Below are 57,450 nucleotides of genomic sequence, written 5' to 3'. Positions count from 1 at the left end.
GGGGGCGGGGGCGCGCGGGGGGGGGGGGTGGGGGGGGGGGGGGGGGGGCGGCGGGGGGGGGGGGGGGGGGGGGGGCGGCGCCCCCCCCCCCCCCCGCCCGACCGGCGGGAATCACCAGGCGCGGGCGTACTGGGCGGGCCCGCTGTACGCGACGCCGAGCTTCGCGGCGGCGCGGCGCGGCCAGTACGGGTCGCGCAGCAGTTCCCGGCCGAGCAGCACCAGGTCGGCCTCGCCGTTGGCGACGATCTGCTCGGCGTGCTCCGGCTCGACGATCAGGCCTACCGCGCCGGTCGGCACGCCCGCCTCGCGGCGGATCTGGGCGGCCAGCGGCACCTGGTAGCCGGGGCCGAGCGGGATGCGCTGGTCGGTGCTGACGCCGCCGGAGGAGGTGTCGACCAGGTCGACGCCGACGCCGGCCAGCTCACCGGCGAGCACCACGCTGTCCTCGACGGTCCAGCCGCCCTCGACCCAATCGGTGGCGGAGATCCGGGTCAGCACCGGCACGCTCTCGCCGACCGCGGCGCGCACCGCGCGGGCGACCTCCAGGGTGAGCCGCATCCGGGCGGCCCGATCGCCGCCGTAGGAGTCGGTGCGGTGGTTGGTCAGCGGCGACAGGAACTCGTTGAGCAGGTAACCGTGCGCGGCGTGGATCTCCACGGCGGCGAAACCGGCGGCGAGCGCCCGCTCGGCCCCGGCGGCGAACGCGTCAATCAGGTTGGCGATGCCCGCCGCGTCGAGGGCGGTCGGCGTCCGGTAGCCGGGAGTGAACGGCTCGGACCCGGGGGCGACGGGCGTCCATCCGCCCTCGGCGTCCGGCACCCCGCCGCGCTCCGGCGCCCACGGCCGGTAGGTGGAGGCCTTGAAACCGGCGTGCGCGAGCTGGACGGCCGGCACCGCGCCGTGGGCGGCGACGAACGCGGTCACCGGCCGCCAGGCGTCCACGTGCGCGTCGGACCACAGCCCGGTGTCCTGCGGAGAGATCCGACCCTCGGGGAGTACGGCGGTCGCCTCGGTCAGCACCAGCCCGGCCCCGCCGACCGCGCGGCTGCCCAGGTGGATGAGGTGCCAGTCGGTGGGCAGGCCGTCCGGTCCGGCCGAGTACTGGCACATCGGCGCCACGGCGATCCGGTTGGGCAGGGTGACGCCGCGCAGGGCCAGGGGAGTGAACAGGGAGCTCATGTGGTCATCCTCTCCGAAACGGCGACGGGCCCCCGGGAGAGGGGGCCCGTCGTCGTGCGGTGAACGGGTCAGGCAGGGACGGGGCTGAGCTCGGGCCGGGTCTCCGCGACCGGCTCCGGCTCGGTCAGGTCGCGTCGACCGGCGGACTCGTACGTGGCCCGGTCGAGGGTGCCCTCACGGGCGGCGACAACTGTCGGCACGAGCGCCTGCCCGGCCACGTTGGTGGCGGTGCGGATCATGTCCAGGATCGGGTCGATGGCGAGCAGCAGGCCGGCGCCGGCCAGCGGCAGACCGAGCGTGCTCAGGGTGAGGGTGAGCATGACGATCGCCCCGGTCAGGCCGGCGGTGGCCGCCGAGCCGACCACCGAGACGAACGCGATGAGCAGGTAGTCGGTGACGCCGAGCTGCACGCCGAACACCTGCGCCACGAAGATCGCGGCGAGGGCCGGGTAGATCGCGGCGCAGCCGTCCATCTTCGTGGTGGCGCCGAACGGCACCGCGAACGAGGCGTACTCGCGGGGGACGCCGAGCCGCTCGACGGAGCGCTGGGTCACCGGCATGGTGCCCACCGAGGAGCGGGACACGAAGGCCAGCTCGATGGCGGGCCACGCGCCTGCGAAGAAGCGCAGCGGGTTGAGCCGGCCGGCGAGGATCAGCACCAGCGGGTAGACCACGAACAGCACGATGGCGCAGCCGACGTAGACGGCGGTGGTGAACTTCGCGAGGGGCGCCAGCAGGTCCCAGCCGTACGAGGCGACGGCGTTGCCGATCAGGCCGAGGGTGCCGATCGGGGCGAGTCGGATGACCCACCACAGGGCCTTCTGCACGATTTCCAGCAGCGAGCGGTTCAGCGCCACGAAGGGCTCGGCGGCGTCGCCGACCAGTAGGGCAGCGGCACCGACGACGAGGGCGAGGAAGACGATCTGGAGGACGTTGCCCTCGACGAACGCGCCGACCGGGTTGGTGGGCACGATGCCGGTGAGGAAGTCGGTCCAGGAGCCGGTGTTCTTGGGCGGGGTCGCGCCACCCACGTCGAGGCTCACGCCGCGGCCCGGGTTGACGAGCAGGCCGAGGCCGATGCCGATGCTCACCGCGATCAGCGCGGTGATGCCGAACCACATCAGGGTCTTGAGCGCGAGCCGGGCGGCGTTGGCCACGCCGCGCAGGCTGACCACGCTGACCACGATGGCGGTGAAGACCAGGGGCGGCACGGCCAGCTTGAGGAGCTGGATGAAGAGGCTGCCGACGGTGTGCAGGGTGCTGGTCAGCCAGCTCAGGTCGTTGCTGCGGGCCAGGAAGCCGAGGGCGACGCCGAGCACGAGGCCGAGGAGGATCTGCACGGAGAAGGGAATCTTGCGCAGGCCGAAGGGCATGAGGTGTCCAATTGTCTGATCTGGTCGGGGTAGGCGCGTGGAGGGCGGCTACGCCGGACAGATGCCGCTGGCCTGCAGTCGGAGATCGACATACAGGCGAACGGTGAGGCCCCAGACATTGGTCATCGCTCGCCGACGATACGCCGATCGGCGCGGTCTGCAAGGCACGATGTCCGTGACGCTCCTTACAAGCCCCGTTCGCGGCGGGTCAGGGCCAGGGCCGTGCCGGTGGCCGCGCCCCACAGCACCGCGAGCCCGAGAACCAGTCGCTCCACCACGCCGACCAGGGTGCCCCGGCCGACCACGAGCATGGCCAACCCGATCGTCGCGCACAACGGCAGGGCGAGCACGGCAGTGCCGGCCGCCAACCGGCGGACCATCGCCCCGGCCGGCCCGGACACGGCGAGCGCGACCATGGCGAGGACCACCGCAGCCGTCGCCGCGATGCTCGCGCCCCCGTGCACCAGATCGGCCACCGTGGTCCGCTCGAACGGCGGCAGTGGGCAGCCGGCGGAGCAGGTCACCGCCCCGGACACCGCGGTGAGCACCGCGCCGGTGGCGAGCAGCGCCGGCGCCACCCGGACCCCGGGAGGCAGCGCCCCGGCGATCAGCAGCAACGCGCCGGCCAGGGCGAGAACCCCGATCCGGTACGTCACGGCGTGCGCGCTGCCGGCGATGCCCGCCTCGCTCACGTACCCGGTCAGACCGGGACCGGGACCGGCGACGACCGCTACCGTCACCGCGACCGCGCCGGCCACCGCGCAGCCGGTGGCGGCGGACCCGGCGACCCGGCGGGCGACGTCCCCGCGGGCGGCGGGTGCCGTCGCGGTGCCGGCCCGCCCCGACTCAGTCACGCCCGTGCGGCGTCGTCCAACCGGACTCGTCGGGGCCCAGGGGCACGATGCCTGTCGGGTTGATCTCCCGATGGGTCCCGTAGTAGTGCCGCTTGATGTGGTCGAAGTCCACCGTCTCGCCGAAGCCCGGGGTCTGGAACAGGTCCCGGGCGTACGCCCAGAGCACCGGCATCTCGGTCAGCTTGCTGCGGTTGCACTTGAAGTGCCCGTGGTACGCGGCGTCGAAGCGCACCAGCGTGGTGAACAGCCGCACGTCGGCCTCGGTGATCGTGTCGCCCATCAGGTAGCGCTGCCCGGCCAGGCGTTCGGACAGCGCGTCCAGCCGGGCGAAGAGCGCCCGGAACGCCTCGTCGTACGCCTCCTGGGAGGTGGCGAACCCGCACCGGTAGACGCCGTTGTTGACGTCGTGGTGGATCTCGGCCATCAGCGCGTCCATCTCCGGGCGCAGCGCGACCGGGTACAGGTCGGGTGCGCCGGGCGCGTGCAGCGGCTGCCACTCGGTGGAGAAGTCGAGGGTGAGCTGCGGGTAGTCGTTGGTGACCACCCGGCCGGTAAGCGTGTCGACAAGCGCCGGCACGGTCACCCGGCCGGTGTAGTCCGCGTCGGTGGCCAGGTACGCCTCGGAGAGGAAGCTGACACCGAGGACGGGGTCGAAGCCGTCCGGGTCGAGGGCGAACGCCCAGCCGCGTTCGTCCCGGATCGGGTCGACGGTGCCCAGCGAGATCGCGTCGTCCAGCCCGAGCAGGCCGCGCACGATCCTCGCCCGGTGCGCCCACGGGCAGGCGCGGCACCAGATCAGCCGGTACCGGCCGGCCTCCAGCGGCCAGCGGTCCTGCTCGTCGGGGCCGCCACCCGGCGGGGAGGTCGAGTCGGCGGTGACCCGACCGGTGAACCGGTTGGGCTGGCGGACGAATGCGCCACCACGGCTGGTCTCTGCGCTGAACTGGGCCCGGGCCATGCCGCCAACCTATCCGCTGTGCGCGTGGATATCCTGGCGGCTGGGGAGTCCCCCGCCACCCGGTGGACGCCCGCACCCCCGCCCTTCCCACCCCCGAAGGACTCGCGATGACCGTGGCATACCTGGTGGCCGGTGTCCGTACCCCCATCGGCCGGTACGCCGGCGCGCTGGCCGGCGTCCGCCCCGACGACCTGGCCGCACACGTGATCCGCGAGCTGGTCGCCCGGCACCCGTCGGTGGACTGGGCCCGCGTCGACGACGTCGTTCTCGGCTGCGCCAACCAGGCCGGCGAGGACAACCGCAACGTGGCCCGGATGGCGGCGCTGCTCGCCGGCCTGCCCGAGGAGGTGCCGGGCAGCACGGTCAACCGGCTCTGCGGCTCCGGCCTGGACGCCCTCGCCATCGCCGCGCGGTCCATCGTGGCCGGCGAGACGGACCTGGTGGTCGCCGGCGGGGTGGAGAGCATGAGCCGGGCGCCGTTCGTCGTGCCGAAGGCGACCTCGGCGTACTCCCGCTCGGCCGAGATGTACGACACGACCCTGGGCTGGCGGCTGGTCAACCCGTTGATGCGGGACGGCTGGGGAGTCGACTCGATGCCGGAGACGGCGGAGAACGTGGCCGCCGAGTACAGCGTCGACCGGGCCGAGCAGGACGCGTTCGCGTACCGCTCGCAGCAGCGCGCCGCCAAGGCGCAGGCCGACGGCCGGTTCGCCGAGGAGATCGTGCCGGTGTCCGTGCCCGCCGGTCGCCGCGAGACCCGACTGGTCGAGGTCGACGAGCACCCCCGGGAGACGTCGCTGGAGAAGCTGGCCGCCCTGCCCACCCCGTTCCGCGACGGCGGCACGGTGACCGCCGGCAACTCCTCGGGCGTCAACGACGGCGCGGTCGCGCTGCTGGTGGCCAGTGAGGCGGCGGTGCGACGGTACGGCCTCACCCCGCTGGCCCGCATCGGCGGCGCGGCGACGGCCGGCGTACCGCCGCGGATCATGGGAATCGGCCCGGTGCCGGCCACCCGCAAGCTGCTCGACCGGGTGGGCGTGGAGCTGGGCGCGGTGGACGTCGTCGAGCTGAACGAGGCGTTCGCCGCGCAGTCCGTGGCGGTGCTGCGCGAGCTGGGGTTGCCCGTCGACGCCGAGCACGTCAACCCGAACGGTGGCGCGATCGCGCTCGGGCATCCGCTGGGCGCCAGCGGCGCGCGGCTGGCGCTGACCGCCGCCCTGGAGCTGCGCCGTCGCGGCGGCCGCCGGGCCCTCGCCACCATGTGCATCGGCGTCGGGCAGGGCATCTCGCTGCTGCTGGAGTCGGCCGCCTGAGCGCGGAAAGTTACGTGAAGGGATCTCCCGTACGTGGGAGTCGGCGGCCTAGAGTGGTCCACACCACACGACCCGCGGGGTCGGCCGGCGGTCGCGCGCGCTCGTCGACGCCGGTGCCGCCTCGCGCCGCGGCGACGAACTGGGGAGCACACCGATGCCGGACGCACTGCCGACCGAGATTGACCTGACCAGGCCGAGCGCGGCCCGGGTGTACGACTACTTCCTGGGCGGGGCGCACAACTTCGAGGTCGACCGGCAGCTGGCCGAGCAGATCGCCAGCATGACCCCGAATCTCGCCGCCACCATGCGCTCCGGTCGGGAGTTCCTGCGCCGCGCCGTCCGGGCGCTGCTCGACGCCGGCATCGACCAGTTCCTCGACATCGGCTCCGGCATCCCGACCGTGGGCAACGTGCACGAGGTGGCCCAGGCGGCCAACCCGAAGGCCCGGGTGGTCTACGTCGATATCGATCCGGTGGCCGTCGCGCACAGCCGTGAACTGCTCGCCGGCAACGACCTGACCGGGGTGATCCACGCCGACCTGCGCGAGCCGGAGCGGATCCTCGCCGAGACCCGGCGGCTCGGGCTGATCGACTTCAGTCGACCGATGGGCATCCTGCTGGCCGGGGTGGTGCACTTCATCCCGGACGCCGACGGTCCCGAGGAGATCCTGTCCACCCTGCGGGCCGCCGCCGCGCCCGGCAGCTTCCTGGTCATCTCGCACTCCACCTTCGAGGACCAGCCGCAGGAGATGCTGGACGCCCAGCGCCTCTCCGCCCGGACGGCCACCGAGATCACCCTGCGCTCCCGCGCGCAGGTCACCGGCTTCTTCGGCGACTGGACGGTGCTCGAACCGGGCGTGGTGCACATGCCACTGTGGCGTCCCGACTCGCCGGCCGACGTGGACGAGCACCCCGAGCGGTTCGGCGCCTTCGGGGGCGTGGCCCGGTACGACCAGCCCGCCGGCTGAACGCAGTGGCCGCCGTCCCGGACCCCACCGGGGTCGACGTCGGCCGGGGCGGCGCCCAGGGCTTCGCCGCCGACTGGGCCCGCGCCGTACGCCGCATCGGCTTTGTGCCGCTCAGCGCGGCCGAGACTGAGCGGCTGTTGCTGCTGCACACCGTCCGGCTGGCCCAGGTGGTGCGGGCCGAGCCGTTCAGCGCGCGTCCCGCCGAGGAGGTCGGGCGGGCGCTGGTGGAGGCGCATCTGACCGAGCCCCGGGCGTTGGAGTGGTCGCTGCGCGCGCTCGGCGAGGGCTTCCCCGACCGGGTCCTGGCGACCGGCGACCGGCCGCCCGACCTGGGCGAGCGCATCGCCGCGGTGCAGGGCGGGTTGGCCGCCGGCTTCGCCCGCGCGCTGCGCGACCGGACCTTCACCCAGCAGGAGCGCATCGCCCGCTCGGCCTGGCAGGCCCGCGACGAGGTCGAGCAGGCGTTGCGCGACAGTGAGGCGCGGTTCCGGGCGGTCTTCACCGGCGCGGCGATCGGGATCGGCATCGCCGGGGTGGACGGCCAGATCATCGACGTCAACACGGCGTTCGCCGACATGCTCGGCTACTCGATCGAAGAGTTGTGCGAGATGAACGTGGCGGAGCTGTTCCACGCCGACGACGCCGCCGGCATGTGGGAGCTGTACCAGGAGCTGATCGAGGGCAAGCAGGACTCGGTCCGGGTGGAGAAGCGCTACCACCGCAAGGACGGCAGCATCGTCTGGACGGACCTGGCGGTGTCGCTGATCCGGTACGACGACGGGCGACCCCGGTTCACCGTCGCCATGATCGAGGACATCACCGAGCGGTACGAACTCCAGCAGCGGCTGCGTTTCCAGGCGCTGCACGACCCGTTGACCGGGCTGCCCAACCGGACCCTGTTCTTCGAGACGCTGGGCCGGGTCTTCGACACCGCCGGGCCCGCTCAACGGGTCGGGGTGTGTTTCCTCGACCTGGACGGCTTCAAGGCGATCAACGACAGCCTCGGCCACGACCTCGGCGACCGGCTGTTGGTGGCGATCGGCCGGCGGCTCGCCGAGTGCGTGGCGGACCACGGCCACCTGGTCGCCCGGATGGGCGGCGACGAGTTCGTCATCCTGGTCGACGGCGGCGACGACGTCGACGACGCGGTGGCCGTGGCGGAGGCCGCGCTGGCCGCCGTCGCCGCCCCGGTGCACCTCGGCGACCAGCAGTTGGCGGTCTCCGCCAGCGTGGGCATCGTGGACTGCCCGGCCGCGGAGACAACCGCCTCGGAGCTGATGAAGGCCGCCGACACGACGCTCTACTGGGCCAAGGCGGCCGGCCGCGGCCGGTGGGCGGTGTACGACCCGGAGCGCAGCGCCCGCGACCTCGCCCGGTCGGCGCTGGTCGCCGGGCTGCCGGCCGCGCTGGACCGGGGCGAGTTCGTGCTGCACTACCAGCCGATCGTGTCGCTGCTGGAGGGCACGATGCTCGCGGTGGAGGCGTTGGTCCGCTGGGAGCACCCGGAGCTGGGGCTGATCGGCCCGGACCGCTTCATCGGCCTCGCCGAGGAGACCGGCCTGATCGTCCAGCTCGGCGAGTGGGTGCTGCGGCGGGCCTGCCACGACGCCGAACGCTGGCGGCGGGAGTTCCCCGAGGCCCGGCTGGTGGTCAGCGTCAACCTGGCCGCCCGGCAGGCCGACGACCCGGCGATCGTCGCGACGGTGGCGGACGCGCTGGCCACCAGCGGCCTGCCGGCGGAGTTGTTGCAGCTGGAGTTGACCGAGAGCGCCGTGATGGGCAGCGCCGGCGAGCCGCTGCGCAGCCTGCACCGACTCGCGGCGCTGGGCGTCCGGCTGGCGGTCGACGACTTCGGCACCGGATACTCCAACCTGGCGTACCTGCGGCGGCTGCCGATCCACTGCCTGAAGCTGGCCGGCCCGTTCGTCGAGGGCATCCGCGCCGACGGGACGGACGTGGTGGCGGACCACCGCGACGAGCGGATCGTCGACGCGCTGGTCCGGTTGGCGCACGCGCTGGAGCTGTGGGTCACCGCCGAGGCGGTGGAGACGCCGGTGCAGGCCGAGCGGCTGCGGGCGCTGCGCTGCGACACCGGGCAGGGGCGGTACTTCGGCGCACCGGCGCCGGCCGAGGAGATCACCGCCCGGCTGCGGCGGGCGGCGGTGTGAGCGGTGGGTCGGGGCGGTCCCGACGGTGGCGACGGAAGGCGACGGCGTGAGCCTGAACGACTCGCAGACGGTGGTCACCGTGGTGGCCGCGTTGGCCATCCTCGCCGGGCTGGCTGGTGTGGTGGTGCCCGGCCTGCCGGCGTTGCCGCTGTGCTGGGGTGGGGTGCTGGTCTGGGCGATCTTCGGCGGCGCCGGCCCGGGTGGCTGGGCGGTGTTCGCCGTCGCGACAGTTGTCGCGGTCGGGGGCATCGTCGTGAAGTACCTGTGGCCGGGCAGGAACCTCAAGCGCACCGGCGTGCCGACGTCGTCTCTGCTGGCCGGGGGCGTGCTCGGCCTGGTGGGGTTCTTCGTGATCCCCGTGATCGGTCTGCTGCTGGGCTTCGTCGCGGGAGTGTGGGCAGCGGAGCGGCTGCGCCTCGGCAGCAACCGGCTCGCCTGGCCGTCCACCGTGCAGGCGCTCAAGGCGGCCGGCCTGTCCATGCTTGTGGAATTCCTGGCCGGCCTGACCATCGGCGCCCTCTGGGTAGCCGGCCTCCTCCTGACCTGACCCGCCCGTCACCGCGGGGCGGAGCGGGCGGCGCGGGGCATGTGTGGGTACGGCGGTTGCCGTACGGAGAGAGAGGCGTGCCCCGCGCCGCCGCGGTGCTGGGCGGTCCGAGCGCCCGGTCGTGGCCCGTCGCGATCGGGCCTGGTCACGAGGTCAAGCATGCGGGCGGCCCGGACGTGCGGCAACGCAATTAGCCGGTTCGGCGGTGAGATTCCCACCGGCATCGTATTGACCTGTCTTGATCGGCGGGACGACACTTTGCGCACTCGTTCGCGGAACCACCTCAGGGAGGTGTGCAGTGGCCACGACGCCCGTGCCGACCGCAGAGCAACCGATCGACGACGACGCCCGACGACTCGCCGAACTCGGCTACAAGCAGGAGTTGCGCCGCAAGTGGAGTGGCTTCTCCAACTTCGCCATCTCGTTCTCCATCATCTCGATCCTGGCCGGCTGCTTCACCACCTTCGGCCAGGCGTGGAACAACGGCGGGCCGGTCGCCATCTCCTGGGGCTGGCCGCTGATCTCACTGTTCATCCTGATCATCGGGTTCTGCATGGCCGAGTTGGTGTCGGCCTACCCGACGGCTGGCGGGATCTACTGGTGGGCGGCGACCATGGGCCGCCCGGTGCACGGCTGGTTCACCGGCTGGTTGAACCTCATCGGCCTGGTCGCGGTCACCGCCTCGGTCGACTACGGCTGCGCGACCTTCCTCAACCTCACCCTGTCGGCGCTCTTCGACGGCTGGGCCGGGACGCTGCGGCAGGCGTTCGTCCTCTTCGTGATCATTCTGGCGCTGCACGGCCTCATCAACATCTTCGGGCACCGGATCATCGACGTACTCCAGAACGTCTCGGTCTGGTGGCACGTGGCCGGCGCGGCGGCCGTGGTGGCCATCCTGGTGTTCGTTCCGGACGATCACCAGAGCTTCCAGTTCGTGTTCACCGAGCGGTTCAACAACTCGGGCTTCGGCGACGGGGACACCAGCGGGCTGACGTTCTGGTTCTACGTGCTGCCGCTGGGCTTCCTGCTGACCCAGTACACGATCACCGGCTTCGACGCCTGCGCGCACGTCTCCGAGGAGACCCGGGGCGCGTCGCAGGCCGCCGCGCGCGGGCTCTGGCAGTCGATCTTCTATTCGGCTGTCGGTGGCTGGATCCTGCTGCTGGCGTTCCTGTTCGCGGCCACCGACGTCGAGGCTGTCAACGCCGCCGGCGGCTTCTCCGGCGCCATCTTCGAATCCGCCCTGACCCCGGTCTTCTTCAAGATCGTCATCATCATCTCGACGATCGGACAGTTCTTCTGCGGCATGAGCTGCGTGACCTCGATGAGCCGCATGGCGTACGCGTTCAGTCGGGACCGGGCGGTGCCCGGATGGCGGCTCTGGTCGACTGTCGATCGCAACGGCACCCCGGTCAACGCCATCATCGGCGCCACGGTGGCCGGTCTGGTGCTGACCCTGCCGGCGCTCTACGAGAGCTCGACCGGCATCCCGATCGCGTTCTACGCGGTGGTCTCCGTCGCGGTGCTCGGGCTCTACCTGTCCTTCCTCATCCCGATCGCGCTGCGGCTGCGCCTCGGCGACCGGTTCGTGCCCGGCCCGTGGACGCTGGGACGGAAGTACAAGCTGCTCGGCTGGATCGCGGTCATCGAGATCGCGGTCATCGCCGTGTACTTCGTACTGCCGATCGTGCCGGCCGGCGTGCCCGGCAACGACGACTTCACCTGGTCGGCGGTGAACTACGCGCCGTTGGCTGTGGGCGGGGTGCTGCTGGTGGTCGCCGTCTGGTGGTACGCCTCGGCCCGCAAGTGGTTCGCCGGCCCGGTCCGTACCGTCGAGGAACCCGCACCGGCGGTCGACCCGGCACCGGTCGACGGCCCGGCCTGACCCGCGCCCGGCGGGACGTCCCGCGCGGCCGTCCCGCCGGGTTTGCCGCCCTCGGCCCCGGGGGCATTGACGGTGATCCGGTTTGCCAGTAGACCTTGGTGATGGAGGCCCGCGCATGACGAAAGCTCCGCTCACGCTGGAACAACTGCGGGTCGCCGTCGCCGAGGGCGAGATCGACACGGTGGTGCTGGCCCTCGTCGACATGCAGGGCCGGTTGCAGGGCAAGCGGTTCCACGCGCCGTTCTTCCTCGACCAGGTGGTGGCCAACGGCAGCGAGGGCTGCAACTACCTGCTCGCCGTGGACGTCGACATGAACACCGTCGACGGGTACGCGATGTCGAGTTGGGAGCGCGGTTACGGCGACTTCGCGATGGTGCCGGATTTCGCCACCCTGCGTCGGGTGCCCTGGCAGCCCGGCTCCGCCCTGCTGCTGGCCGACCTGACCTGGCTGGACGGCTCCGGTGACGTGGTCGCCTCGCCCCGGCAGATCCTGCGCCGGCAACTGGACCGGCTGGCCGAGCACGGGCTGACCGCGTACGCCGGCACCGAGTTGGAGTTCGTGCTGTTCCGCGACTCGTACGAGGACGCCTGGCGGCGCGGCTACCGCGACCTCACCCCGGCCAACCAGTACAACGTGGACTACTCGCTGCTCGGCACCGCCCGGGTGGAGCCGCTGCTGCGCCGGATCCGCACCGAGATGGCCGGCGCCGGGCTGACGCCGGAGAGCGCCAAGGGCGAGTGCAACCTCGGCCAGCACGAGATCGCCTTCCGGTACGACGAGGCGGTCGCCTGCGCCGACCACCACGTGATCTACAAGAACGGCGCGAAGGAGATCGCCGCCCAGGAGGGCATGTCGATCACCTTCATGGCCAAGCCGAACGAGCGGGAGGGCAACTCCTGCCACATCCACTTCTCGCTGCGCGACCGCACGGGCGCATCGGCGATGCTCGGTGACGGGCCGGCGCACCTGTCGCCGACCGGGCAGCGGGTGCTCGCCGGGCTGCTCGCCACCATGCGGGAGTTCAGCCTGCTGTTCGCCCCGAACATCAACTCCTACAAGCGCTACCAGCCGGGCTCGTTCGCCCCGACCGCCCTGCGCTGGGGCGTGGACAATCGCACCTGCGCCCTGCGGGTGGTGGGGCACGGGCAGGGGATGCGGGTGGAGAACCGGGTGCCCGGCGCCGACGTCAACCCGTACCTGGCGATCGCCGGGCTGGTCGCCGGCGCGCTGCACGGCCTCGAGCGGGAGTTGGAGCTGGGCGAGGAGTGCACCGGCAACGCGTACGACGATCCGCAGGCCGAGCGGGTCCCCAGCACCCTGCGCGACGCACTGGCCCTCTGGGAGGCGTCCAGTGTGGCGCGGGAAGCGTTCGGCGACGAGGTGGTCGCCCACTACGCCAACCAGGCGAGGGTGGAGCTGGCGGCCTTCGACGCCGCGGTGACGGACTGGGAGCTGACCCGTGGCTTCGAACGCCTCTGAGGGCCCGCGCCGGGTTGCCCGTGTCGATCATGGACTTGTGGCGGCCGAAGCACGGTGGATTGCGGCTTTCGCGAGGCACCACAACTCCATGATCGACGAGGAGGGGCGGTGGGGGCGTGACGGTGGTTGTTGATCCGGCTTCCGGGGTTGGGTTTCAGGAGGTTAGGGGGGCTTCCCTTGCTGAGGTCGACTCGGCGATCTCGCGGGCGGCTCGGGCGTTCGAGACGTGGCGGGGCGTCGGGGCGGGGGATCGGGGGCGGTTGCTGCGGAGGTTCGCCGCCGTCGTCGACGCGCACGTGGACGAGCTGGCCGCCCTGGAGGTCCGCAACTCCGGGCACACCGTCGGCAACGCCCGCTGGGAGGCCGGCAACGTCCGCGACGTGCTGGACTACTACGCCGGAGCGCCCGAACGGTTGACCGGACGGCAGATTCCCGTGCCCGGCGGCCTGGACGTCACCTTCCACGAGCCGCTCGGCGTGGTCGGGGTGATCGTGCCGTGGAACTTCCCGATGCCGATCGCCGCCTGGGGGTTCGCCCCCGCACTCGCCGCCGGCAACACGGTGGTGCTCAAACCCGCCGAGCTGACCCCGCTCACCGCGTTGCGCCTGGCCGAGCTGGCCCGCGAGGCCGGCCTGCCCGACGACGTGTTCACCGTCGTCCCCGGTGAGGGCGCGGTGGTGGGGGAGCGGTTCGTCAGCCACCCGGCGGTCCGCAAGATCTGCTTCACCGGCTCCACCGAGGTCGGCACGCGCATCATGGCCGGCTGCGCCGCCCAGGTGAAGCGACTCACCCTGGAGTTGGGCGGCAAGAGCGCCAACATCGTGTTCGCCGACGCCGACTTGGAACGCGCCGCCGCGACCGCGCCGGGCGCGGTCTTCGACAACGCCGGCCAGGACTGCTGCGCACGGTCGCGGATCCTGGTCCAACGCCAGGTGTACGACAGGTTCCTGGAACTCCTCGAACCGGCGGTACGCGCGGTACGCGTCGAGGACCCGTCCCGCGACACCGCCGAGATGGGTCCGCTGATCTCCGCGGCCCAACGGGACCGGGTAGAGAGCTACGTGGCCGGGTCGACTGTCGCCTTCACCGGCTCCCGCCCGGACGGCCCCGGCTTCTGGCACGCGCCGACGGTGCTGCTGGCCGACTCGCCGGCCGACCGGCACTGGCGGGAGGAGATCTTCGGCCCGGTGGTGTCGGTGCTGCCGTTCGACGACGAGGCCGACGCGGTCCGGCTCGCCAACGACACCGAGTACGGCCTCTCCGGCTCGATCTGGACCCGGGACGTGGGACGCGCGCTGCGGATGGCCCGCGCCGTCGAGGCGGGCAACCTCAGCGTCAACTCGCACTCCTCGGTGCGCTACTGGACCCCGTTCGGTGGGATGAAGCGCTCCGGGCTCGGCCGTGAGCTGGGCCCGGACGCGCTGCACTCCTTCACGGACGTCAAGAACGTGTTCATCGCGACTGAGGAGTGAGGCCAGTGCAGGGTCGGTTGCAGGACCGGGTGGCAGTGGTCACCGGAGCGGGCAGCGGCATCGGGTTGGCCACCGTGCGGCGGTTCGCCGCCGAGGGGGCGCGGGTGGTCTGCGTGGACATCGACGCGGAGGCCGGCGAGAAGGCCGCGCAGGAGTGCGGCGGTGAGTTCGTGGCCACCGACGTGGCCGACGAGTCGGCGGTTCGCGACCTGTTCGACGGGGTGGCCGACCGGCACGGCCGGGTGGACATCGCGTTCAACAACGCCGGCATCTCACCGCCGGACGACGACTCCATCCTGGACACCGGCCTGGACGCGTGGGAGCGGGTGCTCCGGGTCAACACCACGAGCGTCTACCTCTGCTGCAAGTACGCGATCCCGCACATGCGCCGCCAGGGCAAGGGCTCGATCATCAACACGGCCTCGTTCGTGGCGCTGATGGGCGCGGCGACGTCGCAGATCGCGTACACGGCGAGCAAGGGCGGGGTGCTGGCGATGACCCGGGAGTTGGGTGTGCAGTTCGCCCGCGAGGGCATCCGGGTCAACGCGCTCTGCCCCGGCCCGGTGGCCACCCCGTTGCTGCTGGAGTTGTTCGCCGCCGACCCGGAGCGGGCTGCCCGCCGACTGGTGCACGTGCCGATGGGTCGCTTCGGGCAGCCGGAGGAGATCGCCGCCGCGGTGGCGTTCCTGGCCAGCGACGACGCCTCGTTCATGACCGCCGCGCAGTTCGTGGTCGACGGCGGGATCACCGGCGCGTACGTCACACCGCTATGAGACGGCCGTTGATCGGGATCAGCGCGTACGTCGAGCCCGCCGACTGGGCTGTGTGGCGCGGGGTGCGGGCGGTGCTGGTGCCCGAGGCGTACGTGCGGGCGGTGACCGCTGCCGGTGGCCGGGCGGTGGTGCTGCCACCGGACGACTCCGACGGCGACGTGCTGGCGGTCCTCGACGGGCTCCTGTTGGCCGGGGGCGCCGACGTCGGTCCGGGGCGGTACGGCCAGCAGCCCCACCCGCGGACCGAGGACCGGCCGGACCGGGACGCCGGTGAGCTGACCCTGTTGACGGCCGCGCTCGCCGTCGACCTGCCCGTGCTGGGTGTCTGTCGGGGGATGCAGCTGCTCGCCGTGGCGTACGGGGGGACCCTGCACCAGCACCTCCCCGACGTCCTCGGGTCGGAGGCGCACCGTCCGGCTCCGGGGGTCTACGGCACCCATCCGGTGCGGTTCGCGCCGGGGAGCCTGGCGGCGAGGACGCTGGCCGGGGTGGACCGGGTCAACTCGTACCACCATCAGGCGGTCGCCACCCCGGGGCGGCTCGCGGTCAGCGGCTGGGCGGCGGACGGCGTGATCGAGGCGGTTGAGGACCCGGAGCGTTCGTTCGTGCTCGGGGTGCAGTGGCATCCGGAGAACGAGCCGGACCCGCGCCCGATCACGGCGCTGGTCCGGTTGGCCGGCGAACGCGCGTCCGGCCCGCTGGCGCGGGGCCGCCACGAGGGCATGGACGCGGCGGGGTCGACGACTGTGTGACGCAGGTCGCCCCCGGCGGGGCGTGGCTGCGATGGGAGGATCACCGCATGGGCAAGGTCTATCCGGAGATCGACGGTCGTCTGGGGGAGTTCATCGCGGCCCAGCCGGTCTTCTTCGTGGCCACCGCGCCGTCCGGGCCCGAGGGGCACGTCAACGTCTCGCCGAAGGGCATGACCGGCACCTTCGTGATCCTCGGCCCGCACCGGGTGGCCTACCTGGATTACCACGGCAGCGGCGCGGAGACCATCGCCCACCTGCGCGACAACGGCCGCATCACCCTGATGTTCTGCGCGTTCGACGGTCCGCCGAAGATCGTGCGTCTGCACGGCAGGGGCAGCAGTGTCGCCGTGACCGAGGCGGGCTACGCCGACCGGCTCGCCGAGTTTCCCGCGCCGCCGGACGTGCACGCCGTGCGGGCTGTGATCACCGTCGACGTCGAGCGGGTCAGTGACTCCTGCGGTTATGCGGTGCCGCTGATGGACTTCCGCGCGGAGCGTGACCTGTTGCTTACCTCACACTCCCGCCGTACGGCCGATGATCTGGTGACGTACCGGGCCACCAAGAACGCCGCGAGCATCGACGGACTGCCGGTCTTCTGACAGGTCAGGGGCGCTTGCGGCGACCACCCGGGCCGGCGTCCACCCCTGCGCTGTCGCGTCGGCGGCGGGTGCGGCACTCCTAACCAGCGTCCAAGCGTCGTCATGCGTTACGTTGCTGGTCCGCCGGGGTACAAGTCGGAGCACGGCGCGTGAAGATCAACGGCTGCGGGGTACGGCCGAAGCGGGGAGGCAGCATGAGCTCGGCCCAGGGGGGCGCGGATGCGGGGCATTCCTTCGCGGACGTCCACCACATCCCCCCGCTGCTCGCCGCCGCGTATGCGGGCGGCGGTGAGCTGGGCGAGCGGCTCCGCGCCTTCGACTGGTCCACCCATCCCCTGGGCGGCCCGTCCGGGTGGCCGGGGGCGCTCTCCAACGCCATCGGCATGATGCTCTCCTCCAGCGCGCAGATCGTCATGTTCTGGGGTGACGAGCAGCTCGCCTTCTACAACGACGCGTACCGGCCGACCATCGGCAGCAAGCACCCGCACGTGCTCGGCCAACCGGCCCGACACCACTGGGCCGAGACGTGGGACGTCCTCGGCCCGCTGCTCGACGGGGTCCGGAGCACCGGGCTCTCCTACCGCGGCGAGGACCACCCCTTCCTGCTGGACCGCTCCGGTTTCGTCGAGCAGACCTACTTCGACGTCTCGTACGACCCGATCCGGGGTGTCGACGGCTCGGTCAGCGGCGTCTACTGCATCGTCAACGAGACCACCGGGCGGGTGGTCGGCGAACGCCGGCTGCGGGCGTTGTCGGAGCTGGGCACCGAGCTGGCCGACGTGATCAGCGCGGGCGAGCTGGGCCGGACCGCCACCGACGTGCTCGCCCGGCACTCCGCCGACGTGCCGTTCGCGCTGATCTACCTGGCCGACTCCACCGGCCAGTTCACCCTGACCGCCACCAGCTGCGTCGACCCGGCCGCGGTGAGTGTCCCGCCCGACACGATCGCCGAGCTGGTCGCCGAGGGCTCGCCCGCCACCGTCGAGGTGAGCCGTTTGCTCGCCCAGCCGCCGGCCGGCGCCGCCGACGTGGCGCTCGTGCTGCCCGTCAAGGCCGCCAACGAGACGGTCGGCGCGCTGGTCGCCGGCGTCGACCGCCGGCTGCCGCTCGGCGACGAGTACCGCGACTTCCTCGACCTGGTGGCCGCGCAGATCTCCCGCGCGGTGGGCACCCAGCGGGCGTACGAGCAGGAGCGCGCCCGGGCCGCCGAGCTGGCCGCGCTGGACCGGGCGAAGACCAACTTCTTCGCCAACGTCAGCCACGAGTTCCGTACGCCGTTGACCCTGGTGCTCGGCCCGCTGGAGGACATGCTGGCCGACCCGGAGCTGCCGGCCGCCTACACCGACCGGCTCGTCGTGATGCACCGCAACGCGTTGCGCCTGCTCAAGCTGGTCAACACCGTGCTCGACTTCTCCCGACTGGAATCCGGGCGGCTGGCCGCCCGCTACCAGCCCACCGACCTGGCCGGCTACACCGCCCGGCTGGCCAGCACCTTCCGCTCGGCCACCGAGCGCGCCGGGCTGCGACTTGTGGTGGACTGCCCGCCGCTGCCGGCGCCGGTCTTCATCGACCGGGACATGTGGGAGAAGATCGTCCTCAACCTGGTGTCGAACGCGGTGAAGTTCACCTTCGACGGCGAGATCCGGGTGCGGGTCCGCGCCGAGGACGGCGTCGCCCGCCTGGAGGTCACCGACACCGGCGCGGGCATCGTGCCGAGCGAGCTGCCGCACGTCTTCGAGCGTTTCCACCGGGTGCCCGGGGTGCGCGCCCGCACGCACGAGGGCACCGGGATCGGGCTCGCGCTGGTCCGGGAACTGGTCGAGATGCATGGCGGCGGCGTCGGTGTGACCAGCGAGATCGACGAGGGCAGCACCTTCACGGTGACCGTCCCGTTCGGATCGGCGCACCTGCCCGCCGACCGGGTCGCCCCGTTCGCGCCCCTGCCCACGGGTGAGCCCGAGCAGGCCCGGCTGTACGTGGCGGAGACGGCCCTGTGGGCCGACGAGGACAGCACCGAGCCGGCCAGCCGCCAGCCGACCGACGCGGCCCCGGCTGGCCGGATCCTCGTCGTCGACGACAACGTCGACCTGCGCGAGCACGTGACGCGGTTGCTCTCCCCGACCTGGGAGGTCGTCACCGCGAGCGACGGTCTGGCAGGCCTGACGCTGGCTCGTGAGGGCGGGTTCGATCTCGTGCTCACCGACGTGATGATGCCCCGGCTGGACGGGTTCGGCCTGGTCGGCGCGCTGCGCACGGACCCCCGCACCCGCGACGTGCCGATCGTGCTGCTCTCCGCCCGCGCCGGGTCCGCCGAAGCCGTCGCCGGCCTCTCCGTGGGCGCCGACGACTACCTGACCAAGCCGTTCTCCGGGCAGGAGCTGATCGCCCGCGTCCGGGCCAACGTCGAACTGGGTCAGCTGCGCGGGCAGATCATCCGTCGGCTCCGGGCGCTGGCCGACGCGGCGGTCGCGGTCAACACCGCCCGCTCCACCGCCGACGTGCTCCAAGTCGCCGCCCGGCACGCGCTCAGCCTCGCCGAGGCCGCCCGGGTCGTGGTCACCGCGTCCGGTGCCCGCTCCGAGGCCGACGGCGGTGGCGTCACCGCCACCGACCCGTCCTTCGTGGCGGCGCTGACCGGCACCACCCGCGAGCAGCTCGGCGAGCTACAGGTCTGGCGGGCCGCCGGCGACGATTCGCAGGCCGACGAGGCCGCGCTCACCCAGCTCGCCCGGCTGGTGGGGGTCCGGCTGGAGAACGCGCAGCTCTACGAAGCCGAACACCGCATCGCCACCACGTTGCAGCACAGCCTGCTGCCGAGGTCGCTGCCCCAGTTGCCGGGCGCGGTCGTCGCGAGCCGGTACCTGCCGGGCAGCGCCGACGTCGAGGTCGGCGGCGACTGGTACGACGCGCTCGCGATCGAGGGCGACGACCTGGTGCTGGTCATCGGCGACGTGGTCGGCAAGGGCGTCCAGGCCGCCGCCGCGATGGGGCAGCTGCGCAACGCGCTGCGGGCGTACCTGCTGGAGGGTTTCGACCCGGGTCAGTCGCTGAGCCGCCTCAACCGACTTGTCGGGTCCACCGAGGGGCGTTCGTTCGCGACAGTGGTCTGCCTGCAGTTCAGCCCCCGCACCGGCCGGCTGCGCTACGCCAGCGCCGGCCACCCGTCCCCCCTGCTGATCCGAGGAGACGACGTGGCGTTCCTGCACGACCGCGCGCTCGGCCCGCCGGTCGGCGCCATCCCCGACACGACGTACCGGACCGTCGAGGGGGAGTTGACCGCGGGTAGCCGCCTGCTGCTCTACACCGACGGGCTGGTCGAGGACCGTCAGCTCGGTATCGACGCCGCGTTGGCACAGCTGCGCGCCGACGCGGCCACCCCCGGCGAGCACGTGGCGGATCTGATCGACACGGTGGTCGAGCGGGTCACCGGACGGCCGCGCCGCGACGACGTGGCGGTGCTCGCCCTGGAGGCGGCGGAGCTGAACCGGTTCGCGTTGCGGCTGCCGGCGGACCCGACCCGGCTGAGCGTCCTGCGCAAGCGCCTGGAGGACTTCCTCGTCGCGCACAACGTCGGCGAGACGGACCTGTTCGACCTGACCGTGGCGGTCTCGGAGGCCGCCGCGAACGCCATCGAGCACCCCGTCCAGCCGGCCGAGGCGGTGATCAGCGTCGAGGTGGCCATCGAGGACCGGACGGTGATCGCCACCGTGCGCGACACCGGGCAGTGGCGGGAGTCGACCGACTCCGGATTCCGGGGGCGCGGCCTGTCACTAATCAAGGCGCTGGGTGACCTGATGGTGCGGCGTACCGACGAGGGCACCGAGGTGACGCTGCGCCGGCAGTTGCAGAGTTGACCGCGCACCCGGCGGCCGGGGTGTCAGCGGCCTCAGACCGGGTCGAGCCAGCTCTGGTCGCCCAGGCCGGAGATCTCCAGCACCCGGCGGACCTGCCGGGACGGCAGCACGGTGAGCGTGCCGGTGAACTGCTGGGCGAGCCGGACCACTGCGTGGATGGCCGCCGAGTCGAAGAAGGTCACGGCCCGCAGATCGAGGGTGATCCGGCGGGCGGGCTCGCGCAGGGCGGTCTGGAGCATCGTGTCGGCGGTCGCCATGTCGACCTCACCGGTCACCACCACGCGGAGGTGCTCTCCGTCGATCTCCGCGCTGGCGGAGAAGACGGGTGGTGCTCCCCCTTGATCCACGCAGACACCATGGCACAGCCGACCTGGCAGGGCAACAACCGGGAGTGACCGGCCGTGGCACGGGTCACCAGCTCCTCCGGCGATAGGCTTGCGCCATGACCGTCCGTCCGCCGCTGACCCCAGGCACGCTCTCCCCGATGCGACAGGTGCCCGCCCACATTCCCCGCCCGGAGTACGTGGGTAAGAAGAGCCCGCAGCAGTGGCGCGGCTCGCACGTGCAGACACCGGAGACCATCGAGAAGATGCGGATCGCCAGCCGGCTCGCCGCCCAGGCGACCCAGCTCGCCGGTGAACACTGCAAGCCCGGCGTGACCACCGACGAGATCGACCGTCTGGTGCACGAGTTCCTCTGCGACCACGACGCGTACCCGTCGACGCTCGGCTACCGGGGCTACCCCAAGTCCTGCTGCACCAGCGTCAACGAGGTCATCTGCCACGGCATCCCGGACTCGACCGTCCTGACCGACGGCGACATCATCAACGTCGACGTGACCGCGTACATCGGTGGGGTGCACGGTGACACCGACGCGACCTTCTGCGTCGGCGAGGTCAGCGAGGAGGCCCGGCTGCTCGTCGAACGCACCCACGAGGCCATGATGCGCGGCATCCGCGCGGTCAAGCCGGGTCGGCAGATCAACGTGATCGGCCGCGTCATCGAGTCGTACGCCAAGCGGTTCGGCTACGGCGTGGTCCGCGACTTCACCGGCCACGGGATCGGCGAGACCTTCCACAGCGGGCTCTACGTGCCGCACTACGACAGCCCCCGCCCCACGGACATCATGGAGCCGGGGATGACCTTCACCATCGAGCCGATGATCACCCTCGGCACCTACCAGTACGACATGTGGGACGACGGGTGGACGGTGGTCACCAAGGACCGCAGGTGGACCGCCCAGTTCGAGCACACCATCGTCGTCACCGACGACGGCCACGAGATCCTGACCCTCCCGTGAGCGCGAGGAACGCAGCGAAGCGAAGTCCCGCAGTCGCGAACGAAGGGCAGCCGCTGTGACCGACACCCCCGCAGCCCTGCGCGAGGCACACCACGCGGACGTCTCCGGCGGCTGGCTGCGCCCGGCCGTCTTCGGCGCGATGGACGGGCTGGTCACCAACATCGCCCTCATCGCCGGCGTCGGCGGCGGTGGCGTGTCACCCCGCAGCATCGTGCTGACCGGGTCCGCCGGCTTGGTGGCCGGTGCGATCTCGATGGGGCTCGGCGAGTACACGAGCGTCCGCTCGGCCAACGAACAGGTCGCCGCCGAGGTGGCCAAGGAGCGGCGCGAGCTGGAGCGGCACCCGGAGGCGGAGGCCCGCGAGCTGGCCGACGCCTGGGTGGCCCGCGGCCTGCCCCGCGACCTCGCCACCCAGGTCGCCGAGGCGGTACGGCGGGACCCGGAGGAGGCGCTGCGGGTGCACGTCCGCGAGGAGTTGGGCGTCGACCCGGACGACCAGCCGAGCCCGTGGGCGGCGGCGATCTCCTCGTTCCTGTTCTTCTCGGTGGGGGCGCTGATCCCGCTGCTGCCGTACCTGCTGGGCGCCACCGACCTCTGGCTGGCGCTCGCCGTCGGCGGGATCGGCCTGTTCGCCGCCGGGGCCGTGGTGGCCAAGTTCACCAACCGACCCTGGTGGACGAGCGGCCTGCGCCAGCTCGTGCTGGGGGCCGCCGCGGCGGGCGCCACCTACCTGGTCGGCTCGCTGATCGGAGTGCAGGGCGGGCTGTGACGCCGGTCAACCGGTGAGCAGCTCGTCGATGGTGCCGTCGACCGGGCGGCCACGCGCCGCCAACTCCTCGGCCTGCCGCGTCAGCACCGCGCCGACCTCCGTCATGTCCGCGCCGGCCAGCCCCGTGCGCCGCACCGCGTCCCCCGGATCGCGGAAGTAGGTGCGGCCCAGCAGGCCGGTCACCGTCGCCGCGGCCAACCGCGCCTCACCGAGCATCAGCAACGCCTGGTCGGTCTCGTACCACTCGGCCAACCGGGCGGCCCGCGAGTGCGCGGCGCTGCCCCGGTACCAGGCCTGCCGCGCCGCGGTGCTGAACTCCGCCGGCCGGGCCCGGGCGAGCCGGCCGAGATGCTCGTCCCGCAACGTCCGCAGCCAGCTCGTCGGGTCGTACAGGGACCGGGTGGTGACGTACCGGTCGGCCGTCAGCGGCCACAACGGGGACAGCACCCGGGCCTGCCCGAGATAGTCGTCGGCGGCGGCCACGGTCAGATCGACAAGCACACCGTCCACCCGCCGGGTCGCCGGCGGCGGCCCGGCGCCCGGCCGGTAGGTGACCACCAGCATCCCCACCTCGCCGTCACCGCCACCGTCGTCGTCGCCGTGCGCCAGGGGACCGTGGACTCCGATCGCGAGCACGTCGGCCGGAAACCGCCGCCGGATCACCTCGGCGACCCGCTCCGCCACCGTCCACCGTCGATCGTCGAGGCCCCGGTCGACACCCGACCGCTCGTTCGTCGCGCTCACGGGTGGGCCTTTGTTCGCGGCTGCGGGGCTCGCAGGACCGGCTCACTCCTCGCGCTCACGGGTGGGCCTTTGTTCGCGGCTGCGGGGCTCGCAGGACCGGCTCACTCCTCGCGCTCACGGGTCAACCTCCGCCTGAAGCGACTGGCGTCAGCCTAGCCAGCCGGCGGGGGGTCGGCCGGTACGCCGCGCCCGGTCGGCACCAGCCGGAAAATGCGGATCTCCCGGCCGCCGGCCCGCTCGACGTACGTGCGGTACGCCGGCCACTCGGTGACCAGCAGCTGCCACAGCCGGTCCCGTTCGTCCCCGGTGGCCAACTCGGCCCGCACCGGGAGCCGGCGACCCTTCACGTCCACCTCGGCGGCCGGGTCGGCGAGCAGGTTCATCGCCCAACCGGGCTGGTGGGTCTGCCCCCAGTTGGAGCCGATCACCACGTACGCGTCGCCGTCGGTCACGTAGAGCAGCGGATTGCTGCGCGGCTTGCCCGAGCGCCGACCGGTCGTGGTGATCACAAGGGACGGGAGTACGCCGAGCGCGACCACCCGGCCCCGGGTGAGCCGGCCGACGATGCGATCGGCGGGGACCAGCAGGCGGGCGGCCGCCCCGAACCAGCGGTGGTGGCCGAGTCGACGGGTGAGGGTTGCGAGCGCTGACACGGGGCCCAGTCTGCCGCCTGCCCTGCCCCGACGACACCACCGGACGGTCCGGTTCCGGTCCCACGGCCCCGGGGTGCCCGGGTTCAGTCCAGGCGACGTTCGATCGGCAGTCCCGACCGGGTGAACAGGCCCGCGCCGAGCATCGCCACCACCGGCACCAGGACCAGCACGCCCAGCGCCGGCCACGGCACCAGGTAGGGGTACGGCTCCCGGACCGGCCAGGCCGTGGCGTACTCCCGGTTGGCCGAGAACAGCACGATCGCCGCGGTGCCGAGCCCGGCCACGATGCCGAGCACCGAGCCGAGACCGGCGATCACTCCGGCCTGACAGATCGCCAGCAGTCGGCGTACCGCAGGGGCGGCGCCGACCGCGGCGAGGGTGGACAGCTCGGCGCGGCCCTCCGCGGCGGCGAGCGCCGTGGCGATCCCGGCGGCGCCCACCGTGATCAGTCCGGCCGCCGCGGCGAGGAGCAGCAGCAGCGGAGAGTCGTCGCGCGGAGCGGCGCCATGCTCCACCTGGAGGGAGTACGTCCCGAAGGCCCGCAGGTCGTCGGCGAATCGATCCTGGCGGCGCTGGCTCGGCGGCGCCGGGGTGTCGACCACCCAGCCCGCCTCGACAGTGCTCAAACCGAGTTGCCGGGCGGCGGACGCGGACAGCAGGAGACGGGGCAGGCCGACCGTCCGCGGCAACACGTAGCCGGGCACGTCCCGCCGGGCGGTCGCCTCGTCCCGCCCGATCCGCACCTCGTTCACCTGCACCGTCACCCGGCCGTCGTGCAGGTAGCGCGGGTCGGTCACCACCACGCCTCCGGCGCGCAGCACCGCGGTGGCGGCGGAGGTCGCCGCTGCGTCGGCGCCGGTGAGCAGCGGCAGCGCGCTGCCGTCGTCCACCAGTGTCTCGACGCCGTTGCCGAAGTAGTCGGCGGCACGGTCCTGGCAGCGCGGGTCGGCCCGCGCCTGGCGACGCTGCGTCGCCGACAGGCCGTCACCGGGGGGAAAGGGGCAGATGCGCTCCGGCGGGATTTCCGGCCCGACGGAGCAGTAGTCCGCCGGGTCGTCGGTCGAGGAGCAGAGCGGCACGCGTACGGGTGCGATGGCGGTGGCGCCCAGCTGCGCCCGTGCGACGGCGTCGACCTGGGCCAACGTCGGCTCGGGCTGCCGGCGCGGCTCCTCGGGGTTGATGCGCACGTGACCGGTGGGCAGCATCGGCCGGTAGGCGCGGGCGTCCCGGACGCCGTCGCTGGTCAGGTATCCGCCGAGCGCGACGCTGCTGGCCACCGCGGCCATCACGGCGCAGATGGCCGGCGCCGCGGCGGCCCGGTTGCGGCTGGCGTCGCGCAGCGCGATGCGGGGCGCCAGCGGCAGCAGCCGGCCGAGCCGGGCGAGGACGCCGATCAAGGTGGGCGTGCAACAGACCAGGCCCAGCTCGCCGAGGATCAGGCCGGTCAGGATCACCGCCGGTGACGTCCGGCTGGCCCCGAACGCCGCGAGCGCCGCCCCACCGACCACAAGCGTCAACCCGAGGGCCAGGGCGCGGGCCCGGGGCGGCGGAGGGGTACGTCGCCCGGCGAGCCCGGCGATGACGTCCTGCCGGGCCGCCGTCCAGGCCGGCGCGAGCGCGGCCAGCACCCCGGCCAGCACCGCGACCCCGCCGAGCACGACCAGGGCCGAAGGCCAGCAGCGGTACCCGCCGAAGCGGGCGCTGAAGACGTACTGCTCCATGAGCGGACGGCCGGCGAACGCCGCGCCGACACCGAGCAGCAACCCCGTCGCGGCGCCCAGCACGCCCAGCACCACGCCGTCGGCGAGCACGACCCGACGCAGTTGGGCCGCGTCCCCACCGGCCACCGCGACAAGCGCCAGGTCGCGGCGCCGACGGCGGACCCCCACGGCGAACGCCGGCCCGACCAGCAGTACGACCTCCAGCAGCCCCAGGCCGGCGATGAGCACGCCGGTGCTCAGGTCGGTGGTGTCGGCGTAGCCGATCCAGCTGCGGGACGACATCGCCGAGGCCGGAAGGTGGCGGGGTACGACCACCACCCCGTGGTCGTTGAGCCGCGACACCATCGCCGCGTCGACGACGCCGGGCACGTCGACCAACCAGCGGGTGTCCGACTGAGGATCGGCCCGCCCGACGGCCGTCGGGTGCAGCGCCACCACCGGGCCGAGGTCGTCAGGAAACTCGACCACCCCGACCACTGTGTACGTCCTCGTCCTGTCGGCGGTGGCCACGGCGTCGCCCAGGCGTACGTCCAGGCGGCGCAGCGCCGTCGGGCTCACCGCGATCTCGCCGGGCTGCTGCGGCGCCCGCCCCGACCGGAACCGCACCAGGCTCCGGGCCAGCGGGTCGGTGAGGTCGAGCACCCGCCCGTCCAGGGTCTCGTCACCTCTCGGGCCCCGCACCTGCACCGGCCCTCCGGCGCGGACCTCGGTGACCCGGCTGCCGGAGCCGAGCAACGCGGTCACCTCGGCGGCGGTGGCCGGACGGCCGACCGCCGACTGGGTGCCGTCCCGGGGATACCAGCTGTCGCCCCACTCGTCCTGGATGAGCGGCGTCTCGGCGACCCACCGCAGTTCCGCGTCGGCGACGCCGAGGCGCCGGTCGAGACGCTCCTGCGAGGTCAGTTCGGACATGTCGTAGCTCGCGGCGAAGAAGGCCAGCACGAGCACCGGCAGGGCGATCATCGCGAGCACCAGGGCGGTACGCCGACGCGCCCGGCGCGACTCCCGTCGGGCGATCCGCAGCGCGGCCCGCCACGAGCCGGTCAGTTCGGCGAACCTCCGCCGCCCGGCGGACGCGGGCGGTGTCACCGGACCCACCGCCGGCGGATCGACGCGGCGGCGTGCCAGCGGCGACCGGCGCAGGGTCAACGGTCGCTGCCGGACAGCAGTTGCTCGACGCTGCCCAGCGGGGCCGTCGTGTCGACCAGAACGCCGTCGCGCAGGAACACCACCCGGTCGGCCCAGCCGGCGTGGCGCGCTTCGTGGGTGACGAGGATGCCGGCGGCGCCCGCGTCGACCCGGCGGCGCAGCAGGTGCAGCACCGCCTCGCCGGTCTGCGAGTCCAGGGCACCGGTGGGTTCGTCGGCGAGCACCAGCCGCCGCTCGCCGACCAGCGCGCGGGCGATCGCCACCCGCTGCTGCTGACCACCGGAGAGCTGGTCCGGGAAGCGGTCACCCAGCGCCGGCAGGCCCACCTCGGTCAACGCGGCCAGAGCCGCCGCGCGGGCCCGCCGGCCGCCGATGCCGTCGAGCTCCAGCGGGAGCGCGACGTTCTCCAGGGCGCTCAGGCTGCCCAGCAGGTTGAGCTGCTGGAAGATGTAACCGATGCGACGGCGGCGCAGTTGGGCCAGCCCGCGGCGATCCAGCGCCCCGAGCGGCTGGCCCTCGACCCGGACGTCGCCGCGGGTCGGTCGGTCCAGCCCACCGGCGAGAGCCAGCAGCGTCGACTTGCCCGAACCGGACGGACCCATCACGGCGACCAGCTCGCCCGGCCGGACGACCAGGCTCACACCGCGCAGCGCGTGGACCGCCGCCGGGCCGGAGCCGTGGGTGCGGTGGACGGCGCGCAGCTCCAGCACCGCGTCGTCCGTTCCGCTCACCGTCGCGCCTCCTCGTCGACCCACCGCGCGCCGTCCGACGCCCCGGGGTCGGGCGGCCGGGGCGGGTGCGTCGTCGGCCCGTTGGGCTGATGCCGGACCAGGCTGCTCTCGCAGTGGTCCAGCCACCGCACCTCAGCCTCTGCCTGGAACACCATCGAGTCCAGCACCAGCCGCCACGGCATGTCCTCCGGGCGGTCGCTGCCGTACTTCAACCGGGTCAACTCCTGCAACGTGCGCATCGTCGCGCTGCGCTGGGCCTGCACCACCGAGCGGACGTCCACTCCGGGGGTGGTGAGCGCCAGGGCCAGTTTGATCGCCAGCTCGTCGCGGGGGCGGTCGTTACGGCTGATCGGGGTGGCGAACCACAGCGCGAGGTCCGCCCGGCCGGCGTCGGTGATCTCGTACGGGCGCTGCCCGGCCTCGCTCTCCGGCAGCGGGCGCACCAGACCGTCCCGTTCCAGCCGGGACAGCGTGGTGTAGACCTGCCCGATGTTCAGCGGCCAGGTCGAGCCGGTCGACTCCTCGAACGCGGCGCGCAGCTGGTAGCCGTACATCTGGCCGCGTTCGAGAAGGGCGAGCAGCCCGTGACGGATGGACATGGCAACGGAGTATGCATACCTGGTATGCGCTCCGCAACCGGAGCGGACCGGCTCAGCTCGGGCGGCCGGGAAATGCGACAGTCAGCGGGGTCACCCCTGCGGTCTTTCGCCACCGCGTGGCCCGTACGGCGTACTCGACGAGGGCGGCCAGTGCCTGGTCGCGGTCCGGGCCGGTGGTGGACGCCAACGCGGCCCGCCAGTGCGCCGCGGTGCGCTCCTCCACCTCGACGGCGAGCCGCAACGCGCTCGCCCGGTCGGTGACGGGAAACGGCAGGGCGTACCCGGCCCGGCCCGGCGGAACGGTGCCGCCGGTGGTGCTGAGCTGCACCACCAGGGCGTCGCGCCGGCGTCGGTGCGCGGCCTCCGCCTGGTGTGCGAGGTCGCGTGCCGCCCCGGTGAGGCGGACGCCGATCCGCCCGTAGGCGTAGATCGCCGCGTACTCGGCGGAGAGGGCGGCGGCGAGGGCCTCCCCGGCGGTGGGCTGCCTCACTTCAGTGCCTCCTGGTGGGTGGCCCGGGCGGCGGCGATCGACCCGAGCAGCGCCGCCCGCTCGGCGGGCGCCGCCGCGCAGGCCGCGGTGGCCGACTGTTGTGCGGTCTTCTCCCGCGCGCGCAGGGCGGCCAGCGCGTCGGCCGGCTCGGTCGCCGCGGTGGCGCTCGGGTCGGCGGCGGGCGCGGACCCGAGAGTGACGCCGATGACCCGGGCGAGCTCGGTGGCGTGCGCGGTGTGTGTCTCGGCGATGGGGCCGAGGCGGTCGGCCAGGTCCGGGTGGGCGGCGGCGCCCGCCCGGTAAGCGGCGGCCAGGCCCAGCGCCTCGTCGACCATCGGGCGCAGCGGGTCCGGCGGTGGCGCCGGCTCGTCGTCGCGGTCGAAAAGATCACAGCCGGTCAGCGGCGCCGCTGCGCAGCCGAGCGCCAGCAGTGCCCCGGTGCGCAGGAGCTTTCGCCGGTTATGTCCGGATACTTGGTCGCGCGGTGTCGTTCTGCCGATCCCCACCGGGCAAGTGAACACCATCCGCGCCGGTCCGGGGGCCATCGCCGTCGGTGCGCCGCCCGGTCCGCCGCCGGGCAGGCGCGTTACGCTCTGCGCAGCCACCGGCGCGTCCGCTCCGGTGGCGTGCCGGCATGGCGGGACGAGGGTCCCGGTCGACCAGGGAAAGGGTGCGCAGATGACGCAGCGTGGCCGTGCCACCAGGTCGACGGGTCGACCCCGCGACGGCGCGGGCTCCCGCGGACCACGCGACGGCGCCACTCCGCGCGCCGCCGCCCCGCGCGGCGGCGGTGATCTCGCGGCACGACGCACCCGGTTGCGGACCGTGATCGAGCCGGTGGTCAACGGCGTGGGCTACGACCTGGAGGACCTGTCGGTCTCCCGGGCCGGCCGCCGGCACGTGGTGCGGGTGATCGTGGACGCCGACGGCGGCATCGACCTGGACGCGGTCGCGGACGTCTCCCGTGCGGTCTCGGCCGCGCTGGACGCCGCCGAGGAGACCGACGGCGACATTCTCGCCGGGGAATACCAGCTCGAGGTCAGCTCGCCGGGTGTGGACCGGCCGCTCACCCTGCCCCGGCACTGGCGGCGCAACGTGGGCCGGCTGGTCAAGGTCACCGTCCGGGGCGCGGCAGCGCTGCCCGGCCAGCGGGGCGAGCAGCCCTCCGGGGATCGCCAGCTGACCGGCCGGGTGGTCGGGGCCGACGACGAGACAGTGCAGTTGGAGACCGACGCCGGCCGCGACTCCTGGGCGTACGCCCAGTTGGGTCCGGGCCGGGTGCAGGTCGAGTTCACCCGCCTCGCCGAGCTGGGCGAGCCGGACGACACCGACGAGTTCGACGACGCGGACGACGCGGACGAGAACGACGATTCAGACGACATCGACGACGAAGATGATGTGGAGGACGAGGAGAGGTGAACATCGACCTCGCGGCGCTGCGCGCACTCGAGCGCGAGCGGGAGATCCCGTTCGACACGATTCTCGCGGCGATCGAGACCGCGTTGCTGACCGCCTACCGGCACACCGACGGCGCCGAGCCGCACGCCCGGGTGGAGATCGACCGCAAGTCCGGCGCCGCCCTGGTGTACGCCCAGGAGATGGACGCCGACGGTTCCCTGGTGCGCGAGTGGGACGACACGCCGCACGACTTCGGGCGGATCGCCGCGATGACCGCCAAGCAGGTGATCCTCCAGCGTCTGCGGGAGGCCACCGACGAGGTGCACTTCGGCGAGTACGTGGGCCGCGAGGGTGACCTGATCACCGGCGTGGTGCAGGCGCACGAGACCCGTACCGAGAAGGGCATCGTCAGCGTCGACCTGGGCAAGCTGGAGGGCGTGCTGCCGCAGTCCGAGCAGGTGCCCGGCGAGCGGTACGCCCACGGCGAGCGGGTCCGGTGCGTGGTGGTGCACGTGGCCAAGGGCATGCGCGGCCCGCAGATCACCCTGTCCCGGTCGCACCCGGCGCTGGTCAAGAAGCTGTTCGCGCTGGAGGTGCCGGAGATCGCCGACGGCACTGTCGAGATCGGCGCGATCGCCCGTGAGGCAGGTCACCGTACGAAGATCGCCGTCCGCTCCACCACCCCCGGGGTGAACGCCAAGGGCGCCTGCATCGGTCCGATGGGCCAGCGGGTGCGCGCGGTGATGAGCGAGCTGCACGGTGAAAAGATCGACATCATCGACTGGTCGGACGACCCGGCCACCTTCGTCGGCAACGCGTTGTCGCCGGCCAAGGCGCTGCGCGTCGAGGTGGTCGACCTGGCCGGCCGGGCCGCCCGGGTGACCGTCCCGGATTTCCAGCTCTCGCTCGCCATCGGCCGCGAGGGGCAGAATGCCCGACTCGCTGCCCGGTTGACCGGTTGGCGGATCGACATCCGGTCCGACGCGGAGCAGACCGCGCCCGCCGCGCGCGGGGCGGCGGAGCACGTGCCGGAGCCGGGCGGCGCGATCTCGGGCAGCTAGGGGTAGACTTCCTCCAGTGGTACGACGCGCGCAGCCGGAGCGCACCTGTGTGGGCTGCCGGAAACGTGCGCCGGCCAGCGAATTGCTGCGGATCGTCGCGATCGGGGACGAGGCTGGTCACAGCCTCCGGCCTGATCCGCGCCGCAGGCTGCCGGGTCGGGGAGCGAACATGCACCCGGATCCGGCCTGCTTCGCGCTGGCGGTGCGGCGCCGCGCCTTCGGGCGAGCGCTGCGCATCACCGAGGTCCTCGACCACGGTGTGCTGGCAGAGCACGTCGATGCGCCAACCACTACGTCCGGTCAGCCCGACCGGGCGAGGGTCGCTAGCAGGGTAGGACGACCGACATGAGCACACGATGAAGTCCCTGAAATGACCAGGCTTCAAGTGCACGAGTGAGGTCGCTGCGGGTGCTGCCCGCACGACCTCGGAGTGAGGAGTGCAGTGGCAGGCAAGGCCCGCGTACACGAGCTTGCAAAAGAGCTCGGGGTCGAGAGTAAGACCGTTCTCGCCAAGCTGAAGGAAATGGGCGAGTTCGTCAAGTCCGCGTCCAGCACGGTCGAGGCGCCCGTCGCCCGACGGCTGCGTAACGCTTTCGTCGCGTCTTCCGGTGCTCCGGCGCCGGCAGCCCCGTCGGCGCCCGCGCCGACGCCGGCTTCGACGCCGACCCCGACGCCGTCTCCGACCCCGGGTGCCCCCCGGGTCTCGGCGAAGCCGATGCCGCCTCGGCGGCCGGCCGCGCCGGCACCCGGTCCGAAGCCCAAGGGTCCGGTGCCCGGTGCGCCGCAGTCGGCGGCCCCGGTCGCCAAGCCGGCGAGTGCCCACGACATCGAGGTGGCGGCCGCCGAGGCGCGTGCCGCCGCGCTGAAGGCTGAGCAGGAGGCCGCGGTCAAGGCCGCGCAGGCCGCCCGCCAGCAGCAGCGGGAGAACCCCGTTCGCCGGGAGCCTCCGGCGGAGGGCAACCGTCCGGGTCCGCGGCCGGGTCCGGCCGCGATGCCGCCCCGTCCCGGTTCGCCGGCCGCTCGGCCGAGCACGCCGGCGCCGGGTCCCGGTGCCCGACCGGGCGGTCGTCCGCCGGCGCGCGGCGCCGGTAACAACCCGTTCGGCATCCAGGGTGGCCAGCAGCAGCGGCCGCCGGCCGCGGGTGCGGGTGGCCCCCGGCCCAACAGCCCGGCGGGTATGCCGCCGCGGCCGAGCCCGAACTCCATGCCGCCGCGGCCCAGCCCGGCGTCCATGCCGAGTCAGCGCCCGGCTGCCGGTCGTCCCGGCCCGGGTGGCGCCGGTCGTCCCGGTGGCGGCGCAGGTCGCCCCGGTGGCGGTGGCGGCGGGTTCCGTGGTGGTCCCGGCGGCGGCGCCGGTGGTGGCGGCGGTTACCGCGGCGGCCCCGGTGGCGGCGCGGGTGCCGGCGGTGGCGGTGGCTACCGTGGCGGTCCCGGCGGCGGTGGCGGTGCTCCCGGCGGTGGTTTCCGTCCGGGCGCACCCTCGGGCGGCGGCGGTCGTCCGGGTGCCGGTGGTCGTGGCCGTGGCGGCGGCGCCGCGGGTGCCTTCGGGCGTCCGGGTGGCCGGCCGACGCGTGGCCGCAAGTCCAAGAAGCAGCGCAGACAGGAGTTCGACAACCTGTCGGCTCCGACCATGAGCTCGGGTGCTCCCCGGGGTCAGGGTCAGGTCGTCCGGCTCTCCCGTGGCGCCTCGCTGTCGGACTTCGCCGACAAGATCAACGCCAACCCGGGTTCGCTGGTCCAGGAGATGTTCAACCTGGGCGAGATGGTCACCGCGACCCAGTCCTGCTCTGACGAGACCCTGCAGCTGCTGGGTGTGCACCTCGGCTTCGAGGTGCAGATCGTCAGCCCGGAGGACGAGGACCGCGAGCTGCTCGCGCAGTTCAACATCGACCTCGACGCGGAGGTGGCCGAGGAGCGTCTGGTCAGTCGTGCGCCGGTCGTGACCGTCATGGGTCACGTCGACCACGGTAAGACCAAGCTGCTCGACGCGATCCGTAAGGCGAACGTGGTGGCCGGCGAGGCCGGTGGCATCACCCAGCACATCGGTGCCTACCAGGTCCACGTCCCGCACGAGGGCGAGGACCGCGCGGTGACCTTCATCGACACCCCGGGTCACGAGGCGTTCACCGCCATGCGTGCCCGTGGTGCCCAGGTGACGGACGTCGTGATCCTGGTGGTCGCGGCCGACGACGGCGTGATGCCGCAGACCATCGAGGCGTTGAACCACGCCAAGGCGGCCGACGTGCCGATCGTGGTCGCGGTCAACAAGGTCGACAAGCCGGAGGCCAACCCGGACAAGGTCCGCCAGCAGCTGACCGAGTACGGCCTGGTCGCTGAGGAGTACGGCGGCGACACCATGTTCGTCAACGTGGCCGCGAAGCCGGGCATCGGCATCGAGGAACTGCTCGAGGCTGTCCTGCTGACCGCCGACGCGTCGCTGGAGCTGACCGCTCCGATCGACGGGCCGGCGCAGGGTGTGGCCATCGAGGCGCACCTGGACAAGGGTCGCGGTGCGGTGGCGACGGTGCTCGTGCAGAAGGGCACCCTGCGGGCGGGCGACTCGATCGTCGCCGGTGGGGCGCACGGCCGGGTCCGGGCCATGCTCGACGAGAACGGCAACCAGCTCACCGAGGCCGGTCCGGCGCGTCCGGTCATGGTGCTGGGTCTGACCGCGCCTCCCGGCGCGGGCGACACGTTCCTCGCCGCGGCGGACGACCGTACGGTGCGGCAGATCGCCGAGCAGCGGCAGGCGCGGCGGCGGGCGGCGTCCTTCGCCAACTCCCGTGGTCGGGCCACTCTTGAGACGCTCATGGAGCAGCTCAAGGAGGGCGAGAAGACGTCGCTCAACCTCATCCTCAAGGGCGATGTCTCCGGTTCGGTGGAGGCTCTGGAGGACGCGCTGTTCAACCTCGACATTCCCGAGGAGGTCCAGCTCAAGGTCCTCGACCGGGGTGTCGGCGCGATCACCGAGAGCAACGTCATGCTCGCGAGTGCCTCGTCGGAGCCGGTCACGATCATCGGCTTCAACGTGCGGGCCTCGAACAAGGTCCGCGAGATGGCCGACCGCGAGGGCGTGGAGATCCGGTACTACACGATCATCTACCAGGCCATCGAGGAGATCGAGGCAGCGCTCAAGGGCCTGCTCAAGCCGGAGTACGAGGAGGTCGAGCTGGGCACCGCGGAGATCCGCGACGTCTTCCGCTCGTCCAAGATCGGCAACATCTCCGGTTGTATCGTCCGGTCGGGCATCATCCGGCGCAACGCGAAGGCACGCCTGCTGCGGGACGGGGCGGTCGTGGCGGACAACCTCACGATCACCTCGCTCAAGCGGTTCAAGGACGACGCCACGGAGGTCCGCGAGGGCTTCGAGTGTGGTCTGACCCTGGGTGGTTACAACAACGTCCAGGTCGGCGACGTCATCGAGACCTTCGAGATGCGGGAGAAGGCTCGCGGCTGATCCGGCAGTGACACGCTGATCAAGGGGTTTACGCCAACCGGCGTAAACCCCTTGATCATGCGGGGCGGGTTGCCGGTATCGTCCTGGGCGATGTTCACCGGAAACGCGGTCTTCGACCTGCTGCTGCCGGGCGACTCCCGGTCGCTCAAAGCCAAGAGATCATATGTACGGCCGATCGTGGCGGCGCTGCGCCGCTTCGAGGTCTCGGCCGCCGAGGTGGGTGCGCTCGACCTGCACGGTCGAGCGGAGATAGCGGTGGCGGTGGTCGCCGCCGAAGCGGCGCACGTCCGCGAGGTGCTCGACTCGTGCGAGCGCCTGGTGGCCGCGCGCCCCGAGGTCGAGTTGTTGTCGGTCCGGCGCCGGCTGTACGGCGTGGACGACGACTGACCCGGGGTGCCGGCGGTGCCGGGCGACTGGCGCCGCCGCAAAGGTAGTGTTCGACATGTTGGCCGGTCGGCCGGCGGCCCCGGGTCGCCGGGTCGGCCGGGAGCAGGACGCCGTGGAGGTGGCGAGATGTCTGATCCGGCCAAGGTACGCCGGCACGCGGAACGGGTGCGTGAGCTGGTCGCGTCGGTGGTGCGGAGCCAGATCAAGGACCCGCGGCTCGGCATGATCACCATCACTGATGCCCGGATCACCGCTGACCTGCGCGACGCGACGGTCTTCTACACGGTGCTCGGTGACGCGGTGGCCCAGGCGGACACGGCGGCGGCTCTGGAGAGCGCCAAGGGGCTGCTACGCAGCACGGTCGGCAAGGCCCTCGGGTTGCGGCACTCGCCGACGCTCACCTTCGTGCTGGACGACGTGCAGGACCAGGTCAAGCACATCGACGATCTGCTCGCCGCCGCCCGCAACGCGGACGCGGAGGTGCAGCGGCTCGCCGCCCGGGCGGAGTACGCGGGCGAGGCACAGCCCTACCGGGTCGACGAGGACGAGACCGACGACGAGACCGACGAGGCCGCCGACGTCCCGGAGAACCCCCGGGGTGGGGCAGCGCGGTGACGGCCGCCGCCGGTGCACAACTCGTCGCGCCGGTCGACACCGGCCCGGCCGAGGCGGACTGGGCCGCGGCCGAGGCGCTGATCCGCGCCGTCGGGCCGACCAGCCGGGTGCTGCTGATCTGCCACGTCAACCCGGACGGGGACGCGCTGGGCAGCATGCTCGGTTTCGGTCTGGGTCTGCGCCAGCTCGGCGTATCCGGGTTGCAGGCGACCTTTCCCGGGCCGCCGGAGGTGCCCGAGCCGTTCCGGGGGCTGCCCGGCTTGGAGCTGCTGGTCCCGGCCGGCGCCGCGGATCCAACCCCGGATCTGGTGATCTGCTTCGACGCGGCCAGCGAGTCGCGCCTCGGTGAGCTGGCCGGTCGGCTGTCGACGGCTCCTGCCGTCCTGGTGCTCGACCACCACGCCTCGAACCCGGGCTTCGGCTCCGTCAACCTGGTCGACCCGCGGGCCGCCGCCACGTCGGTGGTGGCCGAGCAGCTGTTGGCGCGACTGGGCGTACCGCTGGATCGGGCCATCGCCGAGTGCCTGTACGTGGCGTTGACCACGGACACCGGCTCGTTCCGGTTCGAGGCGACCACTCCGGCGGTGCACCAGCTCGCCGCCCGGCTGCTGTCTACCGGCATCTCGCCCGGGGACATCTCCCGGCGGGTGTTCGACACCCGACCCTTCGGCGCGGTCCGCCTCTTCGGGGAGGTCCTCGGCCGTGCTCGGCTGGAGCCGGCCGCGGCCGACGGTCTGGGGCTGGTGTGGACCTTCGCCACCCTCGACGACCTCAGCCGCCACGATCAGCGGCCGTACGTCCTGGAGGCGTTGATCGACTCGGTGCGGTGCACCGCCGAGGCGGACGTGAGCTGCGTGCTGAAGCAGACCGCCGCCGACGAGTGGGCCGTGTCGATGCGGAGCAAGGGCGCGGTGAACGTCAGTCGCGTGGCGGTGGCGCTGGGCGGGGGTGGCCACACGTTCGCGGCCGGGTTCACCGGCCGGGGGACCGCCGAGCACGTCATCGAGGCGATCCGCGGCGAGCTGACCGGGGCACTGATCACCGGCGACGCCTGACACCGTTCCCGGGCCGCCCGACGCCACCGACCCGTCCACGTTCTGATCCGGGGCGGGAAGTTCAGGGTCAGCTCCGGGGAGTGTTGGTCTTCCCGCGCTGTGTGAGAACGGGAAGAATTGCGGGATGGAGCAGCCGCACGACCTCACCGTGGAGGCCCCCCGAGCCTGGGACCGGCCCGCCGTCTCCGTTCCGGTTCTCCTCTGCCTGTCCCTCGTCGGCGGCCGGTTCGCGTCGTTCTCGACCGAGGCGAATCTCTACACGCTCGGCACCGGCGGCGTGTTGATCTGGCTCGGTCTGAACAGCCGGGTGCCCCGGCGGCCGGCGCCGCGTCGGCTGGGGCCGGGAGCGGCGTGGTGGGCACTGCCGGTGGTGGTCTTCGGGGTCTTCGAGGGCGCGACCTTCGTGTTGGCCGTGGGCGACGACTTTCCCACCTTCTCCCGGTTGGCCGACCCCTTGCTGGAGGATCATCTGACCCGGTCGGCGGCCTGGTTCGCCTGGCTGGCCGCGTTCTGGGGGTTGGTGCGGCGATGATGCGGGCTCTCGCGATCGGCGGTTTCATCACCGCGCTGGCCCTGTTCGTCGGGGTCGAGTGGCTGGCCCGGCGGGAGGGATCCCGCATACCGACCCTGGGCGAGGTCTGCGCGTACGTGATGCGCTACGAGGTCGGGTCGGTGCCGGTGGGCAGGATCGGTCTGTTCGGGTTCTGGTGGTGGCTGGGCTGGCACTTCCTGGCCCGCTGAACCGGGTCGCCGCCCGTCCAAATGGCGGGAACCGAGAGCAGCATGTGGACCTGAACGATAACTTGGGAGGCGGCCGGCATCACGTGGTGATGCAGGTCGTGGGCGGTGGTGCCACACCTCGCGCTGCCTCCCTCCAGGGTCGGACCGACCCGGGCTCACGCTGCCCAGTCGGCTGCTCCGGTAACCCCGGACCGCCGTGGGGCGCTCAGCACGACCGCCCGTGAGGGCTGCCGCGTGCCGGTGGCTCGCACCCTGGAAGGAGCGCCACCATGCCGAACAAGCCCAAGCCCGAGACCACCACCGACGACGCCCGCGAGCAGGCCCGCCGCGCGCTGCAGACGTCGATGGACACCCGCCAGTGAGCCAGTCCGCCGAGCGGTGACGCCTCCGCTGGAGTAAGTCCTCGGCGGGATTGCGATCCTTACCGTCGTCGTGCCAGGATCGGCGGCGATGAGCCACCCTGCCACCACCGACCGATCCGCCTCGCCGCGCCGCATCGCCGGCCTCGCGTTGCCAGCCCTCGTCGTCCTCGCCGCCGAGCCGCTCTACGTGCTCGTCGACACGGCAGTCGTCGGTCACCTCGGTCGGGTGCCCCTCGCGGCGCTCGCCGTCGGCGGCACGGTGATGACGCTCACCGCCTGGCTCGGCACCGTCGTCGCGTACGGCACCACCGGGCGGTCGGCCCGCCGCTTCGGCGCCGGCGACCGGGCGGCCGCCGTGGCCGAGGGAGTCCAGTCGTCGTGGCTCGCGTTCGGCGTCGGGCTGCTTGTCGCGATCGGCATGCAGATCGGCGGGGGCGCGCTGGCGCGTACCCTCGCCGGAGGTCCCGGCGACGTCGCCGACGCCGCCGCCGGGTGGCTGCGCATCGCGGCGCTCGGCGCCCCCGGCCTGCTGCTCGCCGCCGCCGGCAACGGCTGGCTGCGCGGTGTGCAGGACACCCGGCGGCCGCTGTTCTTCGTGCTCGGCCCCAACCTGCTCTCCGCCCTGCTCTGCCCGCTGCTGGTCTATCCCGCCGGCCTCGGCCTGACCGGTTCGGCGGTCGCCAACGTGGTCGCCCAGACGATCGCCGGTGGGCTCTTCGCCGCGGCGCTGGTCGCCGAACGGGTGTCGCTGCGGCCCCGACCCCGGGTGATCCGCCAGCAACTCGTGCTCAGCCGGGACCTGCTGATCCGCGGCGTGGCGTTCCAGGCCAGCTTCCTCTCCGCGACTGCCGTGGCCGCCCGCTTCGGCGCCGCCGCCGTCGGCGCGCACCAGATCGCCCTGCAACTCTGGTTCTTCACGGCGCTGGTGCTCGACGCCCTCGCCATCGCCGCGCAGTCCCTGGTCGGCGCCGCGCTGGGCGCCGGCGACGCGGCGGACGCCCGTGCGCTGGCCCGCCGGATCGGCGTGCTCGGCGGCGTCTGCGGCGTCGCCTTCGCGCTGCTGATCGCCGCCGGAGCCGGCGTCGTGCCGTCCTGGTTCAGCTCCGACGAGCAGGTACGCGAGCAGGCCATGGTGGCCTGGCCGTGGTTCGTGGCCATGCAGCCCCTGGCCGGGGTGGTGTTCGCGCTCGACGGCGTGCTGATCGGCGCGGGCGACGTGCGCTACCTGCGCAACCTCACCATCGTGGCGGCGCTCGGCGGTTTCCTGCCGGCCATCTGGCTGGCGTACGGGCTGGACCTGGGGTTGGGCGGCATCTGGGCCGGGCTCACCCTCTTCGTGGCGATCCGGCTGGTCGCCCTGCTGCTGCGCCTGCGCAACGGCGCCTGGGCCGTGGTCGGCCCGACCCGCTGACGGACCGACCCGGCTCAGCAGTCCTCGCCGCCGCCGGGCCGCCACCCCGGGGTGTACGCCTGCGGGCGGGCGGGAGGGCGCCGGGCGACTCCGGTCGCCGCTGGGCTGTCTGGCAGGCTTGGACGACGTGAGCACCCCCGATGGTCTGATCGTTGTCGACAAGCCCGGCGGCATGACGTCGCACGACGTGGTGGCGCGGATCCGCCGGCTGGCGAAGACCCGCCGCGTCGGGCACGGCGGCACCCTCGACCCGATGGCCACCGGTGTCCTGGTGATCGGTGTGGGGCGGGCCACCCGACTGCTGACCTACGTCATCGGCGCGGGCAAGAGCTACACCGGCACGATCCGGCTCGGCCAGGCCACCGTCACCGACGACGCCGAGGGTGACGTGATCGCCAGCACCCCGGCCGGCCACGTCACCGACGAGGCCGTCCGGGCCGCGCTGACGCCCCTGACCGGCGAGATCGACCAGGTGCCGAGCGCGGTCAGCGCCATCAAGATCGACGGTCAGCGGGCGTACAAGCGGGTGCGTGACGGCGAGAGCGTCGAGCTGCCGGCGCGGCGGGTCACCATCTCCCGGCTGGAGGTGCTGGCGATCCGCCGCACCGAGCCGGACGTGGTGGACGTGGACGTCGACGTCACCTGCTCTTCGGGGACGTACATCCGGGCCATCGCCCGGGACGCCGGCCTGGCGCTCGGCGTCGGTGGGCACCTCACCGCGTTGCGTCGGACCGCGGTAGGTGGCTTCACGCTCACCGAGGCGGCCACGCTCGACGAGTTGGAGCAGCGCGCCCCGGCCGTGGTGAACCTGCCGCTGGACGCGGCGGCCGACCGGTTCTTCCCGCGCCGGGAGGCGACACCCGACGAGGCGAAGGTGCTCGGCCACGGCGGTCCGCTGGACCCGGCCGGCATCGCCGGGCCGTACGCCGTCTTCGGACCGACCGGTGGGCTGATCGCTATCGTCAGCGAGCGGGACGGGCGGGCCCGCGCGGAGATCGTGCTCGCCCCGGCCTGACGGCGGTACGCAGGTCCGTCGGCTTCCGGCCGGCGGTGTCGACCCGCCGACCGGCGGGACAGCAGGAGAGGAACGGCATGCAGCGGTGGCGGGGGTACGACGCGGCGCCCGGCGGCTGGGGACGCTCGGTCGTCACCATCGGCGTCTTCGACGGCGTGCACAAGGGGCACCAGGCGACCATCGGGCACGCCGTGGCCCGGGCCCGGGAGCTGGGCGTGCAGTCGGTGGTGGTCACGTTCGATCCGCACCCGGCCGAGGTGGTCCGCCCCGGCTCGCACCCGGCCGTGCTCACCGAACCGGCCCGCAAGGCGGAACTGATCGAGGCGCTCGGCGTGGACGTGCTCTGCGTGGTGCCGTTCACCCCGGAGTTCTCCCGGCTGCCGCCCGAGCAGTTCGTTCACGACATCCTGGTCGAGCACCTGCACGCGGCGCTGGTGGTGGTCGGCGGCAACTTCCGCTTCGGGCACCGCGCCGCGGGCGACGTGGCGCTGCTGGAGCGGCTGGGCAAGACCTTCGGCTTCGGGGTGGAGGGCGGCCCGCTGGTCGCGCAGGACGGCACGGTCTTCTCCTCCACGTACATCCGCTCCTGCGTCGACGCCGGCGACGTGGGCGCCGCGGCGGCCGCGCTGGGCCGCCCGCACCGGGTGGAGGGGGTGGTGGTCCGCGGCGACCAACGCGGCCGGGTGCTGGGGTTCCCCACTGCGAACCTGCTCTGCCACCGGTACGCGGCGGTCCCCGCCGACGGGGTGTACGCCGCCCGGCTGATCCGTCGTGGGCAGTCCGAGCCGCTGATGTCCGCGGTGTCGGTCGGCACCAACCCGACCTTCTCCGGTCGGGAGCGGCGGGTGGAGGCGTACGCGCTGGACTTCGACGGCGACCTGTACGGCGAGCGGCTGGCCCTGGACTTCGTGGCGCACCTGCGCGGTCAGGTCCGGTACGACTCGATCGAGCCGTTGATCGCCCAGATCGAACAGGACGTCGCACGCACCCGGAGCGCCCTGAGCTGATCATCCACCGGGCCGCGCAGGCCCTTGGCCGGGTGTTACCCGTGGGTGCTGGTAGTCTTGCGGGGACGTCGGGTGACCGGCGTGGGGCCTCGCGTGCCTGCTCGACGCCGCGGGTGCGAGGTACCGGTCCGTTCCCGGGTCCATCGGGACGACGGACACCTACTTGATCAACCCATCGAAACAGGGAGAACATGGCGCTCGACCAGGAAGCCAAGGCCAGCATCCGCGCGGAGTACGCGACCGCCGAGGGCGACACCGGTTCGCCGGAGGTCCAGGTCGCGGTCCTCACCAAGCGGATCGCCGAGCTGACCGAGCACCTGAAGGTGCACAAGCACGACCACCACAGCCGCCGTGGGCTGCTGCTGCTGGTCGGCCGTCGCCGTCGGCTGCTCAACTACGTCCAGAAGAAGGACATTGCCCGCTACCGGACGCTCATCGAGCGGCTCGGTCTGCGCCGGTGACGTGACGGGGGAGTGGCCGACCGGCCGCTCCCCCGATCGGCGTCCCACCTGAAGAACACGGGCCGCGCGACCAACCCGAGAGGGAGCCGGTCAGCGTACCGGTCTCCGGTAGTGGCCCCCGGGAACCCGGCAGCACGCCGGCACCCGGGCGCTTCGATCGAAGACCGGCCGGCTGAGCAGCTCCCCGACGTCGCGGGCCCACGACGCGAAGGAGCACGACAGCACATGACCGAGACCAAACTCGGCACCGAATCCCGCACCGCCGTGATCGACAACGGGTCCTTCGGCACCCGCGAGATCACCTTCTCCACCGGTCGGCTGGCTCGCCAGGCCGCCGGTTCCGTCATCGCCCAGCTGGGCGAGACGGTGGTTCTCTCCGCCACCACCGCCGGTAAGCACCCGAAGGAGCAGTTCGACTTCTTCCCGCTGACCGTCGACGTCGAGGAGCGGATGTACGCCGCGGGCCGGATCCCCGGCTCGTTCTTCCGCCGTGAGGGTCGGCCCAGCGAGGACGCGATCCTCACCTGCCGCCTGATCGACCGGCCGCTGCGCCCGTCCTTCGTGAAGGGCCTGCGCAACGAGGTCCAGGTCGTCGAGACCATCCTCGCGCTCGACCCGCAGCACCCGTACGACGTGGTGGCCATCAACGCGGCCTCGATGTCGACCAAGCTCTCCGGCCTGCCGTTCTCCGGCCCGATCGGCGCGACCCGGGTCGCGCACATCGACGGCCAGTGGGTCGCCTTCCCGACCCTGGAGGAGCTGGCCCGCGCCACCTTCGACATGGTCGTGGCCGGCCGCACCCTCGACGACGGCGACGTCGCGATCATGATGGTCGAGGCCGAGGCCACCCCGAACGCCGTCGCCCTCATCTCGGCCGGCGCCACCGCCCCGACCGAGGAGATCGTCGCCAGCGGCCTGGAGGCCGCCAAGCCGGCGATCCGCGAGCTGTGCCGCGCGCAGAGCGAGCTGGCCGAGGTTGCCGCCAAGCCGGTCACCGAGTTCCCCGTCTTCCTGGACTACCAGGACGACGTGTACGACGCGGTCGCCGACCTGGCCCGCGCCGACGTGGCCGAGGCGATCACCATCGCCGGCAAGGCCGACCGCGAGGAAGCCCTGGACCGGGTCAAGGCCCGGGTCGCCGAGGAGTTGGGCGCTCGGTTCGAGGGTCGGGAGAAGGAGCTCAGCGCCGCCTTCCGCTCGCTGACCAAGTCCGAGGTGCGCAACCGCGTGCTGCGCGAGCAGGTCCGCATGGACGGCCGCGGCCCGCGCGACATCCGGCCGCTGACCGCCGAGGTCGGCGTGCTGCCCCGGGTGCACGGTTCGGCGCTGTTCGAGCGCGGCGAGACCCAGATCCTGGGTGTCACCACGCTGAACATGCTCCGCATGGAGCAGATGGTGGACACGCTGTCCCCGGAGAACCGCAAGCGCTACATGCACAACTACAACTTCCCGCCGTACTCGACGGGTGAGACCGGCCGGGTCGGCTCGCCGAAGCGGCGCGAGATCGGCCACGGCGCTCTCGCCGAGCGTGCGCTGATCCCGGTGCTGCCGTCGCGCGAGGAGTTCCCGTACGCCATCCGGCAGGTGTCCGAGGCGCTCGGCTCCAACGGCTCCACCTCGATGGGCTCGGTCTGCGCGTCGACGCTGGGCCTGCTCTCCGCGGGTGTCCCGCTGAAGGCGCCGGTCGCCGGCATCGCGATGGGCCTCATCTCCGACGAGGTGGACGGCAAGACGCAGTACGTCACGCTTACCGACATCCTCGGCGCCGAGGACGCGTTCGGTGACATGGACTTCAAGGTCGCCGGCACCCCGGAGTTCGTCACCGCGCTGCAGCTCGACACCAAGCTCAACGGCATCCCGTCGGACGTGCTGGCCGCCGCGTTGCAGCAGGCGAACGAGGCCCGGCAGATCATCCTCGGTGTCATGAAGGCCGCCATCGAGGCTCCGGCCGAGATGTCGGACTACGCGCCGCGGGTCACCACCGTCAAGATCCCGGTCGACAAGATCGGCATGGTGATCGGCCCGAAGGGCCAGACCATCAACGCGATCCAGGACGAGACCGGCGCCGAGATCTCCATCGAGGACGACGGCACGATCTACGTCGGCGCGACCAACGGCCCGTCGGCCCAGGCTGCCGTCGACCGGATCAACGGGATCGCCAACCCGACGCTGCCCAAGCAGGGCGAGCGGTTCCTCGGCACGGTGGTCAAGACCGCCGCGTTCGGCGCGTTCATCTCGCTGCTGCCGGGCCGCGACGGCCTGCTGCACATCTCCAAGGTGGGCGACGGCAAGCGGGTCGAGCGCGTGGAGGACTTCCTCAACGTCGGTGACCGGGTCGAGGTCGAGATCGCTGACATCGACGCCCGCGGCAAGATCTACCTGGACAAGGTCCGCCCGGAGGGCGCCGAGGCGCCGGCCGCCGGTGAGGCCGCCGGTGGCGACCGTCCCTCCGGCCGGGACCGGGGCGACCGGGGTCCGCGTGACCGGGGCGACCGCGAGCGTGGCGGCGACCGGGGCGGGCGTGGCCCGGAGCGCGGTGACCGTGGCGAGGGTGGCGGCGGCGGCGAGGGTGGTGGCGAGGGCGGCGAGCGTCCGCGCCGCCGGACCCGGCACAGCTGACCACCAGCACCTGCAACACCCACCCCTCGTCGAACCGGGAGCAACACGTGAGTCGGGCCTTCAGTGCGCCGTTTCCACCGGATCGACGGGGGGTGGCCCCGTCTCGGGACACCGGGGTGGGCCGCTCCGGCGGCGCCGCCCGTGCGGTGACCCGGACGCTCAGCGACGACCCGCTGGGCGGCACGGTACGACGTACCGTGCTGCCCAGCGGCCTGCGCGTGCTGACCGAGGCGATCCCGGCGATGCGCAGCGTGTCCTTCGGCATCTGGGTGGCGGTCGGTTCGCGGGACGAGACGCGTCCGCAGGCCGGTGCCGCGCACTTCTTGGAGCACCTGCTCTTCAAGGGCACCCACAAGCGCACCGCCTTGGAGATCTCCTCGCAGATCGAGGCGGTGGGTGGCGAGACGAACGCCTTCACCACGAAGGAATACACCTGCTACTACGCCCGCGTGCTGGACGAGGACCTGCCGCTGGCGATCGACGTGATGTGCGACCTGGTCGCCGACTCGCTGCTGGAGCCGGCCGACGTGGAGACCGAGCGTGGCGTGATCCTGGAGGAGATCGCCATGCACGACGACGAACCAGGTGACGAGGTGCACGACCTCTTCGCCCGCGCCGTCTACGGCGACCACCCGCTGGGCCGACTGATCTCCGGCACCGAGGAGACCGTCACGCCGATGACCCGGCGGCAGATCCAGAGCTTCTACCGCGGTCACTACACCGCGCCGCAGATCGTCATCGCCGCCGCCGGCAACCTCGACCACGCCGCGGTGGTCAAGCTGGTCCGGCAGGCCGTGCGCGGCACGCCACTGGACAGCGACCCCGCCGCACCGGCCGCACACCGCGCGGCCACTCCGGCGGTACGCACCAAGCCGGCCACCACCCTGGTCGAGCCGAAGGAGACCGAGCAGGCGCACGTCCTGCTGGGCTGCCCCGGCATCGACCGCACCGACGACCGGCGTTTCGCCCTCGGGGTGCTCAACAACGTCCTCGGTGGCGGCATGTCCAGCCGCCTCTTCCAGGAGATCCGCGAGCAGCGCGGCCTGGCCTACTCGGTCTACTCCTACGCCAGCCAGTACGCCGACAGCGGCCTGTTCGCCGTCTACGCCGGCTGCGCGCCGGGCAAGGTGGACGAGGTGCTGGCCCTGACCCGCGCCGAGCTGGCCCGGGTGGCCGCCGACGGGTTGACCGAGTTCGAGGTGGCCCGGGGCAAGGGGATGAGCAAGGGCTCGTTCGTGCTCGGCCTGGAGGACACCGGCTCCCGGATGAGCAGGCTCGCCAAGGGTGAGCTGCTCTACAGCGACCTGATGCCGGTGGACGAGCTGCTCCGCCGGGTCGACGAGGTCAGCGTCGAGGACGTGAACACCCTCGCCGCCGAGCTGCTCAGCCGGCCGATGTCGCTGGCCGTCGTCGGCCCGTTCGGTGAGGGCGACTTCTCCGCCTGAGGGCCGTCGCTCGCAGGGCGGTCGTCCGCAGAGCCGTGGTCTGTTGGGCGGTCGCCCGCAAGGCCGTGGTCTGTTGGGCGGTCGCCCGCAAGGCCGTGGTCTGTAGGGCGGTCGTCCATAGAGCCGGGCACGTCCCGGTCGGTGGAGCGGACCGGATCCGGCAGTGGTGGCGCGTCCCGATTGGGATAGGTTGTGCCGCGTGACTGACGAGCAGGAGAAGACCCGCGTCGGCGTGTTCGGTGCCCGCGGGCGGATGGGCATCGAGGTCTGCAAGGCGGTCGACGCCGCCGACGACCTCGAACTGGCGGCGTCGATCGACCAGGGCGACAGCCGTTCCGCCGTCTCCGGCGCCCACGTGGTCGTCGACTTCACCACGCCGGACGTCGTCATGGACAACCTGAAGTGGTGCATCGAGCAGGGCATCAGCGCGGTCGTCGGCACGACCGGCTTCACCGAGCAGCGGCTGGAGCAGGTACGCGGCTGGCTCGCCGACAAGCCCGGGGTGGGCGTGGTCATCGCCCCGAACTTCGGCATCGGCGCGGTGCTGATGATGCAGTTCGCCGCGCGGGCCGCCCGGCACTTCGAGTCCGTCGAGATCATCGAGCAGCACCACCCGCGCAAGCTGGACGCCCCGAGCGGCACCGCCACGCACACCGCCCGGCAGATCGCCCGGGCGCGCGCCGAGGCCGGTCTCGGGCCGGTGCCGGACGCCACAAAGGACGAGGTGCCGGGCGCGCGGGGCGCCGACATCGACGGGGTACGCGTCCACGCGGTGCGTGCCACCGGCCTGGTCGCGCACCAGGAGGTGCTGTTCGGCGGCACCGGCGAGACGTTGACCATCCGCCACGACTCGTACGACCGGGTGTCCTTCATGCCCGGCGTGCTGCTGGCCGTCCGCGCGGTACGCAACCGCCCCGGCCTCACCGTCGGCCTGGACGCCCTCCTCGACTGACCGGGCCGCTCGTCCGCGCCGATGCCAGCGCAGATCTTGGACACTTTCCGTTCCGCGTTGACGGAAACTGTCCAAGATCTGAAGGCGTTGCGGGTCCGGGTAGCATCCGCCGGATGATCGATGCGGGACACCTGGATCGGGCCGGGCGGAGAGTGACGCTGCGCCCGGTGGACGACGACAACTGGCGGGCGGTCGCCGACGTCGCCCCGCGCGACGACCAGCGTCGGTTCGTAGCCGCGCTGGGCGCTCGGTACCTGCTGCTGAGCAGCCGCTCGCAGGTGTGGACCTCGCTCGCGGTGTACGCCGACGAGACAGTCGTCGGCCACGTCATGTGGGGTGCGGACGACGACGGCTCGCACTGGATCGGCGGAATGCTGATCGACGCCGCGGAGCAGGGCCGGGGCGTCGGCCGGGCCACCATGCAGACGCTGGCGCCCTGGCTGGCGGCCCGAGACGGCAACCCCCCGGTCCGCCTCTCGTACCACCCGGACAACACCCCGGCAGCGGCCCTGTACGCCTCCCTCGGCTTCCACCCCACGGGCAGCGTGGACGACGACGAGCTGATCGCCGAACAAACCCCCTGACCCCCGTCGCCACATCCGGCCCGGCCTGACCGGCGTCGATCATGGAGTTGTGGTGCCCCCGCAAAAGGGACGCATGTGGAGCTGCTGCCCACCACGACTCCATGATCGACGAGGACGGCGGCGGGGGCGAGGGCGGGGGCGAGGGCGGGGGGTTAGCGGGGGTTGGATGGGGTTCTGGGGTGGCGTTGGGTGGGGAGGGTCGAGGTCTTCAGGGGGGTGGGGTGGCCTGTCATCGTGGCTTCGCCGGTGCGGTTCACCGTGACTGTCACCGGTCTGCCGGCCACGCGGAGGTTGGCGGCGCGCACGGCGCCCAGTTCGGGGCCGGCCAGCGGGGTCAGCCGGACCGTTTCGCCCGGTACGTCGGGGTAGAGGCCCGCCGCGGCCTGGAGCAGCAGCACGGCACCCGCCGCGGCCCACGCCTGCGGCCGGCACGCCGCCGGGTACGGCACCGGGCGGTCGAGCAGCGCCCGGTCGTCACCGCCGTACAGCTCCGGCATCCGGTAGTCGAACGCCTCGGCCGCCGCGAGCAGCCCCTCGGCCAGGCCGAGCGCGGCGTCGCGGTGCCCGCCGCGGGCCAGCCCGGCGAGCACGATCGCTGTGTCGTGGGTCCAGATCGAACCGCAGTGGTACGACAGCGGGCTGAAGCCGGCGTCGTCGGTGGACATCGTCCGTAGTCCGAAGCCGCCGGCCAGCGTGTCGGTGGTGAGCAGGCGGGCGACCTGGCTCTCCTCCTCGACGGTGAGCAGGCCGGTGCCGAGCAGGTGACCGATGTTGCTGGTCAGCGAGTCGACGGGGCGCTTGTCGCGGTCGAGGGCCAGGGCGGGCTGCGGGCCGTACCGGCCGTCGACCCAGAAGCTGTCCCGGAACCGGCGGGCCAGCGTGGCGGCGTGCTCGCGCCAGCGGTCCCCATCGGGGCGGCCGAAGGCGTCCAGCAGGGCGGCGCCGTTCACCGCCGCCTCGTGCGCGTACCCCTGCACCTCGGCCAGCACGATGGGCGCTGTGGCCAGGGAGCCGTCGTGGAACCGTACGGCGTCGCCGGAGTCCTTCCAGCCCTGGTTGGACAGCCCGTGGCCGGTGGTGTCGACGTACTCGACGAGGCCGTCGCCGTCGGGGTCGGCGTGCTCGCCGAGCCAGCGCAGGGCGGCCTCCAGGTGGGGCAGCAGAGGCTCGATCTGCTCGGTCGGCAGGCCCCAGCGCCACGCGTCGTGCAGGAGGTTGACCCAGAGCATGGTGGCGTCGACGGTGCCGTAGTAGGCAGGCGGGAGGCGCAGTCCGTTTCCGGGCAGCGCGAACTCCTGCCCGCGCAGCTCGTGCAGGATCTTGCCGGGGGCCTCCCCGGTGGCCGGGTCGACGCGGGTGCCCTGGCGACGGGCGAGGACGCGCAGGGTGCCGGCGGCCAGGTCCGTGCCGAGCGGCAGCATCATCCGGGCCGCCCAGAGGCTGTCCCGGCCGAACAGGGTCAGGAACCAGGGCACTCCGGCGCCGAGGAAGACGTCCCCGGGGGCGCCGGTCTCGGCCAGGCGTAGCCCGCGCAGGTCGTCCAGGCTGCGGTCGAGGAAGCGGACCAGTCGCCGGTCGTCGGCGGTCACCTCGGGTCGGGCCCACTCCGGTTCGCCGCCCGGGGCGATCACGACGGCGCGCGGGTCGTCGATGGTCACCTGCCAGCGCAGCACCGTCTCGCCTCCGGGTGGCAGGTCGATCGGCCAGGCCAGTCGGGGCGCGGTGGCCCGTTCGTCGGCGGTGAGCACGTCGGCGTCGGGCGCGGTGACGGTGACGGTGATGCCCTCCGCCGACCAGGTGAGCAGGCCCGGTTGGCCGGTCTTGGCCTCCAGCGGCACGGCCGCGCCGCCGGACTTGACCACCTCGATGGGCGCCAGGTCGCAGCCGAGGTCGACGCTCACCGTGGCCCGTACGCCGACGGTGGCGGTGGAGACGATCCGCAGCTCCTCGGTGAGGCCGTTGCGAGTGGCCCGCCGGAGCCGGTCGACGCGGACGGTGGGGTCGGGCGTGGGATCGCCGAGCCAGCGTGCCAGGGCCACGAAGCGGACGCCGTGCGGGCCGTCCGCGCTGCGGGTCAGCCCCTCCAGCTCCTGGTCGTCGACCCGCAGTTCGGCCCGGGAGAGCACGCGGGCGTCGGCGTGGAAGACGCCCTGGACGCCGGTCGGGCGGATCTGCCCGGTCGCGTCCCCCAGCGCACTGGTCGGGGCGAGCACCACCCCCACCAACTCGTGCAGGAGGGGTTGCAGCTGGCGTTCGATCACGGTGCGGCTCCAGATCTCGGGGTGCGGGGCGGACATCTTGACAACGCGGCCCCTGGCGGTGCAAAGTGCGAAACATTCCAGAAACTTGAACGATCTAATCCTGCACTATCCGAATTGGATCGTTCAAGACGGCGAGAGGGATTAAGTGCCCGAGAAGGTAACCATTGCGACGGTGGCCCGGCACGCCCGAGTAAGCCGGCAGACGGTCTCCAACGTGCTCAACGCGCCGCACATCGTGCGGCAGGAGACCCGCCAGCGGGTCGAGGACGCGATCAACGCGCTCGGCTACCGGGCCAACCAGGCGGCCCGACAGATGCGCACCGGCCGGTCCCGCCTCATCGCCGCCCGGATCGAGCCGACCCGCGACGGCATCAACGGCTCCGTTCTCGACCGCTTCCTGCACGGCCTCACCGAGACCGCCGACGCCGCCGGCTACCGGGTGCTGCTCTACACCGCCACCGACGACGATCGGGAGATCGCCACCTACGACGACCTGCTCGGCACGTACGAGCTGGACGCGTTCGTGCTCGTCGGCACCAAGTACGGCGACCCGCGTACCGCCTGGCTCGCCGACCGGGACGTGCCGTTCGTGACCTTCGGCCGCCCGTGGGACGCGCTCGACGCGCACCCCTGGGTCGACGTGGACGGCGCCGCCGGCACCGCCGCCGCGACCCGGCACCTGCTCGACGCCGGGCACCGGCGGATCGCGTTCATCGGCTGGCCCCTCGGGTCCGGTGTGGGCGACGACCGGCGGGCCGGCTGGCAGGACGCGCTGCGCGCCGCCGGTGTCGACCCGGCCGGGCTGCACCGCGAGACCGAGGACGGCATCGCCGAGGGCGAACGCCTGATGCGGGACCTGCTGGCCGCCGACGCGCCGACCGCAGTGGTCTGCGCCAGCGACTCGCTCGCCCTCGGCGCGCTCCAGGCCATCCGGGATACCGACCCGCCGGTGTCGGTGATCGGCTTCGACGACACGCCGGTCGCCGCGGCGGTGGGGCTGGCCAGCGTCAGCCAACCGCTCGGCGAGGCCGCCGCCCGCTGCGTGGACCTGCTCACCGGAGTCCTCGACGGCAACCACGAGACCCCCACCCACGTGCTGCTCCAGCCCTCGCTGGCGCTTCGGCACACCCCGTAGTCCCATCCCCCCACCAGGAGAACCCCATGGCACCTCGACACCTCACCCGGGCGGCGGTGGCCGGCCTCGCCGCCGTCGCCCTTCTCGGGTCCGCGGCCTGCGGCAGCGGCTTCGACGACTCGTCCGGCGACGCCACCCAGTCCAGCGGACCGGCCAGCCTCCAGATCCTGATCGGATCCTCCGGCGAGGCCGAGACCAAGGCCGTGCAGGACGCCGCGGCGAAGTGGGCCAGCAGCTCCGGCAACACCGCAACGGTCACCCCGGCGCAGGACCTCACCCAGCAGCTCGGCCAGGGTCTCGCCGGTGGCACCCCGCCCGACGTCTTCTACGTGGACGCGGCCCGGTTCGCCGACTACGCGAGTGTCGGCGCGCTGGAGCCGTACGGCGACAAGATCTCCAACCCGGACGACTTCTACGAGAGCCTGCGCACCACGTTCACGTACGACGGCAAGCTCTACTGCGCGCCCAAGGACTTCTCCACCCTGGCCCTGCAGATCAACACGGACCTGTGGGCGAAGGCCGGGCTGACCGACGCCGACGTGCCGACCACCTGGGACCAGCTCACCGCTACCGCCCAGAAGATCAAGGCGAAGGGGCAGGTCGCCCTGGCCCTCGGCGACACCCGGGACCGCATCGGCGCGTTCCTCGTGCAGAACGGCGGCTGGCTGCTGAGCAAGGACGGCAAGCAGCCGACCGCCGACACCCCGGAGAACCTGGCCGCCCTCCAGTACGTCAAGTCCCTGCTCACCTCGGGCCTGGCGAAGTACCCGAAGCAGCTCGACTCGGGCTGGTCCGGTGAGGCGTTCGGCAAGGGCAAGGCCGTCATGACCATCGAGGGCAACTGGATCAAGGGCGCCCTGCAGAACGACTTCCCGAACGTGAAGTACAAGGTGGTGGCGCTGCCGGCCGGCCCGAAGGGTCAGGGCACCCTCTCCTTCACCCAGTGCTGGGGCATCGCGGCGAAGAGCAAGTACAAGGACCAGGCCATCAAGTTCGTCGAGGCGATGACCAGCGGTGAGCAGCAGCTGACGTTCGCGAAGGCGGTAGGTGTCATGCCGTCGCGGCAGTCGGTGCGCGACCAGTACACGGCGGCCTCCCCGGCCGACAAGGTGTTCATCGACGGCGCCGCGTACGCCCAGGGCCCGGTGAACGCGCCGAAGATGGACAGCGTCCTCAAGGACCTCGACACGGGTCTGCAGAGCCTGACCAACGGCGACCCGAAGACCGTGCTGCAGAACTTCGACAAGAACGCCAAGGCGGCGCTCGGCGGCAGCTGAGGTGACGGCGGGGGCCCCGACGACGAGCGGGGCCCCCCTCGCGCACCTTCGGCCCGAGACAAGGAGGGAGGGGAGATGGCAACCGAGACACTGACCGCCGTGGCCACCGCGCCCGGGACGAGCCCTCGGCGACGGCGCGGAGGCGTACGCGGCAACGAGAACCTCGCCGGCTGGCTCTTCGTCGCGCCGGTGATCGTCATCCTGGGGCTGTTCCTGCTGCTGCCGATCCTGATGGCGCTCTGGGTCAGCCTGACCGACTGGAACGGGCAGGGCAGCCCGTTCACCGGCGACGTCCCGTTCGTCGGCGCGCACAACTACACCCAGTTGTTCACCGAGGACGGGCTGGCCCGCCGCGACTTCATGACGAGCATCCGCAACAACATCTACTACGTGGCGATAGTGGTGCCGGCCCAGACCGTGCTCGCGCTCGGGCTGGCGCTGGTGGTCAACAACCGGATGCTCAAGGGCAAGAGCTTCTTCCGCAGCGCGTTCTACTTTCCCTCGGTCACCAGCTCGGTCGCGATCAGCGTGGTGTTCCTGTTCCTCTTCGCCAACTCCGGCGCGGTGAACGCGCTGCTCGGCTTCTTCGGGATCGACGGGCCGGAGTGGTTCGCCGACTCCCGGGGCGTGCTGCACCTGCTCCTCGGCGCGGTAGGCGTCGACTCACCCCCGGCGGCCCTTACCGACGGCGGCCCGTTCGGGCTGACCTGGTGGGACTGGCTGGCCGGCCCCAGCGTGGCGATGATCTCGATCATCACGTTGGTCGTCTGGACCACCTCCGGCACGTTCATGCTGATGTTCCTGGCCGGCCTGCAGAACGTGCCGGTGACGCTGGACGAGGCCAGCACGCTCGACGGAGCCTCGGCCTGGCAGCGGTTCCGCCACGTGACCCTGCCGATGATCCGGCCGACCACGTTCCTGGTGCTCACCCTCGGCATGATCGGCTCCTGGCAGGTCTTCGACCAGGTGTACGTCATGAGCCAGGGCGACCCGGCCAAGACCACCCTCACCCCGGCCTACCTGTCGTACCGGACCGCGTTCCGCGACTTCGACTACGGCTCCGGCGCGGCGATCTCCTTCGTGCTGTTCCTGATCATCATCGTGCTCACGCTGATCCAGCGCCGGGCGCTCGCCGAGCGGGACACCGACCGGCCGCGCCGCGGCTGGCGGCGTCGACGCGTACCGGAGAGGTCCTGACATGGCCGTGTCGACCGACCGCCCGGCGGCGGCGCCCGCGCGCGGCGACCAGCGCGCGGCCCGCACCCTGGCCACCCGCTTTCTGGGGTACGCCACGCTTGTCTTCTTCGGGCTGGTGTTCCTCTATCCGTTCGTCATCCAGATCGCGAGCTCGTTCAAGACCGAGCCCGACGCGGCGGCGAACCCGCTCTCGCCGTTCCCGGACCCGCTCAGCCTGGCCGGTTTCGAGCGGATCTTCGCCGGCACCAACTTTCCGCTCTGGCTGGGCAACTCGCTGCTGGTCACCGTGCTGGTGACCCTCGGCCGGGTGTTCTTCGACTCGCTCGCCGGGTACGCGTTGGCCCGGCTGCGGTTCGCCGGTCGAGGCGGGCTGTTCGCCGCGGTCATCGCGGTGATGGCGGTGCCCGGCGTGGTGCTGCTGATCCCGAAGTTCCTGGTGCTCAACCAGCTCGGCATCTACAACAGCTACGCCGGCCTCGTGGTGCCGCTGCTGGCCGACGCGGCGGGCGTGTTCATCATGAAGCAGTTCTTCGAGTCGATCCCGGTGAGCGTGGAGGAGGCCGCCCGCATCGACGGGGCGAGCATCTTTCGCACCTTCTGGTCGGTGGTGCTGCCGATGGCGAAGCCGGCGCTGATCACCCTGACCATCCTGTCGTTCCAGGGCTCCTGGAACGAGTTCCCGCACAGCCTCGTGTCGGTGCAGGACCCGGACCTGTTCACCCTGCCGCGCGGCCTCGCCGACCTGGTCAGCGGCTCGCTGGGCAGCGGCACCCAGTACCCGCTCAAGCTGGGCGCGGCGCTGCTCGCCACCATCCCGGTGGCGATCATCTTCGTGGTGTTCCAGCGCTACTTCGTCCGCGACGCCAACGACGGCGCGGACAAGGGCTGACCCCGGACCGACAGTGGCGGCCTCGCGTCGGGGCCGCCGCTGTCGGTCAGTCGGTCTTCTCCGGCGGAACGGCCACGTGCAGGCGCACCTGAGGCACCAGCATGTCGTCGACGTCCAGCGCCCGGGCCGCCCCGTCGGGCTCCCAACCGGTGCTGGTGAGGAACGTGCGGGTCGCCTCGTCACCGTCGAACGCCCAGGCTACCGCCCGGCTCATGCCGTCCTCGCGCCACAGGTCGACGGCGGCGGCGAGCAGCCGGCTGCCGTGCCCCCGCCGGCCCCAGCGCGGCTCGACCAGCAGGTCGGTCACCGCCGCCACGTCCGGGCCGAGCGCGTCGGCCGGCTCACCCGGGGCGAGCGCCTCGCCGTCGGCCGGACCGGAGGCGGCGAACCCCACCAGATACGATTGCTCGGCCTGTTCGACGGCGACCAGCACCCGGTGCGCGCCCGAGGGCGGCTCCAGCACCGCGGCGCTCCACCGCCTGGCGAGGAACGCCTCGTCCAGGTTGTCGAGCACATGCCGAGGCAGGATCCGGCGGTACGCGACCCGCCAGGTCGCGAGCTGGATGCGTGCGATCTCGCCGGCGTCCTCGGGACGCGCCGGGCGGACGTACCCGAGAGCCATGGGACGGGAGCCTACTCAAGGGCCAGGGAGGCGACGGTGGCGCAGGGTGCCAACAGGACGACCGTGCAGGTCGTCGGGGTGGTGGTGCTCGCCGCGGCGGTCACCGCGTTCCTCGCCGTCGCGGCCGTCCGGCACGGATTCTTCGACCTCAAGGTCTACTACGGCGCGTTGACGTGGTGGGTGCACGACGGCGGCGAGATCTACGACTACCTCAAACCCGGCACCCAGTACGGCTTCACGTACCCGCCGTTCGCGGCGCTGGTCATGCTGCCGATGGCGTACCTGCCGTGGTCGGCCGCGATCGTGGTGAGCGTGCTCGCCAGCGTGGTCACCACGACGGTGCTGATCTGGTGGCTGGTCGACCCGATCGCCCGTCGCGCCGGCTGGACCCGGTGGTTCGCGCTCGCCGTCGCGCTCTGCCTGGCCGCCGCCTTCGAGCCGATGCGGGAGACGGTGAACTTCGGCCAGGTCAACACGCTGCTGCTCTTCCTGGTGGCGGTGGACCTGCTGCGGCTGCTGCCGGCCGGCAACCGGTGGGCCGGGGTGGGCATCGGCGTGGCCACCGCGATCAAGCTGACCCCGGGCGTCTTCATCGTCTATCTGCTGGTCACCGGGCGGTGGCGGGCGGCGCTCACCGCCAGCGGCGCGGCCGCCGGGGTGACGTTGCTGGCCGGCGCGCTCTTCCCGGACGCCTCCCGGGAGTTCTGGACCGAGGCCCTGTGGAACACCGGGCGGGTCGGCGAGCTGGCGTTCGTCTCCAACCAGTCGCTGCGCGGGGTGGTCGCCCGGCTCGACCCGCAGCACCCGAGCACAGTGCTCTGGCTGCTGCTGGTGCTCGGCACCCTGGCGCTCTGGGCCTGGCGGTCCCGCACGGCCGTCGCCGCCGGTGACGAGGCGACCGGCCTGGCCCTCACCGGCGCGGTGATGTGCCTGGTCAGCCCGGTCACCTGGGTGCACCACCTGGTCTGGCTGCTGCCCGGGCTGATCCTGCTCGTCGACAACGCGATGGCCGCGCCGGCCGGGCGCCGCCGGCGCGTCCTGCTGACCGCCGCGACCATCGGGTACGTGCTGCTGATCAGTCGGACCGTCTGGTTCTGGGAGAAGGACTTCACAGGTGTCGACGGCTTCGTCGGCAGCAACGCGTACGTCTGGATCAGCCTCGCCCTGCTGGCGTTCCTGCCGGTCCGCAGGTGGCTGGCACCTGGCGGGTCAGTCGTCGAGACGGCCGGCGTACCGCAGCTCGACCAGCCCGACCGGCCCGCGCCCGCCGGCGAGCGGCACCTGGTAGGTCGACCGCTCACCGTCAGGTGACAGCCCGACCCGTTCGCAGAACCGGCGGGCCCGCTTGTTGTCCTCCAGCACCCATGCCCGATAGCCGGTCCAGCCTCGCTCACTGAGCCCGACACGGGCGGCGGCGAACAGCGCGGCGGCCGTCCCGTCACCCCAGAACGCCGGCTCCACGTAGAGCGCCAGCACCTCGCCGACGGTCGGATCCAGATCGTCGCGGTCCTGGTCGCGGCGGTACGGCCCGAACGTGGTGAAGCCGACGACCAGCCCGTCCACCTCGCCGAGCAGGGTGCTGAACGGGTGCTCCGGATCGGCCGTGCCCAGGTCACGACGGCGCTGCGCCCAGGCCACCACGTTGAGCCGTCCGAGCACCTCGTCCGGCATGAAGCCGGCGTAACCCGCCTGCCAGCCGTGCACGTGCACCCGGGCGACCGCCTCGGCGTCGTCGGGCTCCTCCCGGCGGATGGTCAGCATTGCACCGTTCTATGCCCCCGTGGCCGTCGGAGTCCAGCTTCCCGCACCGGCGTCGTACCGATGATTTATCGTCGCCGACGATGGCCGCACCGGAAGCACTCTCACTCGCCCAGGCCCGCCGGGTGGCACTCGCCGCCCAGGGCTTCGCCGACCCGCCGCCGGTCGGGGTGCCCACACGTCGACATCTGCGCCGGGTCCTCGACCGGGTCGGGTTGATCCAGATGGACTCGGTGAACGTGCTGCAACGGGCGCACTACCTGCCGCTCTACAGCCGGCTCGGGCCGTACCCCACCACGCTGCTCGACCAGGCCGCCTACCGGCGCCCCCGCGAGCTGTTCGAGTACTGGGGCCACGAGGCGTCCCTCGTGCCGGTGGGGCTGCACCCGCTGCTGCGCTGGCGGATGGCCCGCGCGCACAGCGAATCCTGGGGCGGCATGCGGCGCATCGCGCAGGAGCAGCCGGAGCTGGTCGCCTGGGTCCGGGACGAGGTGGCCGCACGGGGCCCGTTGACGGCCGCCGAGATCGAGCACGACGCTCCCCGGGAGACCGGCAACTGGGGGTGGAACTGGTCGGCGGTGAAGCGGGCTCTGGAGTTCCTGTTCTGGGCCGGCGAGGTGACCGCCGCCGAGCGCAGCACCTCCTTCGCCCGCCGCTACGACCTGCCCGAGCGGGTGCTTCCGCCGGCCGTGCTGGCCGCGCCCACCCCGACCGACGCCGAGGCGTACCGCGCTCTGGTGGCCCTGGCGGCGCGGTCGCTCGGAGTGGCCGCCGAACCGGAGCTGCGCGACTACTTCCGGCTGCCACTGGCCGGCGCCCGGCAGGCCGTCGCGGAGCTGGCCGAGGCAGGCGAGCTGGTGCCGGTCACCGTGGCGGGCTGGCGGCAGCCGGCCTGGCTGCACGCGTCCGCCCGGCTGCCCCGGTGGGTTCGCGGCAACACCCTGGTCAGCCCGTTCGACCCGCTGATCTGGGAACGTGCCCGCACCGAGCGGCTGTTCGACTTCAGCTACCGGATCGAGATCTACGTCCCGGCGCCGCAGCGGGTGTACGGCTACTACGTCCTGCCGTTCCTGCAGGGCGACAGGTTCACCGCCCGGGTCGACCTGAAGGCCGACCGCAAGGCCGGAGTGCTGCTGGTGCCGGCCGCCTGGATCGAGCCCGGCGCCGACCCGGGGGAGACCGCCGTCGCCCTCGCCGCCGAGCTGTACCGGCTCGCCGGCTGGCTCGGTCTGGACGCCGTGGCGCCCCCCGCGGCCGGCGACCTGGCCGGTCCGCTCACCGCCGCGTTGGCAGGCGTGTCAGGTGTACCGTGAGCGCGTGACGAGCGCTCCCGGACCGGTCGACCAGCCGCAGCCCACCCCCGGTGCGGGTTGGCCGGCGAGCCCGTCGGGTGACTACGGCTACCCGACGG

At 72.7% G+C, this 57,450-nt stretch carries 52 protein-coding genes (1 of these 52 cut by a window edge); 37 read left to right on the top strand and 15 right to left on the bottom strand.

Annotated features, from left to right (window positions below; genetic code table 11):
• Positions 1-111: 111 nt before the first annotated feature.
• The 4 genes from ACLQ27_RS27185 to ACLQ27_RS27170 all read right to left on the bottom strand — a co-directional run bounded on the left by ACLQ27_RS27185 (position 112) and on the right by ACLQ27_RS27170 (position 4,364).
• Positions 112-1,179 carry an NADH:flavin oxidoreductase/NADH oxidase gene (locus tag ACLQ27_RS27185; protein WP_425869313.1) on the bottom strand — a complete coding sequence of 356 codons (1,068 nt, stop codon included), beginning with the start codon at positions 1,177-1,179 and terminating at the stop codon, positions 112-114.
• Between the two features lie 68 nt (positions 1,180-1,247).
• Positions 1,248-2,540, bottom strand: a complete 1,293-nt coding sequence (locus ACLQ27_RS27180) for a dicarboxylate/amino acid:cation symporter (RefSeq protein WP_425869354.1) — start codon at positions 2,538-2,540, stop codon at positions 1,248-1,250.
• A gap of 197 nt (positions 2,541-2,737) precedes the next feature.
• On the bottom strand, positions 2,738-3,406 hold the full coding sequence (locus ACLQ27_RS27175; protein ID WP_425869311.1) for a DUF998 domain-containing protein: 669 nt from the start codon (positions 3,404-3,406) through the stop codon (positions 2,738-2,740).
• Positions 3,399-4,364, bottom strand: a complete 966-nt coding sequence (locus ACLQ27_RS27170) for a glutathione S-transferase family protein (RefSeq protein WP_357497983.1) — start codon at positions 4,362-4,364, stop codon at positions 3,399-3,401. The genes ACLQ27_RS27175 and ACLQ27_RS27170 overlap by 8 nt, the downstream gene beginning before the upstream one ends.
• A gap of 107 nt (positions 4,365-4,471) precedes the next feature.
• Between ACLQ27_RS27170 and pcaF the strand changes: the two genes are divergently transcribed.
• The 11 genes from pcaF to ACLQ27_RS27115 all read left to right on the top strand — a co-directional run bounded on the left by pcaF (position 4,472) and on the right by ACLQ27_RS27115 (position 20,174).
• Entirely contained in the window at positions 4,472-5,677 is a 1,206-nt protein-coding gene (gene pcaF / locus ACLQ27_RS27165; protein WP_425869309.1) for a 3-oxoadipyl-CoA thiolase, read from the top strand.
• A gap of 154 nt (positions 5,678-5,831) precedes the next feature.
• On the top strand, positions 5,832-6,644 hold the full coding sequence (locus ACLQ27_RS27160) for an SAM-dependent methyltransferase (protein WP_357497979.1): 813 nt from the start codon (positions 5,832-5,834) through the stop codon (positions 6,642-6,644).
• A gap of 5 nt (positions 6,645-6,649) precedes the next feature.
• Complete coding sequence (locus ACLQ27_RS27155) at positions 6,650-8,812, top strand: putative bifunctional diguanylate cyclase/phosphodiesterase (RefSeq protein ID WP_425869307.1); 2,163 nt, start codon at positions 6,650-6,652, stop codon at positions 8,810-8,812.
• Between the two features lie 46 nt (positions 8,813-8,858).
• Positions 8,859-9,359: a DUF456 domain-containing protein gene (locus tag ACLQ27_RS27150; protein ID WP_234584264.1), complete on the top strand. Its 501-nt coding sequence runs from the start codon at positions 8,859-8,861 to the stop codon at positions 9,357-9,359.
• Between the two features lie 298 nt (positions 9,360-9,657).
• Positions 9,658-11,244: an amino acid permease gene (locus ACLQ27_RS27145; protein ID WP_425869305.1), complete on the top strand. Its 1,587-nt coding sequence runs from the start codon at positions 9,658-9,660 to the stop codon at positions 11,242-11,244.
• Positions 11,245-11,359: 115 nt separating this feature from the next.
• The gene (locus tag ACLQ27_RS27140; protein WP_425869303.1) at positions 11,360-12,724 is read left to right on the top strand and encodes a glutamine synthetase family protein; all 1,365 of its coding nucleotides are present in this window, start codon (positions 11,360-11,362) and stop codon (positions 12,722-12,724) included.
• Positions 12,725-12,840: 116 nt separating this feature from the next.
• Positions 12,841-14,196: an aldehyde dehydrogenase family protein gene (locus ACLQ27_RS27135; RefSeq protein WP_425869302.1), complete on the top strand. Its 1,356-nt coding sequence runs from the start codon at positions 12,841-12,843 to the stop codon at positions 14,194-14,196.
• Positions 14,197-14,201: 5 nt separating this feature from the next.
• On the top strand, positions 14,202-14,969 hold the full coding sequence (locus ACLQ27_RS27130) for a 3-oxoacyl-ACP reductase (RefSeq protein ID WP_234584268.1): 768 nt from the start codon (positions 14,202-14,204) through the stop codon (positions 14,967-14,969).
• Entirely contained in the window at positions 14,966-15,721 is a 756-nt protein-coding gene (locus ACLQ27_RS27125) for a gamma-glutamyl-gamma-aminobutyrate hydrolase family protein (RefSeq protein WP_425869299.1), read from the top strand. The genes ACLQ27_RS27130 and ACLQ27_RS27125 overlap by 4 nt, the downstream gene beginning before the upstream one ends.
• 47 nt (positions 15,722-15,768) lie before the next feature.
• Entirely contained in the window at positions 15,769-16,320 is a 552-nt protein-coding gene (locus ACLQ27_RS27120; protein WP_357497968.1) for a pyridoxamine 5'-phosphate oxidase family protein, read from the top strand.
• A gap of 194 nt (positions 16,321-16,514) precedes the next feature.
• The gene (locus tag ACLQ27_RS27115; RefSeq protein WP_357497966.1) at positions 16,515-20,174 is read left to right on the top strand and encodes a SpoIIE family protein phosphatase; all 3,660 of its coding nucleotides are present in this window, start codon (positions 16,515-16,517) and stop codon (positions 20,172-20,174) included.
• Positions 20,175-20,206: 32 nt separating this feature from the next.
• Here ACLQ27_RS27115 and ACLQ27_RS27110 read toward each other — a convergent pair whose 3' ends face one another.
• Entirely contained in the window at positions 20,207-20,521 is a 315-nt protein-coding gene (locus tag ACLQ27_RS27110) for an STAS domain-containing protein (protein ID WP_357497964.1), read from the bottom strand.
• 95 nt (positions 20,522-20,616) lie between these two features.
• Between ACLQ27_RS27110 and map the strand changes: the two genes are divergently transcribed.
• A complete protein-coding gene (map, locus tag ACLQ27_RS27105) occupies positions 20,617-21,474 on the top strand; it encodes a type I methionyl aminopeptidase (RefSeq protein ID WP_357576080.1) in 858 nt (285 codons plus the stop codon).
• Between the two features lie 55 nt (positions 21,475-21,529).
• On the top strand, positions 21,530-22,243 hold the full coding sequence (locus ACLQ27_RS27100; RefSeq protein ID WP_234584274.1) for a VIT1/CCC1 transporter family protein: 714 nt from the start codon (positions 21,530-21,532) through the stop codon (positions 22,241-22,243).
• A gap of 6 nt (positions 22,244-22,249) precedes the next feature.
• On the opposite strand, the gene ACLQ27_RS27095 is transcribed toward ACLQ27_RS27100, so the two are convergent.
• The 7 genes from ACLQ27_RS27095 to ACLQ27_RS27065 form a co-directional block, all read right to left on the bottom strand.
• Positions 22,250-22,987 carry a nucleotidyltransferase domain-containing protein gene (locus ACLQ27_RS27095; RefSeq protein ID WP_357497957.1) on the bottom strand — a complete coding sequence of 246 codons (738 nt, stop codon included), beginning with the start codon at positions 22,985-22,987 and terminating at the stop codon, positions 22,250-22,252.
• Between the two features lie 152 nt (positions 22,988-23,139).
• Positions 23,140-23,640 (bottom strand): nitroreductase/quinone reductase family protein, encoded by a 501-nt coding sequence (locus ACLQ27_RS27090; protein ID WP_234584276.1) that lies wholly within the window; start codon positions 23,638-23,640, stop codon positions 23,140-23,142.
• A gap of 83 nt (positions 23,641-23,723) precedes the next feature.
• Positions 23,724-26,450 (bottom strand): FtsX-like permease family protein, encoded by a 2,727-nt coding sequence (locus ACLQ27_RS27085; protein WP_425869295.1) that lies wholly within the window; start codon positions 26,448-26,450, stop codon positions 23,724-23,726.
• 56 nt (positions 26,451-26,506) lie between these two features.
• Positions 26,507-27,241, bottom strand: a complete 735-nt coding sequence (locus ACLQ27_RS27080) for an ABC transporter ATP-binding protein (protein ID WP_425869293.1) — start codon at positions 27,239-27,241, stop codon at positions 26,507-26,509.
• Complete coding sequence (locus tag ACLQ27_RS27075) at positions 27,238-27,840, bottom strand: PadR family transcriptional regulator (protein ID WP_357576082.1); 603 nt, start codon at positions 27,838-27,840, stop codon at positions 27,238-27,240. Before ACLQ27_RS27075 ends, ACLQ27_RS27080 begins: the two co-directional genes overlap by 4 nt.
• A 52-nt stretch (positions 27,841-27,892) precedes the next feature.
• The gene (locus ACLQ27_RS27070) at positions 27,893-28,330 is read right to left on the bottom strand and encodes a ferritin-like domain-containing protein (protein ID WP_234584279.1); all 438 of its coding nucleotides are present in this window, start codon (positions 28,328-28,330) and stop codon (positions 27,893-27,895) included.
• Entirely contained in the window at positions 28,327-28,854 is a 528-nt protein-coding gene (locus ACLQ27_RS27065; RefSeq protein ID WP_357498085.1) for a hypothetical protein, read from the bottom strand. Before ACLQ27_RS27065 ends, ACLQ27_RS27070 begins: the two co-directional genes overlap by 4 nt.
• A 154-nt stretch (positions 28,855-29,008) precedes the next feature.
• Between ACLQ27_RS27065 and rimP the strand changes: the two genes are divergently transcribed.
• From rimP to ACLQ27_RS26980, 17 genes are all read left to right on the top strand, one after another.
• On the top strand, positions 29,009-29,749 hold the full coding sequence (gene rimP / locus ACLQ27_RS27060) for a ribosome maturation factor RimP (RefSeq protein ID WP_357497948.1): 741 nt from the start codon (positions 29,009-29,011) through the stop codon (positions 29,747-29,749).
• Positions 29,746-30,789 (top strand): transcription termination factor NusA, encoded by a 1,044-nt coding sequence (gene nusA, locus ACLQ27_RS27055; protein WP_234584281.1) that lies wholly within the window; start codon positions 29,746-29,748, stop codon positions 30,787-30,789. The genes rimP and nusA overlap by 4 nt, the downstream gene beginning before the upstream one ends.
• Positions 30,790-30,805: 16 nt before the next feature.
• Positions 30,806-31,138, top strand: a complete 333-nt coding sequence (locus ACLQ27_RS27050) for a YlxR family protein (RefSeq protein WP_357576084.1) — start codon at positions 30,806-30,808, stop codon at positions 31,136-31,138.
• A 93-nt stretch (positions 31,139-31,231) separates the two neighbouring features.
• Positions 31,232-34,246, top strand: coding sequence for a translation initiation factor IF-2 (gene infB, locus ACLQ27_RS27045; RefSeq protein WP_425869290.1), 3,015 nt, complete (start codon positions 31,232-31,234; stop codon positions 34,244-34,246).
• Between the two features lie 90 nt (positions 34,247-34,336).
• On the top strand, positions 34,337-34,633 hold the full coding sequence (locus ACLQ27_RS27040; RefSeq protein WP_234588255.1) for a DUF503 domain-containing protein: 297 nt from the start codon (positions 34,337-34,339) through the stop codon (positions 34,631-34,633).
• A 126-nt stretch (positions 34,634-34,759) separates the two neighbouring features.
• Positions 34,760-35,248, top strand: a complete 489-nt coding sequence (gene rbfA, locus ACLQ27_RS27035; protein WP_357576085.1) for a 30S ribosome-binding factor RbfA — start codon at positions 34,760-34,762, stop codon at positions 35,246-35,248.
• Positions 35,245-36,303 (top strand): DHH family phosphoesterase, encoded by a 1,059-nt coding sequence (locus tag ACLQ27_RS27030; RefSeq protein WP_357576086.1) that lies wholly within the window; start codon positions 35,245-35,247, stop codon positions 36,301-36,303. The genes rbfA and ACLQ27_RS27030 overlap by 4 nt, the downstream gene beginning before the upstream one ends.
• Positions 36,304-36,427: 124 nt before the next feature.
• On the top strand, positions 36,428-36,835 hold the full coding sequence (locus ACLQ27_RS27025) for a hypothetical protein (protein ID WP_234588258.1): 408 nt from the start codon (positions 36,428-36,430) through the stop codon (positions 36,833-36,835).
• Positions 36,835-37,044 (top strand): DUF6186 family protein, encoded by a 210-nt coding sequence (locus ACLQ27_RS27020; RefSeq protein WP_425869352.1) that lies wholly within the window; start codon positions 36,835-36,837, stop codon positions 37,042-37,044. The genes ACLQ27_RS27025 and ACLQ27_RS27020 overlap by 1 nt, the downstream gene beginning before the upstream one ends.
• Before the next feature lie 450 nt (positions 37,045-37,494).
• Entirely contained in the window at positions 37,495-38,817 is a 1,323-nt protein-coding gene (locus ACLQ27_RS27015) for an MATE family efflux transporter (protein ID WP_425869287.1), read from the top strand.
• Positions 38,818-38,917: 100 nt separating this feature from the next.
• Positions 38,918-39,832: a tRNA pseudouridine(55) synthase TruB gene (truB, locus tag ACLQ27_RS27010; protein ID WP_425869350.1), complete on the top strand. Its 915-nt coding sequence runs from the start codon at positions 38,918-38,920 to the stop codon at positions 39,830-39,832.
• A 77-nt stretch (positions 39,833-39,909) separates the two neighbouring features.
• Positions 39,910-40,839 carry a bifunctional riboflavin kinase/FAD synthetase gene (locus ACLQ27_RS27005; RefSeq protein ID WP_234588260.1) on the top strand — a complete coding sequence of 310 codons (930 nt, stop codon included), beginning with the start codon at positions 39,910-39,912 and terminating at the stop codon, positions 40,837-40,839.
• 191 nt (positions 40,840-41,030) lie between these two features.
• On the top strand, positions 41,031-41,300 hold the full coding sequence (gene rpsO, locus ACLQ27_RS27000) for a 30S ribosomal protein S15 (protein ID WP_007456699.1): 270 nt from the start codon (positions 41,031-41,033) through the stop codon (positions 41,298-41,300).
• A 225-nt stretch (positions 41,301-41,525) separates the two neighbouring features.
• Positions 41,526-43,919, top strand: coding sequence for a polyribonucleotide nucleotidyltransferase (locus tag ACLQ27_RS26995; RefSeq protein WP_234588262.1), 2,394 nt, complete (start codon positions 41,526-41,528; stop codon positions 43,917-43,919).
• 47 nt (positions 43,920-43,966) lie between these two features.
• Complete coding sequence (locus ACLQ27_RS26990) at positions 43,967-45,364, top strand: M16 family metallopeptidase (protein ID WP_425869284.1); 1,398 nt, start codon at positions 43,967-43,969, stop codon at positions 45,362-45,364.
• Between the two features lie 199 nt (positions 45,365-45,563).
• Positions 45,564-46,316: a 4-hydroxy-tetrahydrodipicolinate reductase gene (dapB, locus tag ACLQ27_RS26985; RefSeq protein WP_357497933.1), complete on the top strand. Its 753-nt coding sequence runs from the start codon at positions 45,564-45,566 to the stop codon at positions 46,314-46,316.
• Between the two features lie 113 nt (positions 46,317-46,429).
• Entirely contained in the window at positions 46,430-46,900 is a 471-nt protein-coding gene (locus tag ACLQ27_RS26980) for a GNAT family N-acetyltransferase (protein WP_425869282.1), read from the top strand.
• A 152-nt stretch (positions 46,901-47,052) separates the two neighbouring features.
• On the opposite strand, the gene ACLQ27_RS26975 is transcribed toward ACLQ27_RS26980, so the two are convergent.
• Positions 47,053-49,197 (bottom strand): glycogen debranching N-terminal domain-containing protein, encoded by a 2,145-nt coding sequence (locus ACLQ27_RS26975; RefSeq protein ID WP_425869280.1) that lies wholly within the window; start codon positions 49,195-49,197, stop codon positions 47,053-47,055.
• Between the two features lie 109 nt (positions 49,198-49,306).
• Here ACLQ27_RS26975 and ACLQ27_RS26970 point away from each other — a divergent pair, with 109 nt between their 5' ends.
• The 4 genes from ACLQ27_RS26970 (at position 49,307) to ACLQ27_RS26955 (ending at position 53,659) form a co-directional block, all read left to right on the top strand.
• Positions 49,307-50,296 carry a LacI family DNA-binding transcriptional regulator gene (locus tag ACLQ27_RS26970; RefSeq protein WP_425869278.1) on the top strand — a complete coding sequence of 330 codons (990 nt, stop codon included), beginning with the start codon at positions 49,307-49,309 and terminating at the stop codon, positions 50,294-50,296.
• A gap of 26 nt (positions 50,297-50,322) precedes the next feature.
• Positions 50,323-51,573 (top strand): sugar ABC transporter substrate-binding protein, encoded by a 1,251-nt coding sequence (locus ACLQ27_RS26965; protein ID WP_357497925.1) that lies wholly within the window; start codon positions 50,323-50,325, stop codon positions 51,571-51,573.
• Between the two features lie 75 nt (positions 51,574-51,648).
• Entirely contained in the window at positions 51,649-52,770 is a 1,122-nt protein-coding gene (locus tag ACLQ27_RS26960; RefSeq protein WP_357497923.1) for a carbohydrate ABC transporter permease, read from the top strand.
• Between the two features lies 1 nt (position 52,771).
• A complete protein-coding gene (locus ACLQ27_RS26955) occupies positions 52,772-53,659 on the top strand; it encodes a carbohydrate ABC transporter permease (RefSeq protein WP_234588278.1) in 888 nt (295 codons plus the stop codon).
• Between the two features lie 46 nt (positions 53,660-53,705).
• Here ACLQ27_RS26955 and ACLQ27_RS26950 read toward each other — a convergent pair whose 3' ends face one another.
• Positions 53,706-54,281, bottom strand: a complete 576-nt coding sequence (locus tag ACLQ27_RS26950) for a GNAT family N-acetyltransferase (RefSeq protein WP_357497920.1) — start codon at positions 54,279-54,281, stop codon at positions 53,706-53,708.
• 36 nt (positions 54,282-54,317) lie between these two features.
• Between ACLQ27_RS26950 and ACLQ27_RS26945 the strand changes: the two genes are divergently transcribed.
• Positions 54,318-55,592, top strand: a complete 1,275-nt coding sequence (locus ACLQ27_RS26945) for a glycosyltransferase 87 family protein (RefSeq protein ID WP_357576090.1) — start codon at positions 54,318-54,320, stop codon at positions 55,590-55,592.
• Here the strand turns inward: ACLQ27_RS26945 and ACLQ27_RS26940 are convergent.
• Positions 55,491-56,042, bottom strand: coding sequence for a GNAT family N-acetyltransferase (locus ACLQ27_RS26940; RefSeq protein ID WP_357497916.1), 552 nt, complete (start codon positions 56,040-56,042; stop codon positions 55,491-55,493). The two genes, ACLQ27_RS26945 and ACLQ27_RS26940, sit on opposite strands and share 102 nt — an antisense overlap.
• Before the next feature lie 80 nt (positions 56,043-56,122).
• On the opposite strand from ACLQ27_RS26940, the gene ACLQ27_RS26935 reads away from it, so the two are divergent.
• Together ACLQ27_RS26935 and ACLQ27_RS26930 are read left to right on the top strand one after the other, a co-directional pair.
• Positions 56,123-57,352 carry a winged helix-turn-helix domain-containing protein gene (locus tag ACLQ27_RS26935; RefSeq protein ID WP_425869274.1) on the top strand — a complete coding sequence of 410 codons (1,230 nt, stop codon included), beginning with the start codon at positions 56,123-56,125 and terminating at the stop codon, positions 57,350-57,352.
• Positions 57,342-57,450, top strand: partial view of a DUF2752 domain-containing protein gene (locus tag ACLQ27_RS26930; protein WP_425869272.1) — the 5' portion only. The gene runs 452 nt beyond the window's last position; 109 of the gene's 561 nt are visible here — the first part of the coding sequence; the start codon lies at positions 57,342-57,344; its stop codon lies off the right edge, out of view. The genes ACLQ27_RS26935 and ACLQ27_RS26930 overlap by 11 nt, the downstream gene beginning before the upstream one ends.

The sequence above is a fragment of the Micromonospora sp. DT63 genome (genome assembly GCF_049841615.1).
Lineage (GTDB): Bacteria > Actinomycetota > Actinomycetes > Mycobacteriales > Micromonosporaceae > Micromonospora.
This window is presented reverse-complemented; position numbering and strand designations above follow the sequence as displayed.

Bases quoted from the DNA above. Each gene is read 5' to 3' on its own strand.
- ACLQ27_RS27185 (WP_425869313.1), bottom strand. From the start codon at position 1,179: ATGAGCTCCCTGTTCACTCCCCTGGCCCTGCGCGGCGTCACCCTGCCC.
- ACLQ27_RS27170 (WP_357497983.1), bottom strand. From the start codon at position 4,364: ATGGCCCGGGCCCAGTTCAGCGCAGAGACCAGCCGTGGTGGCGCATTC.
- pcaF (WP_425869309.1), top strand. From the start codon at position 4,472: ATGACCGTGGCATACCTGGTGGCCGGTGTCCGTACCCCCATCGGCCGG.
- ACLQ27_RS27160 (WP_357497979.1), top strand. From the start codon at position 5,832: ATGCCGGACGCACTGCCGACCGAGATTGACCTGACCAGGCCGAGCGCG.
- ACLQ27_RS27140 (WP_425869303.1), top strand. From the start codon at position 11,360: ATGACGAAAGCTCCGCTCACGCTGGAACAACTGCGGGTCGCCGTCGCC.
- ACLQ27_RS27125 (WP_425869299.1), top strand. From the start codon at position 14,966: ATGAGACGGCCGTTGATCGGGATCAGCGCGTACGTCGAGCCCGCCGAC.
- ACLQ27_RS27120 (WP_357497968.1), top strand. From the start codon at position 15,769: ATGGGCAAGGTCTATCCGGAGATCGACGGTCGTCTGGGGGAGTTCATC.
- ACLQ27_RS27115 (WP_357497966.1), top strand. From the start codon at position 16,515: ATGAGCTCGGCCCAGGGGGGCGCGGATGCGGGGCATTCCTTCGCGGAC.
- map (WP_357576080.1), top strand. From the start codon at position 20,617: ATGACCGTCCGTCCGCCGCTGACCCCAGGCACGCTCTCCCCGATGCGA.
- ACLQ27_RS27075 (WP_357576082.1), bottom strand. From the start codon at position 27,840: ATGTCCATCCGTCACGGGCTGCTCGCCCTTCTCGAACGCGGCCAGATG.
- ACLQ27_RS27065 (WP_357498085.1), bottom strand. From the start codon at position 28,854: ATGGTGTTCACTTGCCCGGTGGGGATCGGCAGAACGACACCGCGCGAC.
- rimP (WP_357497948.1), top strand. From the start codon at position 29,009: ATGACGCAGCGTGGCCGTGCCACCAGGTCGACGGGTCGACCCCGCGAC.
- ACLQ27_RS27040 (WP_234588255.1), top strand. From the start codon at position 34,337: ATGTTCACCGGAAACGCGGTCTTCGACCTGCTGCTGCCGGGCGACTCC.
- rbfA (WP_357576085.1), top strand. From the start codon at position 34,760: ATGTCTGATCCGGCCAAGGTACGCCGGCACGCGGAACGGGTGCGTGAG.
- ACLQ27_RS27025 (WP_234588258.1), top strand. From the start codon at position 36,428: ATGGAGCAGCCGCACGACCTCACCGTGGAGGCCCCCCGAGCCTGGGAC.
- ACLQ27_RS27020 (WP_425869352.1), top strand. From the start codon at position 36,835: ATGCGGGCTCTCGCGATCGGCGGTTTCATCACCGCGCTGGCCCTGTTC.
- ACLQ27_RS27015 (WP_425869287.1), top strand. From the start codon at position 37,495: ATGAGCCACCCTGCCACCACCGACCGATCCGCCTCGCCGCGCCGCATC.
- ACLQ27_RS27005 (WP_234588260.1), top strand. From the start codon at position 39,910: ATGCAGCGGTGGCGGGGGTACGACGCGGCGCCCGGCGGCTGGGGACGC.
- rpsO (WP_007456699.1), top strand. From the start codon at position 41,031: ATGGCGCTCGACCAGGAAGCCAAGGCCAGCATCCGCGCGGAGTACGCG.
- ACLQ27_RS26995 (WP_234588262.1), top strand. From the start codon at position 41,526: ATGACCGAGACCAAACTCGGCACCGAATCCCGCACCGCCGTGATCGAC.
- ACLQ27_RS26980 (WP_425869282.1), top strand. From the start codon at position 46,430: ATGATCGATGCGGGACACCTGGATCGGGCCGGGCGGAGAGTGACGCTG.
- ACLQ27_RS26975 (WP_425869280.1), bottom strand. From the start codon at position 49,197: ATGTCCGCCCCGCACCCCGAGATCTGGAGCCGCACCGTGATCGAACGC.
- ACLQ27_RS26965 (WP_357497925.1), top strand. From the start codon at position 50,323: ATGGCACCTCGACACCTCACCCGGGCGGCGGTGGCCGGCCTCGCCGCC.
- ACLQ27_RS26960 (WP_357497923.1), top strand. From the start codon at position 51,649: ATGGCAACCGAGACACTGACCGCCGTGGCCACCGCGCCCGGGACGAGC.
- ACLQ27_RS26955 (WP_234588278.1), top strand. From the start codon at position 52,772: ATGGCCGTGTCGACCGACCGCCCGGCGGCGGCGCCCGCGCGCGGCGAC.
- ACLQ27_RS26950 (WP_357497920.1), bottom strand. From the start codon at position 54,281: ATGGCTCTCGGGTACGTCCGCCCGGCGCGTCCCGAGGACGCCGGCGAG.
- ACLQ27_RS26940 (WP_357497916.1), bottom strand. From the start codon at position 56,042: ATGCTGACCATCCGCCGGGAGGAGCCCGACGACGCCGAGGCGGTCGCC.
- ACLQ27_RS26935 (WP_425869274.1), top strand. From the start codon at position 56,123: ATGGCCGCACCGGAAGCACTCTCACTCGCCCAGGCCCGCCGGGTGGCA.